General features: G+C 68.2%; 57 protein-coding genes and 3 tRNA genes (1 of these 60 running past the window's edge). 26 read left to right on the top strand and 34 right to left on the bottom strand.

Going from position 1 to position 54,484, the window contains the following annotated elements:
• The 8 genes from SACCYDRAFT_RS24050 to SACCYDRAFT_RS24015 all read right to left on the bottom strand — a co-directional run.
• On the bottom strand, positions 1-285 hold the 5' portion of the coding sequence (locus SACCYDRAFT_RS24050; RefSeq protein ID WP_005460224.1) for a roadblock/LC7 domain-containing protein. 132 nt of this gene lie to the left of the window's left edge; 285 of the gene's 417 nt are visible here — the first part of the coding sequence; its start codon is at positions 283-285; the stop codon falls past the left edge of the window.
• Positions 286-305: 20 nt separating this feature from the next.
• Entirely contained in the window at positions 306-2,780 is a 2,475-nt protein-coding gene (locus SACCYDRAFT_RS24045) for a sensor histidine kinase (RefSeq protein WP_005460221.1), read from the bottom strand.
• A 189-nt stretch (positions 2,781-2,969) separates the two neighbouring features.
• Entirely contained in the window at positions 2,970-3,593 is a 624-nt protein-coding gene (gene idi, locus SACCYDRAFT_RS24040; protein WP_005460219.1) for an isopentenyl-diphosphate Delta-isomerase, read from the bottom strand.
• Between the two features lie 211 nt (positions 3,594-3,804).
• Positions 3,805-4,536 carry a hypothetical protein gene (locus SACCYDRAFT_RS24035; protein WP_005460217.1) on the bottom strand — a complete coding sequence of 244 codons (732 nt, stop codon included), beginning with the start codon at positions 4,534-4,536 and terminating at the stop codon, positions 3,805-3,807.
• Positions 4,533-6,347 (bottom strand): carbamoyltransferase family protein, encoded by a 1,815-nt coding sequence (locus SACCYDRAFT_RS24030; RefSeq protein WP_005460215.1) that lies wholly within the window; start codon positions 6,345-6,347, stop codon positions 4,533-4,535. Before SACCYDRAFT_RS24030 ends, SACCYDRAFT_RS24035 begins: the two co-directional genes overlap by 4 nt.
• Positions 6,348-6,368: 21 nt before the next feature.
• On the bottom strand, positions 6,369-7,739 hold the full coding sequence (locus SACCYDRAFT_RS24025; protein ID WP_005460213.1) for a hypothetical protein: 1,371 nt from the start codon (positions 7,737-7,739) through the stop codon (positions 6,369-6,371).
• A gap of 8 nt (positions 7,740-7,747) precedes the next feature.
• Positions 7,748-8,983: an ATP-grasp domain-containing protein gene (locus tag SACCYDRAFT_RS24020; RefSeq protein WP_005460211.1), complete on the bottom strand. Its 1,236-nt coding sequence runs from the start codon at positions 8,981-8,983 to the stop codon at positions 7,748-7,750.
• A complete protein-coding gene (locus SACCYDRAFT_RS24015; protein WP_005460209.1) occupies positions 8,980-9,954 on the bottom strand; it encodes a glycosyltransferase family 2 protein in 975 nt (324 codons plus the stop codon). The genes SACCYDRAFT_RS24020 and SACCYDRAFT_RS24015 overlap by 4 nt, the downstream gene beginning before the upstream one ends.
• Positions 9,955-10,231: 277 nt before the next feature.
• Here SACCYDRAFT_RS24015 and SACCYDRAFT_RS24010 point away from each other — a divergent pair, with 277 nt between their 5' ends.
• The 5 genes from SACCYDRAFT_RS24010 to SACCYDRAFT_RS23990 are packed head-to-tail and all read left to right on the top strand — an operon-like array spanning position 10,232 to position 15,231.
• Positions 10,232-11,020, top strand: a complete 789-nt coding sequence (locus SACCYDRAFT_RS24010) for a hypothetical protein (protein ID WP_157606557.1) — start codon at positions 10,232-10,234, stop codon at positions 11,018-11,020.
• Complete coding sequence (locus SACCYDRAFT_RS24005; protein WP_005460205.1) at positions 11,017-12,075, top strand: hypothetical protein; 1,059 nt, start codon at positions 11,017-11,019, stop codon at positions 12,073-12,075. The genes SACCYDRAFT_RS24010 and SACCYDRAFT_RS24005 overlap by 4 nt, the downstream gene beginning before the upstream one ends.
• On the top strand, positions 12,072-13,214 hold the full coding sequence (locus tag SACCYDRAFT_RS24000; protein ID WP_005460203.1) for a hypothetical protein: 1,143 nt from the start codon (positions 12,072-12,074) through the stop codon (positions 13,212-13,214). Before SACCYDRAFT_RS24005 ends, SACCYDRAFT_RS24000 begins: the two co-directional genes overlap by 4 nt.
• Positions 13,211-14,212, top strand: coding sequence for a GNAT family N-acetyltransferase (locus tag SACCYDRAFT_RS23995; RefSeq protein WP_005460196.1), 1,002 nt, complete (start codon positions 13,211-13,213; stop codon positions 14,210-14,212). Before SACCYDRAFT_RS24000 ends, SACCYDRAFT_RS23995 begins: the two co-directional genes overlap by 4 nt.
• A complete protein-coding gene (locus tag SACCYDRAFT_RS23990) occupies positions 14,209-15,231 on the top strand; it encodes a hypothetical protein (RefSeq protein ID WP_005460195.1) in 1,023 nt (340 codons plus the stop codon). Before SACCYDRAFT_RS23995 ends, SACCYDRAFT_RS23990 begins: the two co-directional genes overlap by 4 nt.
• A gap of 9 nt (positions 15,232-15,240) precedes the next feature.
• Here the strand turns inward: SACCYDRAFT_RS23990 and mmuM are convergent, their stop codons facing one another.
• From mmuM to SACCYDRAFT_RS23975, 3 genes are all read right to left on the bottom strand, one after another.
• Complete coding sequence (gene mmuM, locus SACCYDRAFT_RS23985; RefSeq protein ID WP_043537518.1) at positions 15,241-16,143, bottom strand: homocysteine S-methyltransferase; 903 nt, start codon at positions 16,141-16,143, stop codon at positions 15,241-15,243.
• Positions 16,144-16,268: 125 nt separating this feature from the next.
• The gene (locus SACCYDRAFT_RS23980; RefSeq protein WP_005460192.1) at positions 16,269-17,141 is read right to left on the bottom strand and encodes an ABC transporter permease; all 873 of its coding nucleotides are present in this window, start codon (positions 17,139-17,141) and stop codon (positions 16,269-16,271) included.
• Positions 17,138-18,076 carry an ABC transporter ATP-binding protein gene (locus SACCYDRAFT_RS23975; RefSeq protein WP_232283738.1) on the bottom strand — a complete coding sequence of 313 codons (939 nt, stop codon included), beginning with the start codon at positions 18,074-18,076 and terminating at the stop codon, positions 17,138-17,140. Before SACCYDRAFT_RS23975 ends, SACCYDRAFT_RS23980 begins: the two co-directional genes overlap by 4 nt.
• A 63-nt stretch (positions 18,077-18,139) precedes the next feature.
• Between SACCYDRAFT_RS23975 and SACCYDRAFT_RS23970 the strand changes: the two genes are divergently transcribed.
• Complete coding sequence (locus SACCYDRAFT_RS23970) at positions 18,140-18,799, top strand: TetR/AcrR family transcriptional regulator C-terminal domain-containing protein (RefSeq protein WP_005460189.1); 660 nt, start codon at positions 18,140-18,142, stop codon at positions 18,797-18,799.
• A 20-nt stretch (positions 18,800-18,819) separates the two neighbouring features.
• On the opposite strand, the gene SACCYDRAFT_RS23965 is transcribed toward SACCYDRAFT_RS23970, so the two are convergent.
• Positions 18,820-19,305, bottom strand: a complete 486-nt coding sequence (locus tag SACCYDRAFT_RS23965; protein WP_005460188.1) for a MarR family winged helix-turn-helix transcriptional regulator — start codon at positions 19,303-19,305, stop codon at positions 18,820-18,822.
• A 122-nt stretch (positions 19,306-19,427) separates the two neighbouring features.
• On the opposite strand from SACCYDRAFT_RS23965, the gene SACCYDRAFT_RS23960 reads away from it, so the two are divergent.
• Together SACCYDRAFT_RS23960 and SACCYDRAFT_RS23955 are read left to right on the top strand one after the other, a co-directional pair.
• Positions 19,428-21,476, top strand: coding sequence for an MMPL family transporter (locus SACCYDRAFT_RS23960; protein WP_005460187.1), 2,049 nt, complete (start codon positions 19,428-19,430; stop codon positions 21,474-21,476).
• 69 nt (positions 21,477-21,545) lie between these two features.
• On the top strand, positions 21,546-21,800 hold the full coding sequence (locus SACCYDRAFT_RS23955) for a hypothetical protein (protein ID WP_005460186.1): 255 nt from the start codon (positions 21,546-21,548) through the stop codon (positions 21,798-21,800).
• 88 nt (positions 21,801-21,888) lie between these two features.
• Here the strand turns inward: SACCYDRAFT_RS23955 and SACCYDRAFT_RS23950 are convergent, their stop codons facing one another.
• From SACCYDRAFT_RS23950 to SACCYDRAFT_RS23940, 3 genes are read right to left on the bottom strand one after another with little or no spacing between them, the layout of a single operon-like run.
• Positions 21,889-22,095: a hypothetical protein gene (locus tag SACCYDRAFT_RS23950; RefSeq protein WP_005460185.1), complete on the bottom strand. Its 207-nt coding sequence runs from the start codon at positions 22,093-22,095 to the stop codon at positions 21,889-21,891.
• Entirely contained in the window at positions 22,088-22,438 is a 351-nt protein-coding gene (locus SACCYDRAFT_RS23945; RefSeq protein WP_005460174.1) for a hypothetical protein, read from the bottom strand. Before SACCYDRAFT_RS23945 ends, SACCYDRAFT_RS23950 begins: the two co-directional genes overlap by 8 nt.
• Complete coding sequence (locus tag SACCYDRAFT_RS23940; protein WP_005460173.1) at positions 22,435-22,680, bottom strand: zinc finger protein; 246 nt, start codon at positions 22,678-22,680, stop codon at positions 22,435-22,437. The genes SACCYDRAFT_RS23945 and SACCYDRAFT_RS23940 overlap by 4 nt, the downstream gene beginning before the upstream one ends.
• Positions 22,681-22,819: 139 nt before the next feature.
• On the opposite strand from SACCYDRAFT_RS23940, the gene SACCYDRAFT_RS23935 reads away from it, so the two are divergent.
• Complete coding sequence (locus SACCYDRAFT_RS23935; protein WP_005460171.1) at positions 22,820-23,662, top strand: helix-turn-helix domain-containing protein; 843 nt, start codon at positions 22,820-22,822, stop codon at positions 23,660-23,662.
• Positions 23,659-23,850: a DUF397 domain-containing protein gene (locus tag SACCYDRAFT_RS23930; protein WP_005460169.1), complete on the top strand. Its 192-nt coding sequence runs from the start codon at positions 23,659-23,661 to the stop codon at positions 23,848-23,850. Before SACCYDRAFT_RS23935 ends, SACCYDRAFT_RS23930 begins: the two co-directional genes overlap by 4 nt.
• A gap of 286 nt (positions 23,851-24,136) precedes the next feature.
• On the opposite strand, the gene SACCYDRAFT_RS27100 is transcribed toward SACCYDRAFT_RS23930, so the two are convergent.
• From SACCYDRAFT_RS27100 to SACCYDRAFT_RS26695, 3 genes are all read right to left on the bottom strand, one after another.
• On the bottom strand, positions 24,137-24,361 hold the full coding sequence (locus tag SACCYDRAFT_RS27100) for a hypothetical protein (RefSeq protein WP_005460164.1): 225 nt from the start codon (positions 24,359-24,361) through the stop codon (positions 24,137-24,139).
• Positions 24,362-24,496: 135 nt separating this feature from the next.
• Positions 24,497-24,847 carry a hypothetical protein gene (locus SACCYDRAFT_RS26165; protein ID WP_083844790.1) on the bottom strand — a complete coding sequence of 117 codons (351 nt, stop codon included), beginning with the start codon at positions 24,845-24,847 and terminating at the stop codon, positions 24,497-24,499.
• Complete coding sequence (locus SACCYDRAFT_RS26695) at positions 24,844-25,554, bottom strand: hypothetical protein (RefSeq protein WP_005460162.1); 711 nt, start codon at positions 25,552-25,554, stop codon at positions 24,844-24,846. Before SACCYDRAFT_RS26695 ends, SACCYDRAFT_RS26165 begins: the two co-directional genes overlap by 4 nt.
• 186 nt (positions 25,555-25,740) lie before the next feature.
• Here SACCYDRAFT_RS26695 and SACCYDRAFT_RS23920 point away from each other — a divergent pair, with 186 nt between their 5' ends.
• The 3 genes from SACCYDRAFT_RS23920 to SACCYDRAFT_RS23910 are packed head-to-tail and all read left to right on the top strand — an operon-like array spanning position 25,741 to position 31,938.
• A complete protein-coding gene (locus SACCYDRAFT_RS23920) occupies positions 25,741-27,336 on the top strand; it encodes a type I restriction-modification system subunit M (protein WP_198284964.1) in 1,596 nt (531 codons plus the stop codon).
• Entirely contained in the window at positions 27,333-28,505 is a 1,173-nt protein-coding gene (locus SACCYDRAFT_RS26155) for a restriction endonuclease subunit S (protein WP_005460155.1), read from the top strand. The genes SACCYDRAFT_RS23920 and SACCYDRAFT_RS26155 overlap by 4 nt, the downstream gene beginning before the upstream one ends.
• 40 nt (positions 28,506-28,545) lie before the next feature.
• Entirely contained in the window at positions 28,546-31,938 is a 3,393-nt protein-coding gene (locus SACCYDRAFT_RS23910; protein WP_005460154.1) for a DEAD/DEAH box helicase family protein, read from the top strand.
• A gap of 74 nt (positions 31,939-32,012) precedes the next feature.
• Here SACCYDRAFT_RS23910 and SACCYDRAFT_RS23905 read toward each other — a convergent pair whose 3' ends face one another.
• The 5 genes from SACCYDRAFT_RS23905 to SACCYDRAFT_RS27090 all read right to left on the bottom strand — a co-directional run bounded on the left by SACCYDRAFT_RS23905 (position 32,013) and on the right by SACCYDRAFT_RS27090 (position 34,100).
• A complete protein-coding gene (locus SACCYDRAFT_RS23905; RefSeq protein WP_198284963.1) occupies positions 32,013-32,456 on the bottom strand; it encodes a Rossmann-fold NAD(P)-binding domain-containing protein in 444 nt (147 codons plus the stop codon).
• Complete coding sequence (locus tag SACCYDRAFT_RS23900) at positions 32,457-32,819, bottom strand: hypothetical protein (RefSeq protein WP_005460153.1); 363 nt, start codon at positions 32,817-32,819, stop codon at positions 32,457-32,459. It abuts the gene before it with no gap.
• Positions 32,804-33,520 (bottom strand): hypothetical protein, encoded by a 717-nt coding sequence (locus SACCYDRAFT_RS26150; protein WP_005460152.1) that lies wholly within the window; start codon positions 33,518-33,520, stop codon positions 32,804-32,806. The genes SACCYDRAFT_RS23900 and SACCYDRAFT_RS26150 overlap by 16 nt, the downstream gene beginning before the upstream one ends.
• Before the next feature lie 160 nt (positions 33,521-33,680).
• Positions 33,681-33,929 (bottom strand): GNAT family N-acetyltransferase, encoded by a 249-nt coding sequence (locus SACCYDRAFT_RS27095; protein ID WP_332306978.1) that lies wholly within the window; start codon positions 33,927-33,929, stop codon positions 33,681-33,683.
• A gap of 9 nt (positions 33,930-33,938) precedes the next feature.
• The gene (locus tag SACCYDRAFT_RS27090; protein ID WP_232283736.1) at positions 33,939-34,100 is read right to left on the bottom strand and encodes a hypothetical protein; all 162 of its coding nucleotides are present in this window, start codon (positions 34,098-34,100) and stop codon (positions 33,939-33,941) included.
• Between the two features lie 93 nt (positions 34,101-34,193).
• Here SACCYDRAFT_RS27090 and SACCYDRAFT_RS23885 point away from each other — a divergent pair, with 93 nt between their 5' ends.
• The 3 genes from SACCYDRAFT_RS23885 to SACCYDRAFT_RS23875 are packed head-to-tail and all read left to right on the top strand — an operon-like array spanning position 34,194 to position 35,855.
• Entirely contained in the window at positions 34,194-34,586 is a 393-nt protein-coding gene (locus SACCYDRAFT_RS23885) for a BlaI/MecI/CopY family transcriptional regulator (RefSeq protein ID WP_005460151.1), read from the top strand.
• Positions 34,583-35,479, top strand: a complete 897-nt coding sequence (locus SACCYDRAFT_RS23880; RefSeq protein WP_005460150.1) for a M56 family metallopeptidase — start codon at positions 34,583-34,585, stop codon at positions 35,477-35,479. The genes SACCYDRAFT_RS23885 and SACCYDRAFT_RS23880 overlap by 4 nt, the downstream gene beginning before the upstream one ends.
• 28 nt (positions 35,480-35,507) lie before the next feature.
• Entirely contained in the window at positions 35,508-35,855 is a 348-nt protein-coding gene (locus tag SACCYDRAFT_RS23875; RefSeq protein ID WP_005460149.1) for a hypothetical protein, read from the top strand.
• Positions 35,856-35,972: 117 nt separating this feature from the next.
• Here the strand turns inward: SACCYDRAFT_RS23875 and SACCYDRAFT_RS23870 are convergent, their stop codons facing one another.
• The 4 genes from SACCYDRAFT_RS23870 to SACCYDRAFT_RS23855 form a co-directional block, all read right to left on the bottom strand.
• Entirely contained in the window at positions 35,973-37,796 is a 1,824-nt protein-coding gene (locus SACCYDRAFT_RS23870) for an NPCBM/NEW2 domain-containing protein (protein ID WP_005460148.1), read from the bottom strand.
• A 160-nt stretch (positions 37,797-37,956) separates the two neighbouring features.
• Positions 37,957-38,382: a hypothetical protein gene (locus SACCYDRAFT_RS23865; RefSeq protein ID WP_005460147.1), complete on the bottom strand. Its 426-nt coding sequence runs from the start codon at positions 38,380-38,382 to the stop codon at positions 37,957-37,959.
• The gene (locus tag SACCYDRAFT_RS23860) at positions 38,375-38,740 is read right to left on the bottom strand and encodes a hypothetical protein (RefSeq protein WP_005460146.1); all 366 of its coding nucleotides are present in this window, start codon (positions 38,738-38,740) and stop codon (positions 38,375-38,377) included. The genes SACCYDRAFT_RS23865 and SACCYDRAFT_RS23860 overlap by 8 nt, the downstream gene beginning before the upstream one ends.
• A 56-nt stretch (positions 38,741-38,796) precedes the next feature.
• Positions 38,797-39,207 carry an acyl-CoA thioesterase gene (locus SACCYDRAFT_RS23855; protein ID WP_005460144.1) on the bottom strand — a complete coding sequence of 137 codons (411 nt, stop codon included), beginning with the start codon at positions 39,205-39,207 and terminating at the stop codon, positions 38,797-38,799.
• Between the two features lie 177 nt (positions 39,208-39,384).
• Here SACCYDRAFT_RS23855 and SACCYDRAFT_RS23850 point away from each other — a divergent pair, with 177 nt between their 5' ends.
• The 3 genes from SACCYDRAFT_RS23850 to SACCYDRAFT_RS23840 are packed head-to-tail and all read left to right on the top strand — an operon-like array spanning position 39,385 to position 44,291.
• Positions 39,385-40,785 carry a hypothetical protein gene (locus SACCYDRAFT_RS23850; RefSeq protein ID WP_005460142.1) on the top strand — a complete coding sequence of 467 codons (1,401 nt, stop codon included), beginning with the start codon at positions 39,385-39,387 and terminating at the stop codon, positions 40,783-40,785.
• Positions 40,785-41,753, top strand: a complete 969-nt coding sequence (locus SACCYDRAFT_RS23845) for a glutamate ABC transporter substrate-binding protein (protein WP_005460140.1) — start codon at positions 40,785-40,787, stop codon at positions 41,751-41,753. The genes SACCYDRAFT_RS23850 and SACCYDRAFT_RS23845 overlap by 1 nt, the downstream gene beginning before the upstream one ends.
• An 18-nt stretch (positions 41,754-41,771) precedes the next feature.
• Entirely contained in the window at positions 41,772-44,291 is a 2,520-nt protein-coding gene (locus SACCYDRAFT_RS23840; RefSeq protein ID WP_043536872.1) for a serine/threonine-protein kinase, read from the top strand.
• 9 nt (positions 44,292-44,300) lie between these two features.
• Here the strand turns inward: SACCYDRAFT_RS23840 and SACCYDRAFT_RS23835 are convergent, their stop codons facing one another.
• From SACCYDRAFT_RS23835 to SACCYDRAFT_RS23825, 3 genes are all read right to left on the bottom strand, one after another.
• Positions 44,301-45,521, bottom strand: a complete 1,221-nt coding sequence (locus SACCYDRAFT_RS23835; protein ID WP_005460136.1) for a metallophosphoesterase — start codon at positions 45,519-45,521, stop codon at positions 44,301-44,303.
• A complete protein-coding gene (locus SACCYDRAFT_RS23830) occupies positions 45,521-46,087 on the bottom strand; it encodes a PaaI family thioesterase (RefSeq protein ID WP_043537515.1) in 567 nt (188 codons plus the stop codon). The genes SACCYDRAFT_RS23835 and SACCYDRAFT_RS23830 overlap by 1 nt, the downstream gene beginning before the upstream one ends.
• Positions 46,088-46,172: 85 nt before the next feature.
• Positions 46,173-47,363, bottom strand: coding sequence for a L,D-transpeptidase (locus tag SACCYDRAFT_RS23825; RefSeq protein WP_005460133.1), 1,191 nt, complete (start codon positions 47,361-47,363; stop codon positions 46,173-46,175).
• A gap of 482 nt (positions 47,364-47,845) precedes the next feature.
• Between SACCYDRAFT_RS23825 and SACCYDRAFT_RS23820 the strand changes: the two genes are divergently transcribed.
• Positions 47,846-48,049: a cold-shock protein gene (locus SACCYDRAFT_RS23820; protein ID WP_005441988.1), complete on the top strand. Its 204-nt coding sequence runs from the start codon at positions 47,846-47,848 to the stop codon at positions 48,047-48,049.
• A gap of 86 nt (positions 48,050-48,135) precedes the next feature.
• Here SACCYDRAFT_RS23820 and SACCYDRAFT_RS23815 read toward each other — a convergent pair whose 3' ends face one another.
• Positions 48,136-48,636, bottom strand: coding sequence for a hypothetical protein (locus tag SACCYDRAFT_RS23815; RefSeq protein WP_005460129.1), 501 nt, complete (start codon positions 48,634-48,636; stop codon positions 48,136-48,138).
• A gap of 389 nt (positions 48,637-49,025) precedes the next feature.
• Here SACCYDRAFT_RS23815 and SACCYDRAFT_RS23810 point away from each other — a divergent pair, with 389 nt between their 5' ends.
• The 4 genes from SACCYDRAFT_RS23810 to SACCYDRAFT_RS23795 all read left to right on the top strand — a co-directional run bounded on the left by SACCYDRAFT_RS23810 (position 49,026) and on the right by SACCYDRAFT_RS23795 (position 49,960).
• The gene (locus SACCYDRAFT_RS23810; protein WP_005460127.1) at positions 49,026-49,271 is read left to right on the top strand and encodes a hypothetical protein; all 246 of its coding nucleotides are present in this window, start codon (positions 49,026-49,028) and stop codon (positions 49,269-49,271) included.
• Between the two features lie 419 nt (positions 49,272-49,690).
• Positions 49,691-49,763, top strand: a tRNA-Glu gene (locus tag SACCYDRAFT_RS23805).
• 18 nt (positions 49,764-49,781) lie between these two features.
• Positions 49,782-49,858: transfer RNA gene (locus SACCYDRAFT_RS23800), tRNA-Asp, on the top strand.
• 28 nt (positions 49,859-49,886) lie between these two features.
• A tRNA-Phe gene (locus SACCYDRAFT_RS23795) sits at positions 49,887-49,960 on the top strand.
• A 290-nt stretch (positions 49,961-50,250) separates the two neighbouring features.
• On the opposite strand, the gene SACCYDRAFT_RS23790 is transcribed toward SACCYDRAFT_RS23795, so the two are convergent.
• Positions 50,251-50,781 carry a helix-turn-helix domain-containing protein gene (locus tag SACCYDRAFT_RS23790; protein ID WP_005460126.1) on the bottom strand — a complete coding sequence of 177 codons (531 nt, stop codon included), beginning with the start codon at positions 50,779-50,781 and terminating at the stop codon, positions 50,251-50,253.
• A 65-nt stretch (positions 50,782-50,846) separates the two neighbouring features.
• Here SACCYDRAFT_RS23790 and SACCYDRAFT_RS23785 point away from each other — a divergent pair, with 65 nt between their 5' ends.
• Positions 50,847-51,764, top strand: a complete 918-nt coding sequence (locus SACCYDRAFT_RS23785; protein ID WP_043537514.1) for an alpha/beta hydrolase family protein — start codon at positions 50,847-50,849, stop codon at positions 51,762-51,764.
• Between the two features lie 45 nt (positions 51,765-51,809).
• The gene (locus SACCYDRAFT_RS23780) at positions 51,810-52,667 is read left to right on the top strand and encodes a CPBP family intramembrane glutamic endopeptidase (RefSeq protein ID WP_005460124.1); all 858 of its coding nucleotides are present in this window, start codon (positions 51,810-51,812) and stop codon (positions 52,665-52,667) included.
• A gap of 18 nt (positions 52,668-52,685) precedes the next feature.
• Here the strand turns inward: SACCYDRAFT_RS23780 and SACCYDRAFT_RS23775 are convergent, their stop codons facing one another.
• Complete coding sequence (locus tag SACCYDRAFT_RS23775; RefSeq protein ID WP_005460123.1) at positions 52,686-53,207, bottom strand: YceI family protein; 522 nt, start codon at positions 53,205-53,207, stop codon at positions 52,686-52,688.
• 256 nt (positions 53,208-53,463) lie between these two features.
• Positions 53,464-54,474 (bottom strand): LacI family DNA-binding transcriptional regulator, encoded by a 1,011-nt coding sequence (locus SACCYDRAFT_RS23770; RefSeq protein ID WP_005460122.1) that lies wholly within the window; start codon positions 54,472-54,474, stop codon positions 53,464-53,466.
• Between the last annotated feature and the right edge of the window lie 10 nt (positions 54,475-54,484).

Genomic DNA, 54,484 nt, shown 5'->3' with positions numbered 1-54,484 from the left:
TCCCGTGCCCGCGGCGGAGACGAACAGGTAACCCTCGGTCATCTCGATCAGGGTCTGCAGCACAGGGCCGCGCTGGAAGTGGCGGCTGACCCCCTTGGCGAGGCTCTGGAGGCTGGAGGCCATCGCGGAGAGCTGGTCGGAGTCGTCCTTGGACAGCGAGTTGGACTTACCCATCAGCAGGCCGTCGGCCGACAGCACCACGGCGTGCTGGGCTCCGACCACGCGGTCCACCATGTCGTCCAGCAGCCAGTTGAGATCCAACATGGAATTGCCGTTCTCGTTCATCGATGAATCCGCTTCCCCTATCAGTTAGCGTCGGTCGGTCGGGACGCGTCGTCGGCATCGCGTCCCCTGCGAGTGCCCTTGTGGAACGCCGTCAGCGTGCTGCGGGTCCGGCCCGAGTAGCGCTCCAGGTCTCGCTGCTCGGATTCGGGGTCGTCACGCAGTTGGTCCACGAGGTTCTCCTGCGGCCGTCGTTGCGGCAGCGGTGCGCGTCGCCGCTTCCGCTGTGGAAGGCCTTCGGCAGGCTGCGCGGAGTCGGTGTGCTCCGCGACGGTTGAGGTGGTTCCGTTCGAGGCCGGGGTCTCCGTGCCACGCGTTGTCGGCGTCGGTGCCGGTGCCGACCCGTTCACGGGGGTGGTCGGCTGGGCCGGAGCGGACTGCTGGTGCGCCGCACGCTCCGGAGCGGGGGCCGGGCGGGGGCGGACCTGCTGCGCCGAGGCCGGGGAGGCCGACCGCACCGGCGTTGTGGTGGCCGGGCTGTGCACCTCGATCTCGGGTGCCTTCGCCAGGGTGGCGTGGAAACCCGAGTCGACGTCGGCGGCCTGCTCGTCACCGGCGAGCACGTCGGTGGGCAGCAGCACGGTGGCCCGGGTGCCGCCGTAGCGGGAGGAGTCGAAGGTGACGTGCGCGCCGAGCCGGTGTGCGAGCCGGGCGACCACGAACAGACCGAGGCTCGCGTCGGCCTTCATGGCCATGGCGTCGAACTCGGGCGGCTCCGACATCATCGAGTTGGCCCACTCGCGGACGTCGTCCTTCATGCCGAGACCCTGGTCGGCGATGTCGACGACCACGCCGCGCGCCACCTTCGTCCCGGTCATGTACACGGGCGAGCCCGGGGGCGAGAACGTGGTCGCGTTGTCCACCAGCTCGGCCACGAGGTGGATGGCGTCGGCCACGGCGGACCCCACGAGCGCCACGTTGGGGATGGGTTCCACCTCGACGCGCGAGAAGTGCTCGGTCTCGGAGATCGCGGCCCGCAGGACGTCCATCAACATGACCGGCTTGCGCCAGCGCCGACCCGGCTGCTTGCCACCGAGAATGATCAGGTTCTCGGTGGTGCGGCGTGCCCGGGTGGCGAGGTTGTCGAGCTGGAACAGGCTCTTGAGCTGGTCGGGATTCTCCTCCCGACTCTCCATCCGGTCGAGGATCTGCAGCTGCCGGTGCACCAGACCCTGGTTGCGGTGGGCGATGCCGAGGAACACGTTGTTCACACCACTGCGGGCCTTCGCCTCGCTGACCGCGGCGTTGACGGCCGTGAGCTGCGCGAGGTTGAACGCCTCGGCCACCTGCCCGATCTCGTCCCGACCGTGGTCCAGCCGGGGCAGCTCGGCGCTCACGTCCACGGCCTCGCCGTCCTTCAGCCGCTGCACGATGCTCGGCAGCCGGGTGCTGGCCAGTTCGAGCGAGTCGTTGCGCAGCCGTTCGAGGCGGGTCATCAGGGTGCGGTCGACCAGCGTGCGGGAGACGCGGACGGCGACCACGATCGACGCGATGGCGGCGATGAGCGTGAGCGCGCTGCCCAGCAGCACGTTGGTGAGGTTCTGGCCCGCGTCGTCCAGGGCCTTCGACGACGTCTGGTCGGCCTGAGTGATGGTGAGCGACGCGAGGTCGTTGGAGATGCGGCTGGTGAGGTCGCGCAGCTCGGTACCGTTGAGCGAGAGCGTGTTCACGTCGAGCGAGCCGGGCCCGTGGGCGATCAGCTCGTTCTCGATGCCCTGCAACCGCTGCCAGCCCTCGTCCGCGACCAGCCTGTCGTAGGTCTGACGGACGTCGGGGAGCACGTTCGGGGCCGTCTCGTTCAGCGCCGACCGGTAGGAGCCGACCAGCTCGGAGAACGCGCGGTGGTCGGCCGCGGTGAAGTTGCCGTTGGCGAAGGCGCTCGACGCCAGCGACGCCGCACGCGACATCTGGTCGGAGGCGCGGAAGAGGTCGGTCGCCACGAGAGCGTTCTGCGTCGCCTCCACGTCGGGCACGAGGCGGGCCTGCGCGTCGAACACCCCGGCGGCGGTGTCGACGAGCTCGTTGTAGTACTCGTTCACCTCGTCGGGCAGAACGCTTCGCAGGTTGATCTGGGAACGCATCTCGGGAAGTCGGTCGAGGCTGCGTTCGAGGTCGCGCATGCGGCCTGAGATCTCCTCGGGCAGGTCGGAGGAGATGTCCGCCATCGTCTGACGCAAAGCGCCGAGGGAGGTGTCGACCTGCTGTTGCTGCTGCTGGAGCTCCAGCAGGCCGGTGTCCCGCTTCTCGAGGTACACCAGCGAGAGTTGCCGTTCCTGTTGCACCGCACTGAGGGAGGTGACCGCGGGGATCGACACCTGCTGCACGCTCGACGCCACGGCGCGCACGTAGAAGGCGTCGATGACGAAGTACGCGGACATGCCGATCCACAGCAGCAGAAGCGCGATACTCGGGACCAGCACCGTGCCGGTCAGTCGCTTCCGGATCGACTTGTGGTGTCCCTGGCTGTTCTCCTGCGTTGGTTTGTCTTCGTTGTTCACGACGCTCCACGACGACCTGTTGAACCGCTGCCGGGCACCCGCGCATGCGGACTTCCACCGAGACCCGGGCACAGTGCCATACCTGTGCCCCTGCCACCAGTCACCCGTTTGTGCCTTGTCGAGGGGTGATCATGGCGTATGGGGTTCGTCGTCGTGCGCCGACCCCTGCTTTGGTACGGACGTCCCAGCTCAGTGGCCCGCTTCCAGCGGTTCCCGCGCGGCGTCGGGCAGGCGGCTGTCGTCGGCGACCGGCCAGGCGAGCGGGTCGGGTCCGAGAGCGCGCAGTTGGTCCACCTGGAGTGCGCACCACGGTGACACGGTGGTGCGGTCGGCCTCCACTTCGGCCACGAACTCCCGCCACGGAACCCAGGCCGTGTCGTCGACCTCCTCGGGGTTCGGGGCGGCGTCCCGTCGATTGGTCACCGTGGCGCGGTACACGGGACACACCTCGTTCTCGCGGGTGCCGTTCGGCATGGTGGCCTCGTAACGGAACTCGGGCAGCACCAGTTCGATGCGGTCGGCGACGAGGCCGAGCTCGTCGGTGAGGCGCCGGGCCACCGCGTCCGGGATGACCTCGCCGGGGCCGGGGTGGCCACAGCAGGAGTTGGTGCGCACGCCGGGCCAGGTGGACTTGTGCCTGGCCCGCCAGGTGACCAGGAAGTTGCCCTGCTGGTCGAACAGGTAGCAGGAGAACGCCAGGTGCAGCGGCGTGGACTCGTGGTGGACCTCTGCCTTCGGCGCGTAGCCGATGCGTTCGTGCCGCGATCCGCACAGCACGACGTACTCGACGTCGGGATCGAGTGTTGAGGTCATCGCGGCGTTACCACCCTTCGTCGTCGCCAGCGGAACGGTCGTTTCACCCCGCCCCGCACGCCGACTCTGAGTTGATCATGTTTGTTGCGGCCGGGCAAGCGGGCGCAGGCTGTTCGCGTGTTCCCTCACCGCTGCGGGACTATGCCTGCGGCCACGTTCCGGGCAGTCGAGGATAGTTTCACTGCCCGGAACAGGCGCTTCGGTAGGTGGTTCAGCCGGAGTGTGCGGGTGCGGCCGTGCCGAGCGCGCGGTCGACCCACCGACCCAACGGCAACAGCAACACCGCCGCGGCGAGTGCCAGGTGGACGAGCATGAAGACCACAGCGGTGAGCACACTCGGCGGGCCACCCACGAACACCACGATGTGGGACGCCCACGCCAGCTCGTCCGGCCTGCTGCCCGCCGACCACACCTCGTTGAGGGCCCAGAAGGTCAGGTCGTTCAGTCCGGCGATCACGATCAGGATGCCCGCGACACCCGTCTTGAGCACGTTCGCCGTGCGGGCCCCACCGAGGCGGTACGTCATGAGTGCGAACAGCACGATGAACGTCACGATGAACAGTTCGAACTGGTACACCGGCTCGAACGCACCGGGATCGGTGTCCGCCGTCCGAGCGAACTCCTGGATGCGCAGCACCATCTCCGTGTCGATGTAGCTCATGTAGCCCACCACGGCCAGCGCGATCAGCGCGGGGGCGGCCTTGACCCTCGGGAACAGCGCCACGGCGGGTACGGCGAACAGGAACGGGCTGACCTTGAACAGCCAGTCGCCGATGTTGTCCAGCGTCTGGTCGGGAGGGAGCACCACCATGATGAGCAGCGCGAGCACGGCCGCGGGGACGGCGAAGACCAACCACAGCCAGCGGCGGTGCCGGTAGAGCGTGCGGATCAGCTCACCGCCGGTGCCCGTGGCCTCGGTCGGGTTGGGCGCCGTGGACGTCACTTCTCTTCCTCCAAGTGGGGCTTCTGCGTCCAGAACGGACCGAGTGCGAGCGCGTCGACGTCGGTCTTCAGGAAACACCTGATGGCGTCCTCGGGGGTCGCCACGATGGGTTCGTCGTTGTCGTTGAACGACGTGTTCACCACCATGGGCACCCCGGTGATCTCCTCGAAGTGCTTGATCAGCCGGTAGTACAGCGGGTTGTCGTCCTCGCTCACGGTCTGCACGCGCGCGGTGCCGTCCACGTGGGTGATGGCGGGAACGCGGTCGCGCTGGTGTTCGAGGACGTCGAAGACCAGCAGCATCACCGGCGACGGGTAGTCGCTGGCGAAGTACTCGCCCGCCCGCTCGACCAGGCACGACGGGGCGAACGGCCGGAACGCCTCCCGGTGTTTGACCTTCTCGTTCATGCGGGTCTTCGACTCCGGGTCGCGCGGATCGGCGAGCAGTGAGCGGTTGCCGAGCGCCCTCGGCCCGCACTCCATCCGGCCCTGCACCCACCCGACGATGAGACCGTCCGCGATCTTCGCGGCGGTGTGCGCGGCGATGTCGTCGATCCGCCGGTACTCCACGCCCGCGTCCTTGAGCGCGGCCTCCATCTCGGCCTCCGTGAACTCGGGGCCCGTGTAGGTGAATCCGGTGCGAGGCCGGGGGAGGTGGTGTTTACCGACGGTCACCTCCAGCGCGGCGCCGAGCGCGCAACCGTCGTCGGCGGCGGCGGGTTGGGCGAAGAACTCCTCGAACGGCGTCTCCAGCAGGATGCGCCCGTTCATCACGCTGTTCAGTGCCACACCGCCCGCCATCGCCAGCCGCTTCGAGCCGGTCCGCCGCTGCAGCCAGCGCGCCAGGTGCAGGCCTGCCTCCTCCAGCGTCACCTGAAGCGCGTAGGCGATGTCCGAGTAGTGCTGCGGCACCGGGTTCTCGGCCGTCACGCGGGTCCGGGGCCGGGCGGGGCCGAACGTGTCGGTGAACTTCTTCGACAACTGGTGTTTGCCGGTGGTGTGGTGGCGGAACCAGCTCAGGTTCAGCTCGAAACCGCCGTCGGGGTCGAGGTGCACGAGGTCGCGGAACGCCTCCACGTAGGTGTCGCGGCCGAACGGTGCGAGGCCCATGACCTTGCCCTCGTCGCGGGTCGGGTAGAAGCCGAGGTAGCCGGTCACCGCCGCGTACATCGCGCCGAGGGAGTGGGGGAACTTGATGCGGCGCAGGTCGTGGATGCGGTTGCCCCGGCCGTGCGCGAGCAGGGTGCTGGTGCCGTCGCTGCCGATGCCGTCGAGTGTGAGGACGGCCGCCTCCTCCCACGGGCAGATGTAGTACGCGCTGCCCGCGTGCGCCCGGTGGTGGTCGATGAGGTGCACCTTGAACTTCGTCGGCCCCGTGTACCCGACGGCCTCCTTCACGTCACGTTCGAGCGTGAACGAGCGCTTCATGTGGGCCAGCACGGCTCCGCCGACGTGGTAGTCGTCGACGCCCTTGCCCCCGCCGGTGCGGAACGTGTCGAGCAGGCCCGCCGCCTTCCCACCGTCGTCGCCGTTCTCGTTACGGAAGACCTCCAGCGTCTTCGGGAAGTACCGGGCGAACACCTTCGCCGCGTGGATCGGTTCGGCCCACCGGGTCCAGTAGTAGGCGACGTGGTCGACGTCGCCGAGCGTGACGCCCGCCTGCTTCAGGCAGAACTCGATCGCCTTCGCGGGCAGGCGCCCGTCGTGCTTGACGCGGGTGAACCGTTCCTCCTCGGCGAAGGCGATGATCTCGCCATCACGAACGAGGGCCGCGGCGGAGTCGTGCACCCTGCTGATGCCGAGGACGTACATGGGCAGCTCCAACTTGTCTCGCTACTTACTTCCGGGGGTCGACCCCGAGGCCGGGGCACGAGTGGCGGGGTGTTCGGGTCGGGAGTGGTGCGGGGTGGTCGGGCGGGAGCGACTCGGGGTGGTCGGGCGGGAACGACTCGGGGTGGTCGGGCGGGAACGACGCAGCAGGCGGCGCAGAACCGCCGCTTCGGCGGCGAGGCCGAGGACGATCGCGCAGAAGCCGCCGACGGCACCGAGGCCGGGGGCCAGCGCGAAGGCGAACACCACGGTGGCGACGAGTCGCAGCGCGGCGGCTCCCGCGGTGAGCGACAGCACCCGGCTGTCGGTGTTCTCCACGAGGTATCCGGCGTAGATCAGGGTGATCGCCAGGACGATCTCGACGCCGACGACACCCGCGAGCACCACGTACCCCGACGCGGTCAGCGGCAGCTCGGCGGCGGCCAGCACGGTCGTCCGGGTGGCGGGCACGAGCAGGGCGGCGCCGAGGGCTGCGACGAACGCGAGCCCCGCCAGTTCGGCGGCCCGCAGCAGCCGGAGTGCCTTGGCGCGTCCGACGGCACCAGCGGTACCGCGCAGGTTCATCGAGGTCGCCGGCTGCGTGAGCTTGAGGTGGTAGAGCGCGAACGAGCACACCATGCTCGAACCGAGCAGGGCGAGGTGGAACGGCCCGCTGTCCACCACGCGTCCGCTGAGCGCGAGCACCACGAAGATCAGCGACACGGTGACGGCGTCGAGCAGCTCGGTGACTCCGAGCAGGACGGTGCTCCGCCCGAAGGCCCGCGTCAGCCGAGGCCGGGCGTGCCGTGGCGGGCGAACCCAGTGACGGGGCAGCGCGGCGAGCGAGCAGACGATGACCACCGCGATGCCGCCGACGAGCACGAGCAGGTGCCCCTGCGGTGAGAGGTCGAACAGCCACGTCGCCGTGGTCACCGCCGCGACACCGGCGGCGGCGACGGTGAACGCCGCCGCGTCGAGTGCGGGCCTGCCGCGCAGGCGGTGCAGTCCGGAAACCGTCATCAGCAGTCCGGTGCACGCCGCCCACGTCGCCGACGCCAGGTACAGCGTCACCTGCGAGGACGGCGCGACGACGACAGCGGCCACGAGCGCCACGGCCAGCGCCACCACGGGTGCCGCCGCGATGCGGAGCGCGAGCCCGGCGAGGGACGCCGTGGTCAGCCGGGTTCTCGGCAGGATCTTCAGCGCCGCCTTCTCCGCCGCCGTGGGTACGAACACGAGCCAGCTACACGTGCCCCACGCGTTGGCGAAATCGCCGTACTGGGTGGCGCCCCACACCGCGAGGAGCGCCACGGCCATGAGCTGGACACCGATCCGGAACGCGCCGCGGCCCGCGAGCAGACGCGCCATCACCATCGGGCGCAGCGGCGTCGCCATGGACGTGCTCAAGGCAGCGGCACCGCCATGTCCTGTTCCTCGGAGCCCTGTGCGTCCAACCTGAACTTGAGCGTGCCCCGCACCGCGCTCTCCGCCGACCGCAGCTGCTCGACGGAGGAGGCGGTGAGCACGACGTAGCCGAGCTTGTACCCCGCCTGCTCGTACGGCCGCACGAGCGTGCCCTCGTGAACGAACAGTTGCAGGTCGGCGACCTCCGGCATGGCGCGAACCTCCTCGGCGCCCTCGATCGCGGCGAGTCTGCCGGTGCGGTCGGAGGCGAGGATGTGTACGAGGGTCGGCATCGGCGGCTTGGGGGTCAGCACCGGTTTCTCGCCGACGGCCTGTGCCATCGTGGCGGCCATCAGGTCCACGCCGTAACAGTTCTCGACCACCTCGGCGATGCCGTTGCCGCCCATGCGGGCACCCATCTCGATCAGGTACAGCGTGTCGTCGCGGGTCAGCACGGCGTCGAAGGTCAGCGGGCCGTTGCGGTAGCCGATCTCCGCGCACACCGCGGCGAGCATGCCGGGCAGAGCCTGGGCGGCGTCGTGTGGCAGGTCGGCGGGCATGGTGTGGGTCGTGGTGACGAACAACGGTGGCGGGGTGATCGTGCGCTCGGTGACGGCGTGGAAGGCGATGTCGCCGTCCACCACGAGTGCCTCGATCGTCAGGTGCCTGCCGTCGAGATGTTCCTCGACGACCACCCGGCCGCGCTGCGAGAAGGTCAGCGACTCGGCGACGACCGACCGCAACTTGCCCGGGTCGGGGCAGGAGATGACCCCTCGGCTGCCGGAGGAGTCCACGGGCTTCACGAGCGTGGGAAACCGCATGTGGCGGGCGGCCCGCACCAGTTCGGGCCCCGAGGTGCCCGACACGCTGCGATAGGTCGGCACACCCGCGCGCTCGCACACGGCACGGAACACCGGCTTGTCCACCGACGCCTCCACGGCGGCGTGCGGCAGGGGGGAGGGGAGGTTCCACGCCTTCGAAAGCCACGCCTGTGTGGGCAGTCCGACGTCGCTGGCGGGGCAGATGACACCCGCGATGTCGGTGCGGGAGCGCAGCGCCGCGTCGATGCGCTCGGGTGCCCGCACGCTCAGTTGCAGGTACTCGTCGGCCACGGCCACGCCGGGTGCGCCTGCCCGGACGTCGACGCAGATGGTGCGGTAGCCCAGCTCTCTCGCACGGCGGTAGACCCCGACGGAGCCGTCGGCGCCGCCGAGCACGACCAGTGTTCTTCTCATGTGGTCCCCAGGTTCGACGGTGTGCTCAGGAGGCGGTCGGCCTCGTCGACGGGAAGGCTGGCTTCCCGGATGTAGTACAGCCGTGGTCGCGGCTGGCCCGCTCCCACCACCACCAGCGATCGCACGCTGAGCGCCAGCGTCACGAGTCCCACGGAGAGCAGACCGAAGAGCACGGCGTTCAGCGCGGTCCCGGTGACCAGCCCGGTGGCTGTGGTGACCGCCAGCACCATGGCCAGCGCTCCCGAGAGCACGCACGCCGTCGCCGCGGCGGTGCTGAGCCTGCGGCTGAACCCGACGAACAGCTCGATCGCATGAGACGAGAGGAAGCTCATGCCCACTTTGGACTCACCCCGGGATCTGGCCCGGTGTGCGACGGGAACGGTGGTGTACCGGCTGGTCAGCCGAGGCACGGTGGCGAGGAAGTACGGCGTGCCCAGCCGGAGGTCGACGATCCGCTTCGCCAGTTCGGTCCGCACCAGCCGGAACGCCGTCGCGCCCTGCGGCAGCTCGATGCGCAGCAGCTTGCGGCCGATGAAGTGGAACGCCGCCGTGCCCCAGCGCCGCAGCACCGGGTCCTGCCGGTTGGTGCGCACGCCGAACACGGCGTCGTAGCCCGACTTCGCCGCCGCGATCAACTTGTGCGCTTCGGCGGCGGGGAACTGCTGGTCGGCGTCGACGTGGAGGATCCACGGCTTTCGCGCATAGCGGTAGCCGGCCGAGAACGCGGCCTCGAAGCCGAAGTTCCTGGTGAACGAGAGGAACTGGACGCGTGGGTCGGTCGCGGCGAGCGTCCGGATGACGTCGAGACTTCCGTCCGTGCTGCCGTCGTCGACGTAGAGCAGTTCGAGATCGAACTCGCCCAGCTCGGCCACGATCTCGGCGTACGAGTGCTCGATGTTGTCGACCTCGTTGTAACACGGGACGACGACGGTGATTCCGGTCTCTTCCGGGTAGGCAGTGCCCTCGGTCATCGACGAGAATCGCTGGTGGACGCAGCTGTACCCCGGTGCGCAGGACGTGCAGGCGAGCACATGAACTTCCCCTGTTCTGGTCTGGGGCCGCGGATCGACGCGAGCCCCGGCTGACGAGGATGGCTGTTTATAAGCCGTGGCCCCTGGGCATTGACCAGAGCTGCTGGGAAAGTTGCGCCGTTCGGCCGACGTCCATTTCGAAACCCGTGATCTGTTCGGCCGATTCGCCGTCTCTTCCCTGTTGTTTCCCGGTTCCCTGGTGGCACACTCCGTCGCCATGTTGTCTCGCAGTACCGCCGTGCTGTGGCACGCCGCGTACCGGCGGACGGTGCTCGCGGCGTTCAACACCGTCCCCTTCTACCGTCAGCGATGGGCGTTGGAAGGGCGTACGGAACCGACGCTCGTCGAGGGGCGGACCGGCACGCACGACGGCGCGTCCCACCCCGAGGAACTCCTTCGCGTGCTCGTCGACCTGGTGCCGCTCGCGGGTGGCGAGGCGGAGTACGACCCGGCCAGGGGCCTGGGCCAGGTGCTGCCCGTAGCCCGGCGGCCCCGATCCGGCACGCTCGTCGTGATCGTCGACCGGGAGATCACCCGGCCGCCCGCGGACCTTCCGAACGGTGTCCGGGGCGCTGCGCTGCACCCCGACCTGTTCGCCGGTGCCGAGGAGTCCGCTGTGGTCGCCGAACTTCTCGGCGCGTTGCGCCGCCGGCGACCTGTGCTCGCGGTGGGCGGGGACAAGGAGCTGTCCGGGCTGATCTCGGTCCTGCCTGCCGAGTCGAGTCACCTGGTGTATCGGCTACCCCACCGCAGTGTGTCCGATCTGGACGGTGCGCTTTACGGTGTGCTGCACGATCCGTTGCTGGGTTACCTGGGTGCGCTGCGGGAGTGCGGCCGGTGGCATCTCGACCACCGCCGGGTCTACGCGAGGCGAACCCGGGGAGGACTGGCGTTCACCCTGCTGAAGCAACGTTCGCCGATGTTCGTGGACGTGCTCGTGGACGGTGGTGTCCGGGGTGACGTCCGGTGGTGTCCCCGGCATGGCACGCCGGTCGTGTCGACGTGACCGAGTCGATCGAGATCGCCGACCCTCGCACCGAGCCGGAACCGTTCGGTTGGAGCGACTTCCGTGTGCGCAGGCGACTGCATGCCGTGTGGGACTACGCCCTTCTCACGCTGGAGGCCTGGGCGGCCCGCAACCCACCGCTGCTCGTCGTGGTGCGCGACGGTGCGCGAATCGTGGCCGGTGCGGCTGTGCTGGTGTGCACTCCCCGGCTGCGTCGTGCCTACGCGAGTGTTCCCCGCAGGGGCAGGCGGCCGGTCGCGCCGGTGTGGGCCGAGGTGTACCAGCCGTGGTTGAGCGGCTTTCCCGGAGTCGTGTTCGCCGACGGCCTCGACGACGACGCCCGAGCAGCCGTGCTCCGGAGGCTGGAGCGCGCGCTGGCTCGGTACCTCGGCGTCGCGACGCTCGGCGTGTTCTACCGGTCGGTCGACGCCGACCTCGCCAGGGCGCTGGGCGGGCGGGGCCGCATCGTGCGGCAGGTCGACACCGTTTCGGTGCTTCACAACACGTTCACCAGCCGTGAGGACTGGCTCGCCGCGCTGTCGAAGTCCCGGCGGATGAGCGTGAAGCGGGCGCTCAAGGAGGTCGAGGGCTGGGTCGGCCGGGGCCAGGTGGTGGTGCGGCTCGGTCCGGCGCGCACCGACCTCGACGGCGGTGAGGTCGCCGATCTGATCAACCGGCATCGGCTCGAACGCGGCATCCCGGCTCTGGACGTGCGCAGTCCGCTGCTGAGCTCCTACTTCCACAGCTTCGTGCGGCGATCCGACGTCATCACGTTGACCTATCGGGACAGTGAGGAAAGATTGCTGGCAGTCAACACCCTGCTCGATCATCCACAGTGCCTGGTGAAGCAGCACTGGGCGGCACGCTCGTTGGCCGACGGTGGTCTGCGGAACCTCCTCTTCGACGCCTACGCGCGTGCGGTGGACCAGTTGGTCGGCAAGGGCGTGGCCGAGCTGTCGGCAGGCCGCAGGCCCCACGACCTCAAGGAGACCCTGGGCTTCGCCGGAAAGCCGGTGTACGGGGTCGTCGTGCCGAGGCCGGTGATGGGCCGGTGAGGACACTTGCCACACTGCGTGGGCGAGGACGTGACGAGACGGCCGGGGTACCGGCGGACAACGGCATCGACGTGGAGATCGTCGACCCCCGGCAGGCGCCGGAACCCTCGGGTTGGCCCAAGTTCCGCAAGCTCGCCGCGGTGGCGCCGATGTGGGACTACCGGCTGTTGCGCATCGAGTCCTGGCTGTCGCGCAACCCGCCCGTGCTCGCGGTGATGCGCGAGGGCGGCCGAGTGCTGGGCGCGTGCGTGGTGATGCTGTGCAGCCCGGTGCGGGGCCAGGTGTTCGGGCCCCGGCCCGCCACCCACAGGCCGGGGCTCTCGCCGTGCTGGGCCGAGGTGTACCTGCCGTGGTTCTCCGGTCACTCCGCCGTGGTCTTCCGCCGTCAGCTGGACGGGGCGCAGCGGCGGGAACTGCTGCGACTGTTCGAGCGCAGGCTGGCCGAGTACGTGGGGCTCGGGCTCCTCGGTGTGGTCTACCGTGCGATGCCCGCGGACATCGCCGAGGCCGTCGCGGGCCCCGGCAGGCCGGTCCGGGAGATCGACCCCACCACCGTGCTCGACAACCGCTTCGACTCGGTCGACGACTGGTTGGCGTCGTTGCGGCCGCAGGTGCGCACCACCGTGCGCGAGGCCCTCGACCTCCCGGACTCCCTCGACGTCACCACGGCAGCGGGCCGCGAGGACCTCGACGCGGCGGAGCTGGCCTCGTTGCTGAACGAACACCGTGCGCGCCAGGACGCCCGCGCGTGGCGGTCCGGGCAACGCGCCAGGATCGCGGGACTGCATCTCGACACCCGCAGTCCCGTCCCCACCGCCTATCTCGCCGAACTCCTCCGCTCCCCGAACGTCGTCACGCGGACATACCGCGATCCCTCCGGCAGGCTCGTCGCGTTCCACACGATGTTCGACACCGCAGGCGGTGTGGCCATGCCGTACTGGGCCGCTCTGCCGAGGGGGAGGGGCGGAGTGCCCCGCCTGTACGTCGACGGCTACGTGCACGCCGTCCGGCATCTGATCGACTCGGGGCGGCCCGAGCTGACGGCCGGGCGCACCCTGCTCGACCTCAAGGCCGGGCTCGGCTTCACCACCAGGACACTGTTGTCGGTCGCGGTGCCGAGGCCGGTGATGGGGCGGTGAGCGTGTCCGTCGCGGTGCACGACCCGGCGCACGATCCCGAACCCGACGGCTGGGCGGTGTTCCGCGAGGCCGCTCGGCTGCACGCGCCGTGGGACTACGGGCTGCTGGGTGTGGAGTCCCGGCACGCCCTTCACCCGACGGCACTGGCGGTGGCGACGGTGCGCGGGCGGATCGCCGCGGCGATGACCGCGACGGTGGTACGTGGCCCCGCGGGTGTCACGCTGCTGGAAGTGCACAACCCCTGGGTGTCCGGGTTTCCGGGCTGGGCGTTCGCCGACGGGTTCGGCCCGCGGAGCAGGGTGCGGCTGTTGCGGAGGATGGAGCGGCGGCTGTGCCGGTTCGCGGGGCTGTCCTGTGTCGGGCTGCTCTACCGGTACGTGCCGGCGGACGGGCTGCCTCTGGTGTCCGGGTTCGGGCGCCTGGTGCGGGAGGCCATGGGGACGTCCGTGCTCGACAACCGGTTCCCGACAGTGGAGGACTGGATCTCCTCGCTGGCACGCAGCCGTAGGCACAGCATTCGCGGCCAGGTGCGCAGGGTGGACCGGGACCCGGACCTCGTCGTCCGCTTCGGTGCGGCACGCGACGACCTCGACGGCGAGGAACTCGCCGCTCTCGTGAACCGGCACCGTGCCCGGCTGGGGCGCCCGAAGTTCGACAGCCGGGCTCCGGTCTCGGGGGAGTACCTGCACGCACTCGTGCGCCGCGACGACGTACTGACGCTCACCTACCACGATCGGACAGGCCGCCTGCTGGCGTTCGCCGACCTGCTCGACCACCCTGCCGTGCCGCTCTACCAGCACTGGGCGGCGCTGAGCCGGGAGGAGGGCGGCAGGCAGCACCTTTACTTCGACTCCTATGCGCGGCTGATGGGGCACGTCGTCGCGACACGACGCGAGGGCCTGTCGGCGGGAAGGGGCAGGTTGGAGCTGAAGCAGTCGCTGGGGTTGGCGACGCGTCCCCTGTGGGTGGCCGCGGTTCCGAGGCCGGTGGCGCGATGAGCATCGAGGTGCTGGATCCGCGGTTCGATGCCGAGCCGGTGTACTGGCGGCGGCTGCTCGCCGACGCCGGGTTGCGTGCCGACTGGGCGTGGGACGTGCTGTGCGAGCAGGCGTGGTGTGCGCGCACCCCGTGGTATCTCACGGTGTCGCTGGACGGGTCGCGACCGCGTGGTCTGGTGGGCGCGGCCTGGGTCGGCGCCCGCACCCGCAGGTACCGGTTCACCGCGTCGCCGCGCGGCGGCGGGTTCGGGGGTCTGGACATCCGGGCACCCGGCAGCAACGCCTTCCCCGCGTGGTGGTTCGCCGACCTCGGTGACGACGCCGGGTGCCAGGAGCTGCTGCGCGCGTACCTGCCCACGATGCGCAGGTTGCTGGGCGTGGGGTTGAAGGCGGCGCTGATCCGGCAGGTGCCCGAGGCCGCGCTCGACGTGGTGCGGGGCAGGCTGCGGGTGGTGCGCGAGACCGAACCGATCGCCCGCATCGTCACGGAGAGGTTCGACAGCCGCGCCGACTGGTTCGCGGCTCTGCCGAAACAGCGCAGGATGAACTTGCGGAAGATGTTCGACGCCGTCGACGAGGACCCTCGCGTCGTCGTGGAGATCCTGCGGGGCGAGGCTGTGGACGTCGTCGAACTCGCGCGGCTGCTGCGGGTCAACGAGGTCAAGCACCGCGACGTGCCCATCGTGCCGCTGCCGCAGTTCGTCGGCTACCTGCGGCGGCTGCTGGCACAGCCCGACGTCTTCGTGCTGTCCTACCGCGACACCGGCACGGGTGCGCTGCTCGGGGCGGGCATGGTCTTCGACCACCCCGAATGGCCGCTGGGGCGTTCGTGGTCGTCCCTGCCGGTGGAGGACGGCGGGCGGAGAGGACTGTACTTCCACTTCTACGGCGAACTCGTGCGGTGGGCGATCGCCGAGGGCAGGCGCGGTGTGGTGCTCGGCAAGAAGATGTCCAGGCTCAAGGCGTCGATGGGCGCCGAACTGCTGCCCCAGTACGCGGTGGCGATGCCGGTGCCGTGAACCGGCCGGTCACAGCGTCCGGGCGAGTTCCGCGATGTCGGAGATGTCGGCGATGTCGGAGGGGCGCACCCGGCAGCAACCGCCGACCACCCGCGCGCCCTCGGCCACCCACTGCCGCGCGAGTTCCGGCGAGTACCGCGAGGGTCCGGTCCAGGTGCGCTGCCGCGCGTCCCAGCTCTCGCCGCTGTTCGGGTACACCACCACGGGTTTGTCCGTGACGGCTCGCGCGCAGGCGATGGCCGGGGTGACGTCGGCGGGCGCGCAGCAGTTGACGCCCACCGCCACGACCTCGTCAGCCGCCGCGGCCACGGCGAACGCCTCGGCGAGCGGCTGCCCCGCGCGGGTGCGGTCCCCGTCGACGGTGTAGGCCAGCCAGGCGGGCACATCGAGTCCGGCCAGCGCGCCGACCAGCGCCTCGGCCTCGACGACGTCGGGAATCGTCTCGACGGCCAGCAGGTCGGGTTCCGCCTCGGCCAGGGTTTCGAGGCGGGGGAGGTGCCAGTCTCGGAGCTGGGCGACCGTGAGTCCGTAGTCGCCTCGGTACTCCGAGCCGTCGGCGAGTGCCGCGCCGTACGGGCCGACCGAGGCGGCCACGAACCGGCGCCGCCCGTCACCGGACACCTCGTCCCCGGCCTGCCGCGCGAGCGCGACGCTGCGGTGCAGCAGCGTCGCCACCTCACCTCGGTCGAGGCCGCGTTCGGCGAAACCGGGGAAGGACGCCTGGTAGCTCGCGGTGGTGGCGACGACGGCTCCCGCCTCGTAGAACGCGCGGTGCGCCGCGACGATCTCTCCGGGCGCGTCGAGCAGCAGCCGTGCCGACCACAACGCGTCGGTGAGGTCGTGTCCCCGGGCCTCCAGCTCGGTCGCCAGCCCGCCGTCGCTCACCACGGGTCCACCGTCGAACAGTTCCACGGCAACCACTGTAGGAGCGCCGGCCCGAACGCCGCCGTGTCCGCACTTGGCGTACGCGTGTCCGCAGTTCGGGTACGCGACTCGGCCGAGCCCGAGGTGCAGTCGCAGCACGGTCGGGAGCCTCTTCATTCCGTGCGGTTGAACAGCGCGACGGCGGACGCCAGCAGCACGACCGTGCTCGCGACGGCCACCAGCACCTGCACCGGCACGGGCACGGCCCAGCCCGCCCAGGTGATTCCGGGATCGAACACGGCGCGGGCGCTCTCCGGCACGGCGGTCGGATCGAGCGAGGCGAACACCGCCGACCGCATGGGCCCCACGACGTACGTGAACGGGTTGAGGACCGTGGCCACGTGCAGCCAGCCGGGCAGGTCGCCCACCGGGAACAGCGCACCCGAGAGGAACATCATGGGCGTGATCACGAGGTTGCTCGTGGGCATCGCCGACTGGGCGCGCTTCATCCGCACGGTGAGCAGCATGACCAGCGCGGTGAGCAGCAGCGCTCCGACCAGCAACAACGCGAGCAGCGCCGCGAACAGCAGCGGGTCGTAGGGCACGCCGACGAGTCCGGCCGTCAGCAGCAGCACGGCCGACTGCGCCATCGCGGTGGTGGCCGCCCCCAGCGCCTTGCCGAGGACGATGGCCGACTTCGAGATCGGAGCCACCAGCATCTCGCGGAGGAATCCCGTCTCCCTGTCCCACACCACGGAGATGCCGCCGAACGTGGCCGTGAACATCACGCCCATCGCCAGCACGCCGGGGAAGAGGAACGTCTCGAAGCCGATCGGCCCCTCCCGCTCCATGACCCCGGCGAGGCCGGTGCCCATGACGAACAGGTACATCAGCGGTTGCATGAGTGTCATGGCGGTGCGGCGCTTGTCGTGGGCCAGCCATGTCACCTCCCTGCGCCACACCGCGGCCACGGCACGCAGTTCGTGCGCGAACCCGCCCGTCGGCGACGTCGGCGCGGTCGCCGGAGTCGTCAGCGCCTGGCTCATCGGGCGGCTCCTTCGGGGGTGGTGATGGTGCGCCCGGTGTAGGCCATGAACACGTCGTCCAGGCTCGGCCGGGTCACGGTGACGGTCTCGACGGCGACGTCGAGGTGTTCGAACAGCCGGGGGACGAACGCGCCGCCGTCGGCGATCGCGAACGTCACGGAGCCGTCGTGGATGGCGGCGTCCACACCGAAGGAGTCGCGAAGGCGCGTGACCGCGGCGGCGTCGTCCTCGGTGCGCAGGCGGACGCGGTCGGCTCCGACGGTGTTCTTGAGCGCGTCCGGCGTGTCCAGCGCGACGATCCGGCCCTCGTTCATGATGGCGATGCGGTCGCAGTGCTCGGCCTCGTCGAGGTAGTGGGTGGTGACGAAGACCGTGACGTTCCAGGCGTCGCGCAACGTCGCGATGTACTCCCACACCGACGCCCTGGTGTGGGGGTCGAGCCCGACGGTGGGCTCGTCGAGGAAGAGCACCTCCGGGGTGTGCAGCAGTCCCCGGCCGATCTCCAGTTTCCGTTTCATGCCGCCGGAGAGGCTCAGCACGGGATCGTGACGGCGCTTCGTCAGGCCGACGAAGTCGAGCACCTCGTCGATGCGGTGCCGCAGGGTTCTCCTCTGCAGGCCGTGGAGTTCGCCGTGGAAGCGCAGGTTCTGCTCGGCCGAGAGAAATATGTCCAGTGTGGACTCCTGGAACACGGTCCCGATACGCCGTCGCACGTGGTGGCGTTCGGTGCGCACGTCGTGTCCGGCCACCACCGCCGTGCCCGCCGTGGGGTCGGTCAGCGTGCACAGCACCTTGACCGCGCTCGACTTGCCCGCGCCGTTGGGTCCGAGGAAGCCGAACAGCTCGCCGCGGTGCACGTCGAGGTCGATCCCGGCCACGGCGGTGGTGGAGCCGTAGGACTTCTCCAGTCCGGCGACGTGGATCGCCGATGTCATCATCACGCCCCTCTCTAGCAGTGTTAGGGAAACAGTGCCTCTAACAGTGTTAGAGTGTCAAGCATGGCTGGTGGGAAGGCGCTGTCGAAGGACCTGATCGTCGAGAAGGCCGTGGAACTGCTGGGCAGGCAGGGGCTCGCGGCCGTGACCCTGCGCCGCGTCGCCACGGAGCTCGGCGTGTCCGCGCCGACCCTCTACTGGCACATCTCCGACAAGCGGGAGCTGCTCGACGGCATGGCCGAGTACCTGCTCCGGCGCGGCCGTACCGACGCCTTCGACCGCCCCTCGGGCGGGCAGCCCTGGTGGGAGTGGCTGACGGAGCGCACCAGGGCGATGTTCGAGGCGATGATCTCGGTCCGCGACGCACCGCAGGTCATCGCGGGCAACCGGCCGACGCCCGACAGCCTGGCCGAGATCGACGTGGCGATCGGTGTGCTCGTGGACGCCGGATTCACACCCGCCGACGCGCAGCAGGTGTTCTTCGTGCTCGGCGGCTACATCGGCGGTATGGCGCTCGAATGGCAGCAGGAGGCCGACCGCGAGCAGGCCGACGTCGACGACCGTGAGTTGCACGCGGCCGTCACCGACGCCGAGCGCTACCCGAATCTCGCGGCCGCTGTGCGCTCCGGCGTCCACCGGGAGCCCATGGAGACCTTCCTGTTCGGGCTGGACCTGCTGGTGCGCGGCCTGCGCGCCTGGCATGCCGAGCGCGCAGCGGACTGAGCCGACCTCGGAGCCTTCCGTCAGTCCCGCTCGGTCGACCGCGAGTGGGTGCGGACCGTGGCGTCCACGGTCGCTTCGAGGAACCGCGCGATGGTGCGTCGCTGCTCGTCGTCGAACTCCGCCCACGTCCGCGCGTACTCCTCGCCGAGCGGGGTGAACAACTCCCGGCCCAGCTCCACCGCCGAGTCCCGCACGTGCAGCACGACGCGCCTGCGGTCGCGGGAGTCCCTGCGTCGCTCGACATGACCGAGTTCCTGGAGCCGGTCGAGCACCGACGTGGTCGCCGACGCGCTGAGCCGCAACTCCGCGGCCAGCTCGCCCTGGCTCAGCGGGCGGCCCTCCGCGGCGGCGTCCATGATGACGACCAGTGCCGCCATGTCCGTCCGGTGCAGCGCGTGCGCCTCACCGAAGTGCTGGAGGAACCGGTCGGCCTCGACGGTGAGCCTGCGGATGTGCCGGACGAGCGCCCAGTCGCTGGCCGTGGGCTCGGCAGTGTCGTCGGTCACCGGTTCGAATCCTTTCCGGGGCGGGCACTCAGCGTCGGACGGTGTCGAATCGCCGACGCCCGGATGTTCACCCTAGTATTTCGACAGGGGAATAGTTCGACCATCGAAAGATTGGAACACCGTTGCGTACGGCTCGCTGGCTGGTTCCCGCCCTGCTCATCGTCGTCTGGCTCGCTCTCGGCGCGTTCGGTGGACCGTTCGCGGGCAAGCTGAGCAGCGTCGCGGAGAACGACGCCACGTCCTTCCTGCCGGAGTCCGCGGAGTCGACGAGGGTGTCGGAACTCGAACGCGAGTTCTCCGACATCGAGGCGCTTCCCGCGATCGTCGTGGCCGAACGGGGTTCCGGCATCACTGGCGCCGATCGCGAGTTCCTCGCGGCGAAGGCGGCCGAGGTCGCGGGCTGGGACACGACGGCACCGGGGTCGCCGCCGATCCCGTCGCGGGACGGCCAGGCGCTGGAACTCGTCGTTGCTGTCACCGCGGACCCCGGCGACGTGGTCGAACAGCTCCGGCAGACCGTCGGCGAGGGCCGGCCGGACGGCCTCGCCGTCTACGTCACCGGTCCCGCGGCCCAGATCGCCGACCTCTCCGAGGCGTTCAGCGGCATAGACGGGCTGCTCCTGCTGGTGGCGGGCGCGGTGGTGGCCGTCATCCTCGTGTTCGTCTACCGGAGCCCGCTGCTGCCGCTGATCGTGCTGGTGTCGTCGGTGTTCGCGCTCTCCCTGGCCAGCCTGGTGGTCTACGTACTCGCCGACGCGGGCGTCATCAGCCTCAACGGGCAGAGCCAGGGCATCCTGTTCATCCTGGTGTTCGGCGCCGCCACCGACTACGCGTTGTTGCTCGTCTCGCGCTACCGCGAGGAACTCCGCGGCACGGCGGATCGCTTCTCGGCCATGCGTTCGGCCTGGCGGGCCACCATCGAGCCGGTCGCCGCGTCGGCGGGCACGGTGATCCTCGGGGTGCTGTGCCTGCTGTTCAGCGACCTGGCGTCCAACCAGGGGCTCGGCCCGGTGGCGGCCATCGGCATCGCCGCGTCCCTGCTGGCCTCGATGACGTTCCTGCCCGCGGTGCTCGCGCTCGTCGGCAGGGCCGCGTACTGGCCGTTCCGGCCGCTGGAGGGCTCGACCCCACCCGAGTCGGGAGGGCTGTGGGGCCGGGTCGCCGCGCGCGTCGGCAAGGCTCCCCGCGCGGTGTGGGTGGTGACCTCGCTGGTGTTGCTCGTGGGAGTGGCGTTCGTGCCGCAGTTGAAGGCGAGCGGGACGGCGGAGTCGGACGTCTTCCTCGACCCCGTGGAGTCGGTGGCCGGTCAGGAGGTGCTGTCGCGACACTTCCCCGGCGGCTCGGGCGCACCTGCCGTGGTGATCGCCGACGGGTCGAGGGCCGACGCGGTGCTCGCCGCCAGCGAGGTGCCGGGCGTGTCGGACGCGCGGATCACCGGCACCGCCGACGGCCTGGTGCGTATCGAGGCGGTGCCCACCGACCCGGCGGACTCGGACGCGGCCATCGCGACGGTGGAGCGGCTGCGGGAGTCGGTGCACGGAGTCGAGGGCGCGAACGCCCAGGTCGGAGGGCAGACGGCCCAGCAGTTGGACACGCGGACGACGTCGGAGCGCGACCGCTCGGTGATCATCCCGATCGTGCTGGCGGTGGTGTTCGCCGTGCTGGCCCTGCTGCTGCGGGCGCTGGTGGCGCCGTTGCTGCTCATCGCCACGGTGGTGCTGTCCTTCGGCGCCACGATGGGGGTTTCGGCGCTGGTGTTCAACCACGTGTTCGACTTCCCGGGCGCCGATCCGGCCGTGCCGCTGTTCGCGTTCGTGTTCCTGGTGGCGCTCGGCATCGACTACAACATCTTCCTCATGACCCGGGTGCGCGAGGAGTCGGTGTCGGTGGGCACGCGCGAGGGCACGCTGCGGGGACTCACCGTCACCGGCGGGGTCATCACGTCGGCGGGTGTCGTGCTGGCGGCGACGTTCGCCGCGCTGGCGGTGTTGCCGATCCTGTTCCTGGCGCAGATCGCGTTCATCGTGGCGTTCGGCGTGCTGCTCGACACGCTCGTGGTGCGCTCGCTGCTGGTGCCGGCGCTGACCCTCGACATCGGCGGGAAGGTCTGGTGGCCGTCGAAGCTGGCGGCACGGCAGGCACTCCGGGAGGAGTCACGCCTGGGTGGGTAGGCGTTTTCGGCCGTCGCATACGGGAATGCCTACGTCTGCATGGACCCGGACGACAAGAGGTGAGAAGCGATGGCCCAGTGCGAGGTGTGCGGCAACGACTACGACATGACGTTCGAGATCCGCACCGTCGGAGGCGGGGTGCACACGTTCGACTCGTTCGAGTGCGCCATCCACCGGCTCGCGCCGATCTGCGAGCACTGCGGCTGCCGGGTCGTCGGACACGGTGTCGAGGTGGAGGGCCGCTTCTTCTGCTGCGCCCACTGTGCCCGCCAGATGAGCGAGCAGGGAGCGAAGGCCCGAGACGCGGTGGGCGCGTCGAGCTGACCGACCCCGACATCGTGTCCGCAGGCTGTGCACGCGTGTCCGCACCTTGCGTACGCGTGTCCGCACTTGGCGTACGCGCGGAGGGATCTCACACCAGGCGACGCAGCCCGTCCACGACGCGGCGCAGTACGTCGAGAGTCGGCGGGTCGGTGCGCCGAAGCGCTACCCGGGCTTCGATCACGTCCAAGTCGAGGAGCGGCCAGAGTGGCTGGGTGTCGTCGTCGATCCGCCAGAACGTCACCGTGGGCCGGTCGTCGGCGAGCGGGTCGAGCAGCGCGATGGGAGCGTCATACATCGCCGGTGTCCGAACCCCGGTCCGGGAAGTCGCGCATGTGCTCGGCGAGCCCCTTCACGTCCACGCTCAACCGCCGGATCTGACGCGCGTCGTGTGGCGCGGCGTCGGCGAGGTGGGCGAGCGCGCCGATGATCTCGTAGGCGCGGCACCACAGCGGTCGGGCCGGACCGTCGGCCACCTGTGTGGACCAGTGCGCGGGGCGGCAGGTTTCGAGCACCCCGACGGCGAGGTCGTGCAGATCCTCCCGGCTCCCGCCCGCCGCGCCGCAGAGATCGGCGATCGTGTCGTTCAGCAGTTGCCACTGTTGCCGGGTGAGGACGGCGTAGGTCTCGGGGCCGCTCACTTCGCTCCCTCCAGCTCGGAGGCGGGCGGGATCTCGGAGGCGGGAAAGCCCAGCCGCACACGGACCTCACGGTCGCAGGTCAGGCAGGTCCGGTCGAGCCAGAGTCCGGTGATGTCGTCGACGGTGGGCGTGACGACCTGCCCGCACAACGCGGACAACGCGCGCCCGGGCGCGGCGATGTCCCGCTCGGTGTCGTAGACGTGCCGTAATCCGCCCGCCTGCTGCCAGAGATAGCGCTGCACTGAGCCCTCCCCAGATCAAGAAGTGACAGAACACATGCTTTGTTCACGAACACGATGATTTGTGCATGCACGTTTGGGCAATGCCCTGATCGGATGACATTGCCGTTTCAAACCTGATCTGTTGACTAGTCTTTTGTGCATGGCCAGCACAGCCAATACGCCCGGAGCTCGTGCGCTCGGCGCTGAATTGTTGAGGCTCCGCAAAGCCGCCGGACTCACCATGATCGAATTGGGAAAGGCGATCGGGCGTTCCCATACCCACGTCTCTCGCTGGGAGAACGGCAAACTTGTCCCGACCGTGGAAGAGGTCGCGAGAATGTTGGGTGTTCTCGGGGTCGCCGGCGAGGAGTTCGACAGTGTTCTCCAGCTTGCTCGCGAGGCAGCCGACCCGAACTGGGTCGCGCCCGGTGTCGTGCGGCACCTCGCGATGCTGACGGGATACGAACGGACTGCCTCGCGGATCACGAATGTGCAGCCACTGCTCATCCCTGGGCTCTTGCAGACGGCGGAGTACGCGCGTTCGATCATGTTGTCGGCAGGCGCGAACGTCGGTGAGGCGGAACAGCGCACCACGCATCGAATGGGTCGTCAGCACGTTCTCACCCGGCCGCGTCCGGTGCTGCTCGACGCCGTTATCGGCGAACACGCCCTGCGCTACCCGCCGTGTAGTCCGGACGTGATGGCCGACCAGCTGCGTGCACTGCTCAAGTGGGCGCAGCTGGACAACGTCACGATCCGCGCCGTGCCGTTCGACAGCGGTTACCTCCCGATCTTGGAAGGCGCCTTCGTGTTGATCGAGTTCGAGAAGGCGGCGCCTGTGGTGCAGTTGGAGCACTACCGCAGCGCCATGACCCTCACCGATCGGCGAGACGTGCGGGACTACCAGGCCGCGGCCGATACGATGCGGCGGCAGGCGATGAGCCCCGCCGACACCGAAGAATTCATCACGAGCCTTGCCAGCGAGATGGAGAGCGGTACATGAGCACAGACGGCCAGTGGCGCAAGTCGAGTTTCAGCGGCAACCAGGGCGACTGCGTCGAGTTCCGCCGTATCGAGGGGGGCGTGGAGGTGCGTAACTCCAAGCGCCCCGACGAGGGTTCGGTCGCCTACACCGACAGCGAGTGGCGCGCGTTCGTCGCGGGCGTGAAGGCGGGCGAGTTCGACCTCTGACGGACCTTTCGACGTCTGGACGGTCACGTTCCCGGAGCAGTCGCGGGGACGTGACCGTTTTGTTCCCGCTCTCTGTGAGCCCTGAGCCCACCGGCGCACTTGCCGCACTCGGCACAGGTGTCTTACCGGGCATGGACGCTGAAACGCAGGTTCTACGCGTCGATCTCTTCGGCTGTGTCACCAAAGGGGGAGTACTCCACAGCGATGGCCGACCCCACCTCTCGCTTCAGGCGTACCGCGAGGGCTCTACCGTCCTCTACCCACTTCTCCTGCTCGGCTAGGTCCGCTATCCCCGAGTTTCGGCCTTCTTCGTGGTCGAAGGTATCCTGCATGCGAGGTCCCAGCGCTCGATGTCGCTCAGTATTTCTTTGCTGAGCGTGAGAACCTCCAAAATCTCTTCGGTGTCGTAGTCATGGAACATGGGGTCGCCGGAGAACTGCACCCAGAATGGTCCCATGCTCCAGTCGAAGCGAATTCTTGCCCGAACTACCTGGTCGTTGTTGTCAATCATGACGGCCTAGGCTTCTTTTGTGCCGAGTAAGGGCCGAATCCTATCACGTTGCGGTTGCGATAATTGGAACACGGCCGTTTCCAGGTGTTTTGGGGTCGAGAGTTCCATCAGGGAGGTTTCCAGTTTTCCTGTGGCCTAGTCGAATGTCTCTGTCGGATTCCCTGGTGGGCGATATTCCACGCGAACTCCTGGGACTTCGCTCTTCAACCTGCGAGTCAACTCTCTGCCGTCTTCTATCCAGCGTTGCTTTTTCTCGGGATCGGCAAACCCGGAGGACGCTGGATTGTCGGCGTCGAAAGTGCGTTGCATCCTGTTGTTCCACTCAGCAAACGATCTGACGAGGTTTTCGCTGACCGAAACGACATCATTGATCTCATCGGTGCTGTATTCGTCAGGTAAGGGATCGTCTTCCGTTGTGACCCAGAAAGGGCCCGTTCCCCAGTCGAACATTACGGTTATTTCGGTGGCTTTGCGCGAGTGGCTCATGGCTTCTGTTTTGGCTCCCTTTTTATTCTGACAGGGTTGGCTCCGACAATGTATCCATTGTTTCCTACGGTGACAGCAATCCTCCTGGATTTCCCTCTGTACGAAATTTCGTAAACGTTTCTATTGGAGCCGCTCACGCCCTGGTAAATTCCTCTGGTTAGCGCGTCGAAGACTACATTGACGATATCGCTCTTCGCGATACCGTAGCGTTCGAAATGTGAGGCGTGCGCAGCTTCGATATGCGCCAGGCCGCTATCTTCGTTTCCCTCCTCCAACCACACGATCCTGTCGTCCGGGAGTCTGGCGATCCGCACCACCCGCTCCGGACTGATCTTGTGGCCTTGGCGCTGGACCTCGGCGATCAACGCCGGATCAGGCGCTGAGGTGAGCTTTGGGGGTGGCGCGGAGGGGAAGGGCCGGATCGTCGATGAAGCCCCGGCTCCTGACGATCTGACTCCGATCCCAGTCAAATACTGCCCAAGAACCTCGCTGAGCGCACTGCACGTTTGTTGAACCTGGGCAAGCCCTTCCCGCGCTCGCAGCAGCCCCTCGACGGCCTCAACCAGTTCAGGCGCGGCGCTGCCAGTGGAGACAACTGCCAGCACGTTCGCGGCCTCCTCCAGACAGCCGTCCGCTTCCCGCAATGCGGGCGGCGGTAGTGCCGCCCGCGCACGATCGACCGCAGCAGCCAGGTCGCTGACCGACATGGAGTCCCCCAGATGCTCGAATGCGCGGCGATCTTCGCATCGAGCTGCCCGGTTGGTCCGGTCCTCACAACACCGTCACTCTTACGGGTGCATGGACGGCCGTTCACCGTGCGTAGACGGGAAAGCGGAGCCCACGCCCTGCTCCGGCCCGTTCCTGCGGTGGCCTAGCGTAACGGGCGGTCGTCGGTGCACGACTACATCGCAAGAGCTATCGGCGAGGACGGAACCCACGTGATCACAGGTGACCTCAAGAGCAAGATCGATCGGATTTGGGACGCGTTCTGGTCAGGGGGTATCGCCAATCCGCTTGAGGTGATGGAGCAGCTCACCTACCTGCTGTTCCTCAAGCGGCTCGATGAATTACACACGCGGGAGCTGAACCGCGCCGAACGCACGGGCGAGCCGATGCGGCGTCGCATGTTCCCGATCGGCAACGACCCCAAGGGCCGACCGTACGAGGACCTCCGCTGGACGAACCTCCGCAACATGGAGCCGCGCGAGATGTACGCGGTGATGGCCGACCACGCCTTCCCGTTCCTGCAGACGCTCGGCGGCAAGCAGTCAGGTGATGAGTCCACCTATGCCGATCACATGCGGGATGCCCGGTTCACCATTCCGACGCCAGGACTGTTGTCCAAGGTCGTGGGTCTGCTCGACGGCATCGACATGGACAACCGGGACACCAAGGGCGATATCTACGAGTACATGCTCAGCAAGATCGCCAGTGCTGGGCAGAACGGTCAGTTCCGCACCCCGCGCCACATCATCCGCCTCATGGTGGAGCTCACCGAGCCCACCCGCGACGACATGATCTGCGACCCGGCTTCGGGTACCTGCGGATTCCTCGTGGGCGCGGCTGAGTACCTGCGCGAGAACGATCCCGGCCTCTGGCACGACAAGAGGGCGCGCGAACACTTCAACTGGGACATGTTCCACGGCTTCGACTTCGACAGCACCATGCTCCGCATCGGCAGCATGAACATGCTGTTGCACGGCGTGGAGAACCCAGATGTGCGTCACCGCGATTCGCTCGCGCAGGATTCCGCCGACGAGGCCGAGCAGTACTCACTCATTCTTGCCAATCCGCCGTTCGCGGGGAATTTGGACTATGAAACCACGGCAAAAGACCTTCAGCGGATCGTCAAAACCAAGAAGACGGAGTTGCTGTTCCTGGCGCTGTTCCTGCGGCTACTCAGAGTCGGCGGGCGAGCTGCCGTGATCGTGCCCGACGGTGTGTTGTTCGGCTCCACCAAGGCCCACAAGACGCTGCGGAAGTCCCTGGTCGAGGACCACAAGCTCGACGCGGTGGTGAAGCTTCCCAGCGGTGTGTTCAAGCCCTATTCGGGAGTGTCGACGGCGATCCTGCTCTTCACCAAGACCGGCGTCGGCGGCACCGACCATGTGTGGTTCTACGACATCACCGCAGATGGCTTGAGCCTGGACGACAAGCGTGCGCCGCTGCTCGACGAGGCCAAGCTCGGCCCGGTTCCTGCGGAGTCGCTGACCGACGAGGAACACGCGAAGAACAACCTGCCCGACGTGGTGGCCCGCTGGCGGGAACGAGACGGCAGCGAACGCGAGCGACCCCGTACCGCACAGAGCTTCTGCGTCCCCAAGGACGAGATCGCCGAACAGGACTACGACCTCAGCATCAACCGCTACAAGGAAATCGAGTACGAGCAGGTCGAACACCGACCGCCGAGGGAAATCCTCGATGAGCTGGAGCGGCTGGAGAAGGAGATCCACGACGGAATCACCGAACTGCGGGGAATGCTGGGATGAGTGATTGGAAGATCGTCGCAGTCGGCGATATTGCGACGATTGAGCGTCAGGTCGTATCCGCTGAGTCCATAAAAAATGGAACAAAGTACGTCGGCCTTGAGAATATCCAACCGGGAGGCGCGCTCGTTGGTGTAAAATCGGTTGAAGAGGGCGAGCTAGCAAGCGCTAAGCTTGCATTTTCCGGTGAGCATATTCTGTACGGGAAGCTGCGGCCGTACTTGGCAAAAATTGCACGTCCGGACTTCTCTGGCGTATGCAGTACAGATATTCTCCCGATTAAACCAGGTCCTAAGGTGCTGCGTGATTACCTTTTGTTCTATTTGCGTCAGCCATCGGTCATAAAAATTGCTAGTTCGCTTGCTACGGGTGCTAGCCTCCCTCGTTTGAGTCAGGCAATGCTCGGGAGGATGCAAGTACCACTTCCTTCGTTGTCTGAGCAGCGGCGTATTACTGCCGTGCTCGATCAGGCTGATGCGCTGCGCGCCAAGCGTCGCGAAACGCTCGCCGAGCTCGACGAGCTGATCGATTCCGTGTTCCTCGATATGGTTGGAGATCCTGGCTGCAATCCGCGATCTTGGCCCGTGGTGCGGCTCGGGGACCTCTTGGTCGAGGGGCCCCAAAACGGGTTGTATAAACCGTCTAGCAGCTATGGTCGCGGGGTGCGTATTTTGCGCATAGATTCCTTCCGGTCGGGTGCGATTGGCGGACTCGAATTGCTGAAGAGGGTGGATGCGTCGGAGGATGAGGTAGCCCTGTATGGATTGAGGAATGAAGATATAGTCTTGAATCGTGTAAACAGTATTGAGCATCTTGGGAAGAGTGTATTGATACCTGCAATATCTGAGCCTTTGTTATTTGAATCTAATATGATGAGGTTTCGTGTTGATTCGGCTCGCCTCTTGCCGAGATATGCTGCACAGGTGCTCAGTAGTAGATATGCGCAACGGTATATTGTCCAAAGTGCGAAGCAGGCCATTAATCAGGCGAGCATCAATCAGCGTGATGTTAGGGAGTTTCAGTTCCCTCTCCCCCCCCTCGACCTCCAACACGAGTTCGCCCGCCGGGTCGAGGCCATCGAGCGGATGAAGGAGTCCCAACGCGCGCACCTCGCCGAGCTCGATGCGCTCTTCGCGTCGTTGCAGGATCGTGCGTTCCGTGGTGAGTTATGAGATGATCTAGGGCTGCGCTGTCACTGGGGGAGCGTGTTTCATGCAGAGCAACTTCGGTTTCTTGCGGGTCGACTGGCCTGAGCTGTTCGAGGATGCCAACCGTGCCGAGTGGTTGGCGTTTCTCGATCCGCGCACGTCGTGCTTCTACGCGCGTCGGACGCTCGAACACGTGGTGTTGTGGCTGTACGAGGCCGAACGCAGTCTCGGGCGTCCTTACCGCAACGACCTCAAGGCCCGGCTGCACGAATCCGCCTTCCTCGACCTCGTCGGCACCGAGATGCAGGCCAAGATGAACCTCATCCGCGTGCAGGGCAACAACGCCGTGCATGGAAAGCGGCCGGTGCGCCAGGGCGATTCCACGGCTGTCGTGCGGGAGCTGTTCCAGGTCGCCGTGTGGCTCGGCCGCAACTACGCCCGTCACGCCGACAGCCGACCCGCCGCCGGCATCATGTTCGACCTCGGCTTGCTGCCCAAGCCCGGCGCTGTGCGAGAACAGGCCAAGAAGACCCGCGACGAACTCAAGCGCCTCGAAGCGGAACTTCAGGCCAAGGACGAAGCGCTCGCCGAAGAGCGCAGGAAGTCCGGCGACCTCGACGCTCAGATCGCCCAGCTTCGTGCCGAAGTCGCCGAGGCCAAACGCGCCAATCAGGCGCGACCCGACGAACACGACTACGACGAAGCCGCCACCCGCGACCACTACATCGACCTGCTGCTGCGCGAAGCGGGCTGGCCGCTCGACCAGCCGCAAGACCGCGAGTACGAGGTCACCGGCATGCCCACGCGCACCGGCGGCGGCTACATCGACTACGTGCTGTGGGACGACGACGGCAAACCCCTCGCCGTCGTCGAGGCCAAGCGCGCCCGGCGCGACCCCGAAGAAGGCAAGCACCAGGCCAAGCTGTACGCCGACTGCCTCGAAGAACGCTTCGGGCAGCGCCCGCTCATCTACTACACCAACGGTTTCCGGCACCACTTCTGGGACGACAAGCGCTACCCGACCCGCGAAGTCCAGGGCTTCCACACCAAGGACGAGCTGCGGCTGACCATCCAACGCCGCACCAGCCGCCGCCCCCTCGCCGAGGCGACGATCAACCGCGATATCGTCGACCGCGACTACCAACACTGCGCAATCCGGCGCATCAACGAACGATTCGAGAAGGAAAACCAGCGCAAAGCCCTCGTCGTCATGGCTACCGGGGCAGGTAAGACCCGGACCACCGTGGCGCTTGTGGATGTGCTGCTGCGATGCAACTGGGTCAAACGTGTGCTGTTCCTCGCCGACCGCACCGCACTCGTGAAGCAGGCCACCAACGTTTTCAAGGCACACCTACCCGAATCCGCCCCGGTGAACCTGCTCGAAGAGAAGGAAGACACCGGCGCGCGTGTCTACGTCTCCACCTACCAGACCATGCTGGGGATGCTCAACGCCGACGAAGGCGACGAACGGCGGTTCAGCATCGGCTACTTCGACCTCGTCATCATCGACGAAGCCCACCGCTCGGTGTACCGCAAATACAAGTCGATCTTCAGTTACTTCGACTCGCTGCTCGTCGGTCTCACCGCCACCCCGCGCGACGAGATCGACCGTGACACCTATGGCCTGTTCAACCTCGAACGTGGCGTGCCCACCGACGCTTATCCGCTGGAGCGGGCGATCAAGGAAAAATGGCTGGTGCCCTACCGCGTGATCGAGGTGCCACTCAAGATCCAGACCCGGGGCCTGCGCTACTCGGAGCTGTCCGAGGAAGAGAAGGCCCACTGGGACGAGCTGGAATGGGACCCCGACGGCGACGCCAAGCCCACCGAGATCCGAGGCGAGGAAGTCGGCACATGGGTGTTCAACCGCGACACCGTCGACAAGATGCTGGAAATGGTGATGACCTGCGGCCTCACCGTCGCAGGCGGTGACCGGCTCGGCAAGACCATCATCTTCGCGAAGAACCAGAAACACGCCAACTTCATCGCCGAGCGATTCGATGCGATCTACCCTGAACACAGCGGTAAGTTCGCGCAAGTCATCACCAACAATGTCAAGCACGCGCAGAGCATCATCGACGACTTCTCCACCCCCGATCGCGAACCCCACATCGCGATCTCGGTGGACATGCTCGACACCGGCATCGACGTGCCCGAAGTCGTGAACCTCGTCTTCTTCAAGACCGTGCACTCGCGCACGAAGTTCTGGCAGATGATCGGCCGGGGCACACGGCTGGCACCCGACCTGTTCGCACCGGGTCAAGCCAAGACCGAGTTCTACATCTTCGACTTCTGTCGCAACTTCGAGTTCTTCGACATGAACCCGCAGCTCAGCGAACCCCGCGTGCCGGTGCCGCTGTCACAGAAGTTGTTCCAGGCCAGGTTGGAGCTGCTCGCCGCCATCGACAGCGACGGCGACCCCGACGACGAGCCACTCCGGCGAGACGTCGCCGACCTCCTGCACCGCATCGTGCGCGGCATGAACGTCGGCAACATCGAGGTCCGGCCACACCGCCGCTGGGTGGAGCGCTACGCCGACCGCGCCGCCTGGGACTCACTCGGCGCGCAGGCACACGCCGACATCGCCGAACACCTCTCCGGCCTGCCCAGCGCGGAACGCGACGACGACGAACAGGCCAAACGGTTCGACTACCTGACACTGCGGCTGCAACTGTGCGTGCTGCGCGCTGAACCCGGCTTCGAACGGCTGCGCGACACGGTGTGGGAGATCGCCGAATCACTACTGACCCGGACGAACATCCCGGCGGTGAAACAACAGGCCGAACTGCTCGAATCACTCACCGACGAACGCTGGTGGATCAACGTCACGCCCGCGATGCTCGAAGAGGTCCGGCGGCGCGTGCGCGGACTGGTGAAACTCATCGACAGAACCAACCGCAACCCCGTCTACTCGGACTTCATCGACGAGTACGGCGAGGTCGTCGAACGGCCGTACGAGCGGAGCGACGCCGGTGCGCAGGTCGACATGGAGCGATTCCACGCCAAGGTGCGCGACTTCCTGCACCGGCACGACGACAACCTCGCCCTGCAGAAGCTGCGCAGGAACCGTCCCCTGACCGAAACCGACCTCTCGGAGCTGGAACACCTCCTGGTCGAAAGCGGTGAGTTCGACGAAGCCGCCCTTCGCCGGTCCATCGAGGAAGCACGCGGCCTCGGTGCGTTCATCCGGTCACTGGTCGGGTTGGAGCGCGAGTCGGTCGTCGAGGCGCTCTCGGAGTTCCTGGACGCCACCACGTTCAGCTCCAAGCAGATCGACTTCGTCAAGCTGATCGTCGACCACCTCACCCACAACGGGATGATGGAGCCGAGCGCGCTCTACGATCCACCGTTCGTCGACCACGCCCCATCCGGCCCGGAGGTGCTGTTCCCCAGCGAGCGCCTGAACCAGCTCCACGTCCGCCTCGCGGAGATCAACGCTCGCGCCTCGGCGTCGTAAAGGGGTCTGGGCGACCTCCTCCGTGGCCGGAACTCCTGGGCACGCGTCACCCTCCGTGCGCCCCGGAACGGTCGTCACCGGAATGCCGGCAGGTTGCGGGAGACCCACTCGGCGAAGGGCCTCGCCGGTCGGTGGAGGACCTTCTCCACGTCGGGGCTGACCGCCTGCTCGCCGGGCAGCGGGGCACCGAGGACGTCGAGCGTGCTGCTGACGACTTCGTCAGGCATGAACCGCGCCATGCGGGCGTGCGCCTCCTCGCGGGTCAGCTCCACGAAGGTGACGTCCTCGCCCAGGGCACCGGCGATCGCTGCGGTCTGCAGGCGTGGGCTGATGGCTTCGGGCCCGGTCAGTTCGTAGGTGTGGCCCGCGCCCGCTGCCCACGACGAACTTCGGTGTGCTCGAAGTTCGCTGGCGGTGCTTGTTATCCCCTGAGGTCGAGGGTGGTGGTGCCGAGCATGGTGCGGCCACGCTCTCAGTGGCGTGAGGATGGGCAGGCTGTTCCCAATCGTGTTCGGCAATTACGGTAAAATTCTCAGCTCGATTGTTTCGGCATCGCCGATCAGCGGTACGTACTTCACGCTGATGCCTGCGCCTACCTCGTTCTTCAATTGTTGTGCGAGTTCTCTGCCTTCCTCGATCCACCTCTTTTCTTCCTGGGGATCGGCGAAGCCGAGGTTCTCGTGAGTTCGGCCATCGTAGGTTGCTTGCATTTGCTCGTCCCACTTGGTGATAGCGGTGACGAGTGCGTCACTGAGCTGGACCAGCTCAAGTGCCTCGTCAGCAGAGTAAGGATCGCTGATCGCGTACTGGTCAGTCTTTATCCACAGCGGCCCTGTCCGCCAGTCGAACATGAGTTTGATGCTGACTACTGTTTCTTCCATGTCTTCACCTTGCTCCTCGGAGAGAGCGGATTAGCTCCTACGATGAATCCGTTCTCGCTCACAGTAATGGCCACGCGTTGGACTCGGGGGCCGTATCGAACTTCGTAGACCGGCCGATCGGTCGCTGTGTAGCCGATTTCTCGTCCTTCTGTCAATGCGTTGAATACCAGGTCGACGACCTTGCTTTCCGGGATCCCACAGCCAGCGAAATCTTCTCCATGCTTCTTGATGATGTGCTGGAGGCCACGTCGGTCGTCACCCTCCTCCAGCCAAACGACCCGTTCGTCCGGAAGTCGCGCGATCCTCACCACTCGCTCCGGGCTGATCTTGTGACCTTGGCGCTGGAGCTCGGCGATCAGGGCCTGTTTCGAAGCCTCGACTGGCTTGGCATGTGGCGTGGTGGGAGAGGGCCGGGCCACTGTCGATGATGCGGTGTCCGACCGCCCGACCCCGATGTCGGCCAGGTACCGCCCGAGAACCTCGCCGAGTGCGCTGCACGTTTGCTGAACCCGGGCAAGTTCCTCGCGCGCTCGCAGCAGACCCTCGACTGCCTCAGCAAGTTCGGGCGCCGCGCTGCCGGTAGCGATGGTCCCGAGCACGTTCGCGGCCTCGTCGAGGCAGCCGCTCGCTTCCTGCAATGCAGGTGTCGGCCGCAGGGCCAGCACACGATCGACCGCAGAGGCCAGGTCACTGACCGACATTGACCCCCCAGATGCTCGAATGCGCGGCGATCTTCGCATCGAGCCGCTGGGTTGGTCGGCTCTTTGGAAGACCCTCACTCTTCCGGGGGGAGGGGTATGGACGGCCTTTCGTCGTGCGTGGAAGTTCCGTCCGTCCCGGCCTGTGCGCTCGCGGGGAGGCTCAACGGAAGCTGACGAAACTACGCAGCGGCGTTCTCAGGTCGTGGATCTCGGTGAACCCGAGTGATTCGTAGAACACGCGCTGGCCTGGCTCGGCGTCGATGAGCAGGACGCGCTGCCGGACACCGGGGTAAAGGTCGAGCAGCGTCGTGACGAGCTTGCGTCCGACGCCGTGTCGTTGACAGTCCGGGTGGACGAGGACGTCCTGGACGTAGACGGTGCTCGCCCCGTCCGACACCGACCGCGCCAGCCCGACGAGTCACGCTTCCTGTCGGGCGGTGACGACGCGGTGCGATCCGGCGAGTGCGCGTACGAGGGAGTCGGGATTCCGCGTGTAGGCCGACCAGCCGGCCGAGCCGTACAGCGCCGCGACCTCCCGGCCGTCGAGCGAGCCGGAGTCCTCGGCCGCCACGGTGATCATGGGCTGAAGCCTATGCCCGCCGACCGGCGCTGGTGACCTGCCCCGCCGCCTGCCCGTCGTGGTTCAATCTTTGACGGATCGATAGGCGAAGGGGTGGACGTGGCTAGGCTCGGAGAACTGGAGCGCGCGGTGATGGAGGTGCTCTGGGCACGCGACGAACCCGTCAGTGTGCGTGCCGTTCACGCCGCGCTCGGTGATCGCGGGCTCGCCTACACCACCGTGATGACGGTCCTGACCCGGTTGACGGGCAAGGGAGTCGTGCGGCGCAGCCGGGAGGGCCGCGCGTGGCTGTACCGGCCCGCGGCCGGGCGGGAGGCCTACGTCGCCGAGCTGATGCTCGAAGCGCTGGAGTTGAGCGGCGACCGTGGTTCCGCGCTGGTGCACTTCGCGAACTCGGTGACCAGCGACGAGGCCGACGCGCTGCGCAAGGCGTTGCTCAGCGGGGACGCGGCCCCGGAGGCCGAGCGGCAGGGCGAGCAGACGTGATCCTCGTCGGGCATCAGGTCGCGGCGGCGGCCGTCGCCGTCGCGGTGATGGTGTGGTTGTTGCGGAGCCGCTGGACCCATGCCCACCCGCGACCGGCCCTGGTGTTGTGGCAGATCAGCGGATTGACGTTCGTGATCTCCACGGTGGGGATCCTGCTCGGGTTCGGGCTCGCCCCGTTCCGCCAGGGGTTCTTCCCCGCGTTGCTCGACCTGCCGGGCCGGTGGTCGGAGCTCGACGCCTGGCACCTGGCCGCCGTCGCCGCCGGGCTGCTGCTGGGGGCGTGGCTCGTGGTGAACCAGCTCCTGTCCTTCCGCAGCACGGCGCGCGCGAGGGCGCGGCACCGGCTGCTGTTGCAGCTCGTGGCGCAGCCGAACTCGGACGCGCTCGTGGTGGACCACCCGATCGCGGTGGCCTACTGCGTGCCGGGCAGGCACCCCCGCATCGTGGTCAGCGCGGGAGCGCGACGCCTGCTCAGCGAGGTGGAACTGGACGCCGTCCTCGCCCACGAACGCGCCCACGCGCGTGAGCGCCACGACCTCGTGATCGCGCCCTTCCAGGCGTTGCGACGACTGCTTCCGTCCAGCCGGGTGCTGACCCGCGTGTGTTCCACCATCGAGCTGCTCGTGGAGATGTGCGCCGACGACAGGGCCGCCCGGCAGCACGGCCGTGAACCGTTGGCGAGCGCGTTGGAGCGGTTCCACGCCAACGGCGCGGCGGGCACCCCGGCGGGGGCGTTGGCCGTCGCGGGGGCCGCCGCGCACGTCGAGGCGCGTATCCGCAGGTTGCGGCAGCCGGAGCGAACGGCGTTCCCGTGGGTGTGGCCGCTGGCGTGTGCGTTGCTGTTGGTCGCGCTCGCGACTTCGGTGAGCATCTTCGCTGTGCCGCTCCGTTAGTTACTACAACATGTAGTATCTTGCCGCCATGAACATCGTTTACGACATTCTGGTCGTTCTGCACCTGCTCGGCATGGCCCTCATCGTCGCCGGTGTGGTGATGCGCCTGACCGCGGCACAGTCGCCCAGCGGCATGGTGCTCATGTCCGGCGCGGGCGCGCAGGTGCTCACGGGTGTGGCCCTCACCGGGATCGCCTCGGCCGGACTGGTGGACAACGAGGTCGACAACACCAAGATCGCGGTCAAGCTCGGCATCGCGGTGATCGTGCTGGTGCTCGCGCACATCCTCTGGCGCAGGCCGCAGGGCGCGCAGGGGCTGTTCTACACCCTCGCCGGGTTGACACTGGTCAACATCGGTGTCGCGGTGTTCTGGTGAGCGCGAGCCACCGTCGCGGCTGACCCGACTTCAACCACCGCGGACGTGGTGATCGAAGTCGGGTCGAACCATGCGGTCCCTCGTCCTGGAACTCGCTAGGACTCGGCCGACACGGGATCAGCCCGTGCAGGTCAGCGTCGCGTGACCCCAGTCGGCGTAGTCCCACGAGGAGGTGCCGTCGGCGTCCTCGGCGATGAACCGCACCGTGTCGGCACCGTCGATGTCGGCCACGACCGGCACAGCTCGGTCGCCCTGCCGGACCACGTCGCTGCGGTAAGCCTCCCGGCCGTCGGCCTCGACGACGAAGACGACGTCCCCGAGGTCGTCGCCGGGGAGGGGGCGTCGTTGCGACCCCTGGGGGATGTCGTCGTCCAGCCCGACCTCCGCGGTCAGCAACGAGCACCGTCCGCCCGTGTAGACGGTGGCCGAGGCAGGTGCCAGCATGCCGATTCCGTGTTCGTAGGTCTTTCCGCCGATCGTGATCGCTCCGCGGTCGGCGGGCGCCGGTCCGCCGTTGGTGCGGTCGCGTTCGACCGGACCGTGGGTGTTGGTCTCGGTCAGGAACGGCAGGTCGGAGACGCGGGTCTCGCCGTTCGGAGCCGTGGCGACCTCCACGTCGAGGGTCGTTCGGGCCAGTTCCCGCCCGGCCCTGTCCCGTGCCAGGACGCCGACCCGGGCGTTGCCGGAGGTCTTCGATGCCCTCAGAGTCCAGCTCAGCTTCTCCCGCTCTCCCGCGGTGACCGGGCCGACGGAGCGTGTCGTCCCTTCTTCGGTCTTCCAGCCGTCCGGCAGGGTGAGTTCGACGGTCGCCCCACCGAGCGTCCCGTTGCCGATGTGGGCCACCGAGGCGGTGACGTCCACCGTCTCGCCCGGCTGCACGGCCTCGACGGCTGTCTCCAGGGTGAGCGTCGTCCGCCCACGACCGCGGTCGGCCCTCTCGACTGTCAATTCGTTGATCACACTGCCGCTGCGCGCGTCGCGCGCGCGGACGACGGCACCCTCGGGGCCGGTGGTGACCTGGATGTACTGGTGGTTCAGCACCGCGCCGGTGTCCACCGCGGTGAAGCCGTCTGGGTGGCCGCCGGGAACCCGCACCCGGGTGGCCCACCAGTCCCGGCTGATGTCGGCGTGGGTGTGGGAGGAGAAGAGGACCGCCTGGGGATGGTCACCGAGGATCTCACGGATCTCCTCTTCCATCAGGTGGTAACGGCCCGCGTCACCGTCCGACTGGGTCACGGTGTCGGACAACGGGTAGTGCGCGAAGACGAAGAACGGCTTGCCGGTGCGTCCGTGATGTTCCACCCGGTCACGGAACCACGCCAGCTGCTCCGGGCCGATGTGTACGTGGTCGTCGAGGTTCGGGTCCTCCCACCACATCAACTGGTCGGGTCCGATCCCGATCAGGGGAACGCCGTCGACGACCACCTCGCCGTAGACCCTGTCGCGCCCGGCGAAGTCGGAGAAGGTGCCGTAGAGGTCCTCGGGTGTGAAACCGTTGGGCCAGGTGGGCTGGCACAGCGTCTGCTGGTCACACCAGGCAGGCGCGTACGCCTCGTGATTGCCGAACGTGGCCAGCAGCGGCTGGTCGCGGTCGTGATCGTCCATGACCGCGCGGACAGCGTCGTACTCCTCGGCGTATCCGCGGTCGACGATGTCGCCGTTGATCACCGTGGCGGCGGAACCGGGTGCGGCCCGCTCGGCGTCGGTGAGCACCGCGTCCCAGTCGTCGAGGTGACCCTGGATGTCACTGAAGACGTCGAAAGTGGTCGTGCCCGGATCACCGGGCTGGTGGTTCACCGGGGAGCCGCCGGGCTGTGCCGGACCCGAGGCTGCGGCGATGCCGGACGGGGCCAGCAGGGTCGCGCCGATGATCAGGGCGGACAGAGCATGAGGCAGAGAGGTTCGGGCTCGGCCCGCTCTGGAGGTGTGTTGTCGGGGCATACGACCAGCGTGTAGCAGCTGTGGGGCCAATCACCGACATCGAAGCGATCCACTTCGTTCGCTCAGGTGAACGAAGAGAAGCCGTCCCGTCAGCCGAGCCGGCGTCGAGAGCGCGTCGCACGCGAGGAGCTCCGCGAACGAACCGGACGCGCCACCACACCTACCGTCGCGGCGCGGTGCGGCGCAACCACAACAGCCCGAAGACGGGCAGCACCAGGGGAATGAAGAGATAGCCCATCCCGTAGTTGGACCACACGGTCGCGTCGGGGAAGGCGTCGGGCAGCAGCAGACTGGCTGTGCCGATCACGAGCACACCCGTCATCTCGAAGGCGCACGCCGTCACGGCGACGCGCCACCACCCGACACCCCGTTTCGCCAGCGCCAGGGTGGCGAGCACGTACACCACGGCGGCGAGGGCGGACAGTGCGTAGGGCACGGGTGCCTCGTCGAAGCGGGTGGCGATCTGCGCCGCCGCCCTGGACGTGGCGCCGACGGCGAAGATCGCGTAGACGGCGATCAGCACCCGTCCCGGCCCGCTCGCGGTGGCGGGCGGGGCCGCGGTGGGCTCGGGTTCACGCTCAGGCACTTGCGCCCTCCCACACCTGGTACATCCGCAGGATCAGCACGGGCACGGTGACGCAGGCGACGCCCAGCACCGCCGTGCTCGACCGGGTGCGTTCGGCCAGCGCCCACACCGTGCCCAGCGGCAGTACCAGCAGCACTCCGACCAGGTAGGCGAGGAAGGTGACCATGCTGCCGGGGCGTTGCCCCGAGACCAGCAGCACCACGGAGATCACCACCTGGACGAGCAGCAGCGCCTCCACGGCGGCGAGGCCGAACAGCAGGGAGCGCGTGGGCGGCCGGTTGACGGCCACGAGCACGAAGCTCCAGACGGCGACCGCGAGCGCGCAGACCGCGATCGCGACGGCGAACCCACTGATCACTGGCCCTCCCGATGTCTACGACCAGTCGTAGGATACGGGGCGGGCCCTCGGGATCTTCAGCTGACCATCAGCCTCTTCAGCGCTTCCCGCAGCTCACCGGTGATCTCCACGGGACGCCGTGTCTCCCGGTCGACGAAGACGTGCACGAAGTGTCCCTGTGCCACCAGGTCCGAGGCGTCCTCACGGTGCAGGCCGACCTCGTAGCGCACGCTCGACCGGCCGAGGTGGCCCACCCGAAGTCCCACGGACAGTTTCTCCGGGTACGACACCGAGGCGTGGTAGTTGCAGTGCGACTCGACGCACAGCCCGATGACGCCGCCGCCGTGGATGTCGAGACCACCCTGCCCGATCAGCCAGTTGTTGATCACCGTGTCCATGAAGGAGTAGTGAACGACGTTGTTGACGTGCCCGTAGACGTCGTTGTCCTTCCATCGGGTCGGCACGATCTCCCAATGCGCGTAGCTCACCGCTGCAGACTCTCATGATCGCCCGGTCGGCGGCGAGACCACGCGGACGACTTCACGACCGGTGATCGTGCTGATCACAGCAGCAGCACGATCCTCGGTCTCTTGCCGGACTCCGCACTCGCGGCCGGGCCGTCTCGGATACGGTTTGCGCGTGCCGAGACTGGGTGGAGGAACGCGATGACGAGCACCGTGCCGCGTGGCGGCCCCGAGGCCGCCGTGGCGCGCGCCGGCTCGGAACCGCCTGCGAACCGCGGTCCGAGGTCGGGACTCGCCGGGCTGCTCGATCTCCCTGCCGAGCTGGTGCGCGGTATGGCACGGTCGGCGGCCACGACGCCGGGCAAGCTCTCGCTCGTCGGTGTCGGCATCGTGGTTCTCTCGCTGCTCACCGGACTGGTCGGCACCCTGTCGATGCAGAGCCGTGACGACAGCGTGGACACGCTCGTCGAGCACAGGGAACCACTCGCCGCGGCCGCCCAGGAGGTGTACCGGTCGCTGTCCGACGCCGACGCCACGGCCGCCACGGCGTTTCTGACGCCGGGGACCGAGCCCGCGGCTCTGCGCGAACGCTATGCGACCGACATCGCCAAGGCGGGTGCGGCGCTGGCGAAGGCGGCGTCCGACTCCGCGGGCATCCCGGAGGCCGCCGAACAGGTCGACATCCTCAGCAGGCAGTTGCCGGTCTACACCGGCCTCATCGCCACCGCCAAGGCCAACGACCGCCAGGGCTACCCCGTCGGCGCGGCCTACCTGCGGGAGGCGTCCGAGCTGCTGCGCTCCACCATCCTGCCCGCCGCGGAGGAGCTCTACGACATCAACGCGCGCAGGCTCGCCGACGAACAGGACGACGCGACGGGCTTCCCGTGGTTCGTCGCCCTGGCGCTGGCGGCTCTCGTCGGCGCTCTCGGCTACGCCCAGGTCTATGTGAAACGCAAGACGAACCGGGTGTTCAACGTCGGTCTCCTGGTGTCCTCGGGCGCGGTGGCACTGCTGGTGTTGTGGACGGCCGTGGCGCTGATCATCCAGGGCGTGTACGCGGGCAGTGGTCGTGAGGACGGCACGGAGCAGGCCGACCGGCTGGTCCGTGCGCGCATCGCCGCTCTCCAGGCCCGTGCCGACGAGACCCTCGCCCTGGTCGCTCGGGGCGGGGGCGAGGAGTACGAGCAGGGCTTCACCGAGCAGTTCCGGCGGTTCGCGGGGGTCGACGGGCGCGGTGGTCTCCTCGGCGAGGCCATCGCCGAGACCGAGTCGGACACGTCCCTGCGGGCCGCCGCCGACCACGCGGCGGCCTGGCTGGACGCCCACGGTCGGGTGCGTCAACTCGACGACGGCGGCGAGCACCGCCAGGCGGTGCTGCTCGCGATCGACGGCACGGACGAGCGCAGCCCCGCCACGGCTTTCGGCCGGGTCGACAGCGAACTCGCCGCGTCGATCGACTCGGCGAGGCGGGACTTCGTGGAGAACACCTCCGCCGCTGCCGGTGCGCTCACCCTGCTCGCCCCCGCCTACGCACTGCTGTCGGTCATCGCCGCGCTCGGCGCCACACTCGGTATTCGCGAACGTCTGCGGGAGTATCGCTGATGACAACCCGGACCCGGACCCGAGGCGGCCTGCTGGCGTCGCTGCTCGCCGTGGCGCTGGCGGGCTGCTCGACGGTCACGCAACCCGTCGATCCCGCACCGGTCGGCTCGGTGCGGCAGCCGATGCCGGCCAACACGAAGATCGATCCGGAACTCGGCGCGGCCGGTGCCGTCGACGACGACTGTGACCCCACCGCGAGTCTGCCGCCCGACTCCTCCATCCCGGCCTCCTCGACGATGGCCGAGATCAGGCAGCGTGGTCACCTGATCGCGGGGGTCGACCAGAACACGTTCCTCTTCGGCTTCTCCGATCCCGAGACCGGTGAGCTGCACGGGTTCGACATCGACATCGCCAGGGAGATCGCGCGAGCTCTCTTCGGTGATCCCGACGCCGTCCGGTTCAAGGCCATCTCCTCCGCCGAGCGGGTCGATGCGCTCGCAAACGGTGACGTGGACATCGTCGTGCGTACGTTCTCCATCACGTGCGAACGCCTCGAACAGATCAACTTCTCGACGGTGTACTACGTGGCGGGGCAGCGCGTGCTCGTGAGTGCCGACTCCACGGCGCGCGACATCTCCGACCTCGGGGGCAAGCGCGTGTGCGCGACCCGCGACTCGACGTCGCTGCGGAACATCGCGAACAGCACGCCGAAGCCCATCCCGGTGGCCGTCGACGACTGGTCCGACTGCCTGGTGCTGCTCCAGCAGGGTCAGGTCGCGGCGGTGTCGACCGACGACACGATCCTCGCGGGCATGCGCGCACAGGACCGGACCGGCACGAAGATCGTCGGCGACCGGTTCACCGAGGAGTACTACGGGATCGGTGTCCCCAAGGACAACGAGGACATGGTGCGGTACGTGAACTCGGTGCTGGAGAGGGTCCGTGGCGGCGCGTGGCAGGAGAGCTACAACCGCTGGCTGCGCGAGGACCTGGGGGCCGCCTCCCCGCCCAGCCCCAAGTACCGGTGAGACCTTTCGGAGGTAGCAGTGTCGGATGAGCCACGCCGTCCTCGGCATGCCGCGCCGGACGAGGCCGGTGTTCCGACCGGCCGGCCGGATGCGTCCCCGGGGTCACACCGGGACGGGCAGAGGCCACCTCAGCACGCCCGTCCACCACACGTGCCCGAAGCGCGTGAGGTGCAGGCCCAGCAGCAGGTACCCCCGCAGCCTCCGGGGCCGCAGCCGACGAGTGTGCTCGCGGGCAAGGCACCCGCGACGACGTTCATCGCGCCGCCGAAGCCACCGGCCGAACCCAGCACGCCGCAGGAACTTCCCGATCCGGGCACGGAGAGTGTGCTGCCGCGCAGCACGAGCGGCTCGATCTCGACGGGCACCGGCACCGGGACCGGGACGGGTACCGGGACCGGCACTGGAACCGGGACGGGCACCGGAACCGGCACCGGAAGTTACCCGGGTAGGTCGCGCCGGACGTCGTCGCGCAAGTCGCGGCGAGGTCGGCTCGGCGCCGGGCTCGTGGACGTGCCCGCCGTGCCCTACCGCGACCCGGCCGAGGCCGTGCTGGAGAACCCGGTCGTCTCGGAGGAGAAACGGTACTGCGGCAACTGCGGTACGAAGGTCGGCCGTGGGCGCGACGGCGTGCCCGGACGTCCCGAAGGCACGTGCGACAAGTGCGGCACGCGTTTTTCGTTCCTGCCGAAGCTGCGACCGCACGAGATGGTCGGCGGCCAGTACGAGGTGCTCGGCGCGCTGGCGTACGGCGGCCTCGGGTGGATCTACCTCGCCAAGGACCACAACGTCAGCGGGCGCTGGGTGGTCCTGAAAGGACTCATCAACACCGGCGACGCCAACGCCGTCGCCGCGGCGGTGAACGAGACCAAGTTCCTCGCCGAGGTCGAGCACCCGAACATCGTCAAGATCTACAACTTCGTCGAGCACCCGGACCCGGACACCGGCAACTCCGTCGGCTACATCGTGATGGAGTACGTCGGCGGGCAGTCGCTGCGGCAGCTCGCGCTGGAACACCACAAACGCAGCGGCCGGGCGGAGCCGCTGCCGATCGCGCAGGTCATCGCCTACGGGCTGGAGATCCTCCCGGCGCTGGGCTACCTCCACAACCAGGGGCTGCTGTACTGCGACCTCAAGCCGGACAACGTCATCCAGACGCACGAGCAGTTGAAGCTGATCGACCTCGGTGCCGTGCGGCGCATGGACGACTACGAGAGCCCGCTGTTCTTCACCAGCGGGTACAGCGCTCCGGAGCTGGCCACGCACGGTGCCTCGGTGGCGTCGGACCTGTTCACCGTCGGGCGCACGCTGGCGGTGCTGAGCTTCGAGTTCACCGGCTACACCAGCAAGTACAAGACCACGCTGCCCGGCAGGGACGAGGTCCCGCTGTTCCGGCTCTTCGACAGCTACTACCGGTTCCTGCGCAGGGCCACGCACGTCGATCCCGACCGTCGGTTCATCTCCGCGGAGGACATGACCGACCAGCTCACGGGCGTGTTGCGCGAGATCCTCGCGATGGGCACCGGCAAGCCGAGGCCGGGCGCGTCCAGGGTGTTCGGTCCGGAGACCAACACGTTCGGTGTCGACCTGGTGGTTCCCGAACGCGGCGGGCGTTCCCCGCTGCCCGATCCCGACGAGGTGGTCGCGGGGCTGCCCATCCCGCAGGTGGACACCGACGACCCCGGCGCGGGGGTGCTGGCCACGCTGCTGTCGGCGGGGCCGCAGACCGCGATCACGGCGCTGGCGAACGCGCCGAGGGAGTCGATCGAGGTCCGGCTGCGGATCGTCAGGGCCCGCATCGAGCTGGGCGAGCTCGTGGAGGCACACCGGCAGTTGCAGGCCGCGCAGTACCTCGCCATCAAGTCGGGCTTCCCGCACGACTGGCGGGTCGACTGGTACAAGGGGCTGATCGAACTCGCCGGAGGACGGTCGAGGGTGGCCCACGTGGCGTTCGAGGCCGTGTACGACGAGCTTCCCGGTGAGATCGCGCCGAAGCTCGCCCTGGCCGTGACCGCCGAGGCGGTGGGGGACTACTTCAAGGCGTCGCGGCTGTACGAGCTGGTGTGGCGCACGGACCGGTCCTACGTCAGTGCCGCCTTCGGGCTAGCGCGCGTGTACCTGGCGCAGGGCGGCCGCCAGAGCGCCATCGAGGTGCTGGAATCGGTGCCCGCGTCGTCGACGCACCACGTGGCCGCCCAGGTGGCGGCCATCAAGATCAAGACGCGGTTCGTGGAAGGCGCCCACCAGATCACCGAGGCCGACCTCGTGCACGCTGCCGCGCAGCTCGGCCGCCTGGATCTCGACGTCGAACGCAGGACGCGTCTGGAGGCGGAGGTGCTGGAGGCGGCGTTCGACTGGTTGCGTGCGGGGCAGCAGGCCGGCGCGGGCACCATGATCTTCGGCAGCCCACTCGCCGAACGCGATCTCCGGTTCGCGCTGGAGCGCCGCTACCGCACTCTGGCGCGGTTGGCGGACGACTCGCAGACGCGGATCGCCCTGGTCGACCGGGCCAACGCGGTCCGCCCGCGCACGCTCACGTGAGCCGGCGACTCACGCGCGGCGCAGCTCGACGATCGTGATGTCCGGGGGTGCCCCCACTCGCACGGGCGGGCCCCAGAACCCCGCCCCGCGCGTGACGTACATCTTCGTGTTCTCACGCTGGTAGAACCCGGCCACGGCGCCCTGCTGGAGGCTGACGGCCAGTTCGAAGGGGGAGAGTTGGCCGCCGTGGGTGTGCCCGGCCAGCATCAGGTCCACGTCGTGGCGCACCGCGTCGTCGAAGTCGACGGGTTGGTGGGCGAGCAGCACGACGGCCCGCTCGGTGTCCCGTCCCGCGAGTGCCTCGCCGACGTCCCCGGGGTCCTGCCACTGGTAGCCGGTGGCGTCGTTGATGCCCGCGAGGTCGAACACACCGCCCCGGTGCCGGATCTCCACGCGTTCGTTGCGCAGCGGCCGGATGCCGAGCTCCGGCACGAAGTCGATCCACTGCTGGTAGCCGACGTAGTACTCGTGGTTGCCGGTGACGAGGAAGGTGCCGTGCGTGCTGCGGAGATCCGCCAGCGGCGCGGCCGCGTCGGCGAGGTCGGCCACGTCGCCGTCCACGAGGTCGCCCGCGATGCCGACGACGTCGACGTTCTCGGCGTTCACCAGGTCGACGATCCGCTGGGTGAACGACCGGCCGATGATGGGTCCGAGGTGCACGTCACTGATCAACGCGATGCGGCAGCCCTCGACGCGCGGGTCGAGTCTGCGCAGTGTGATCGGCACGCGCGTGATCGTCGGCGGACCCATCGCCACGCCTGCGCCGTAGCCCACCAGGCCGAGCGAGACCACACCGGCGAGTGCCGCCGAACCCCGCGACAGTGCGGTCCTGCGGGAGACGCGCGGCGCCCGCGCCGGGGCCGCTCCGGGTGCGCCGACCGACTCGGTGTCCGTGTCCGTGTCCGTGTTCGGGGCCGCGGGGTCGCCGGTGTCCTCGCGCAGCCACCTGCGAAGGGCCAGCCGCGGCAACTCCAGCACGAGCAGGGCCAGCAGCAGGTAGAAGAACATGGCCAGCCACAGGTAGCCGGGCCAGGCGAACCATCGGGCGATGTCCGGTGACACGCTCGTACCGAGTGACAACGCCGCGACCATCAGTGTCACGCACACCGCGAGCGCGATCGTGCCCACCCGGCGGGCCCGGCTCCCGGGCCGGGTCGTGTCCTTGACCAGCCGTTTCCAGAGGTAGAGGTGGACGACGATGATCAGGACGCTGAGGACGGCGAAGAACATCAGGGGTTGATGTCCCAGTCGGAGTGGCGCTCGCCGAGTTCCTGCAACTGTTCGACGTCACCGTGTTCGATGAAGTGCTCCACACCGACGGTGACGAACAACGCCCGCGCCTCGACCGCCAGTGGGCCGTCGGAAGCGTCGAGCCTGCCCTCGGCGCTGACGTAGACCTTGCGGCCCGCGACGCCGTCGAGCTTCGTGGTGATGTACAGCGTCGATCCCACGGGCACCGGCTGGCGGAAGTCGGTTTCGAGCTTGGCGGTCACCACGGGAACGCGCAGCAGATGGCCCGCCGCGGTACCCAGCGCCTCGTCGAACGCACACGTCAGCAGACCACCGTGGGCGAGTCCCGGCGCACCCTGATGACCCTTGGTGACGGTGAACGTCGAGACCACCACGTGGCCGTCGCCGACGGTCGAGCGGATACGCAGCCCGGACTCCACTTCGTCGCCGCAGCCGAAGCAGTGGCTGTAGTGCACGGGCAGTTCGGCGCCCGGTGAGGGCGCGTCCGGGTGCGGAGCCGGAACCTCCACCTCGACGGGAGGCCAGTTCTGTGCGATTGCGCTCACGGTCATCACGCTAACCGGGGCCTGCGAGAAAAACGTGGCGGTGGTCGCGTAAAGCGGCCACCGCCACATCGGGTCTCGACCGTGCTCAGCTGTCGAGAGCCGAGAACGACTGCCACTCCTCCCAGGAGTAGATCCAGTCGTAGTAGAGACCGTCCCTCTCCTGCAGTTCCTGCGTACTGCCCGTGATCTCCACGGGGTCACCCGGCAGCGCGCTGTCGAAGTACGCCTTGGCGTCGGTCGCCGAGAGGTTGATGCAGCCGTGGGAGACGTTGGCGTTCCCCTGGTCCTTGACCGACCACGGCGCCGAGTGCGTGAACTCACCGTTGTTGGAGAGCCGCACCGCCCAGTCGACCTCGAAGTCCTCGTAGCCGTAGCCCGGGTTGTTCATGAAGTACTTGTCGTGCTTGCTCATCACGACGTGCACACCGCTGCGCGTGACGAGGTTGGGATCGGACTCGCGCCCGTAGCTGGCCGGGTAGTCGGCCACCTTCTCACCATCGCGGTAGATCTCGAAGCGGTGGGTCTGCGTGTTGCCCTTCGCGATCTGGGCACGGCCGATGGAGAAGTCCAGCGAGAGGTCGTTGGCGCCGTAGACGCCGTCGCCGAAGTTCACCCCGTAGAGGTCGGCGCGCACCTTCACCTCTGTGTTCGGCTGCCAGTACTCCTTCGGGCGCCAGTGGACCGCGTTGTCGGACAGCCACGCCCACGAGCCCTCGTTCTCCGGCGAGGTCTCGACGTGCAGCGCCTTCTCGACCGCGGCCTTGTCCTTCACAGGCGCGTCGAACTCCAGGCGGATCGGCATGGCGATGCCGTAGGTCCTGCCGTCGCCGATGAGGGACGACACGCCGTTGGTGGCCGACGGGCTCACCGTGGTGAACGAACCCTTGATCGGCACGGCCTTGCCGTCCGCGCCCTTGGCGCTGCCCGACCACGTGTACTTCTTGCCGTAGCCGAGTGGCTCGGCCACCGACCAGCTGGTCTTGTCCTCCGAGAGCTCCCCCTCGACTTCCTCGCCCTCGGGGTTGGTGAGAGCGACCTCGGTGATGGTGCCGTTCTGCACGGTCACCGACACCGGGTCGCGCGGGGCGACGTCGTCGCTTCCGGCACCCGGTTCGAGGGAGACCGACGCCGACGAGTCCGTCGACGTGCCGTCACCGTTCGGCGCGCCCTGAGCCGTGCTGCTGCCGCCCCCGGAACCGGTGCATGCCGCCAGTCCCAGGATCGCGACGAGCGCGAAGGCCAAGAGCGTGAGTGGTCTTCTTCTGGATGCCGGCATCGAGTCCGTCAATGTGGTCCCCTTCTCCCCGCGTACCTGGCTGACGTCGTGGAATGACTGTTCGTTGCCCCTCAGGGCGAGTGATCACTCTCACACCTTCGTGTCGATTCACCCCTATAGATGACGTCTGCGGCTTCTCTCCGTGTTCCCGCTTCGGGGGGATGAGAGCGAGTTGTGATCGAGCGTGGCGGGAGCGAGATGTGACCGAGTGTGTGGTCGCGGACGGCGGTGTTCGCGCAACATCCCCGCCCATGATCCGCCCGGTTGGGCCAACCAAGCCATAAAGGGGTTCGCAAACCCGGAAATGCCGGTAGGCTCTTCGGTGGCCGTCGTTTTGCGTGTTCGTGGCTTCACACTCGCGGAACTTCTGACGCGAGCCGTTAGCCGAACACGCTCACGCGCTCGTCTCGTTGGAACCGCCCGGGACGGCCAGGACGTCGCTTCGGCGGCGACCATGCGGAACAGCAACGAGGAGTACAGCGGTGGCGCAAGGCACTGTGAAGTGGTTCAACGCCGAGAAGGGTTTCGGCTTCATCGCCCAGGACGGCGGTGAGGGCGATGTGTTCGTTCACTACTCGGAGATCGAAGGACGCGGCTTCCGCACGCTGGAGGAGAACCAGCGTGTGGAGTTCGAGGTCGGCCAGGGCCAGAAGGGCCCCCAGGCTCAGAGGGTGCGGGCCCTCTGAGGACCTGAGTCGCCCCCACTGACGACGAACGAGCCCCTGCCGTATCGGCGGGGGCTCGTTTTCGTGTCGGGGTTCGAGCGTCGCGGTCAGCCGTGGTGGCCGCGCACCGGTTCGCTGGGCCACTGGTGCTGGTCGAGGAACAACTCCTCGGTCGCGGGCTCCGCGAACCCCGTGGGTTCTGCGGGCTCGCCTGCGGGGAACTCCTGCGCGGCCGGTTGCGGGGCGGGGGGCTGTTGCCGCGTCCGGGGAGCGCTCTGGGAGCCCGCCTCGCTCGCGAGGCGTTCCAGTACCCATTCCTGGGCCAGGGCCTGGGGGGAGGTGCCGAGCTGCGAGGCGAGCTCCTTGAGCTGCTGGCCCGCGGCGAGGCTGAACCTCAGTTGGTAGACCTGCGCTTCCCCGAACCGCCGCCCGGAGCCGGTGCTCTCGAGATCGCTCTCGGGAGCCAACGCCGCGAGGTAGCTGGACAGCTCGGGATCGTCGGCGGCCGGCTCGTCAGCCGCAGGCTTCGGCCTGTCGGTGCGGCGCGCTGGGGTCGCGGCCCGGTTCGAGCTTCGGCTGCGTCCGAATGAGGGAAGAGGCACGCCCACACGATAACGGTTGTGTCTCGGCGATCGGTAATCTGTGGTCTTGCGCACATCCTGCGGCGGTCACCGGGGGTGGAGGAAACCGGGGCCGGACATGGAGAGGCCCCCGCGCCAGGGGGAGGAACGCGGGGGCCGGAGGGGATCTCCACAGGCGCTGACCGGGGGTGTGTCAGCACGTCGATTGTTACACGAGCTCCAGCACGATCGCGAGTGTTGGAACGAAAAAAGCTTGCGGAGCCGTTACCCGGTAGTGGGGTTCTGTTCATGACCCACGCGATCGAGGTTGTCCTTGTCGCCACTCTCCGTGTTCATTAGTTCACTCTCCGGGGGGCTGCGGGCGTTTCCTCGTGGTCGTTAGCCTCGCGGCCTGACGTCGAGCCCCTGGAGGAGCCATGAACGGGTCGGTCGAGGTGCGGCAGTTCCTCCTTCGGTACGAGGGAGAGGGACACGGCGGCGGGTACGGCGGAGTACCCGCGCAGCGGGCGGCCCAGGAGAGCCCGCGAATTTCGGATGACCAGGTCCGCAGAGCTCGTATCGCCGTCGCACACGGCGCCACCGGAGCGGAGGACTGCGCGCGGCTGCTGGAGATGTTGGGGCTCGCCCCGGACGACAGTGGGCGCAGCCCGGTGCAGCACTGAGCTGGGAGGTCGAGGTGCCCCGGGCGGTCGCGTTGCGGGTGCCCAGGTGCACACCCCCTGGTCGGGCACCTGGGCAGTCCTCGGTCAAGGTACTGGCGACGCCGGACGCGGTGCAATCATTTCCGGTCCATGCCACAGCGAAGACGCGGAACGTCCTCGCGGCTCGGGTTCGGCCAGGAAGGTTTGCGTAACGATGTTGTGGTTGGGGAGATCGGCCGGGGTGGCGGTGCGAGGTGTCGAAGCCCGCTGCCGCGGCAGGCTCGGTGCGAGGGTCGATGGTCGCCTCGTTTATGCAGGTCAGAGGTGTGATGGCGACTTAAGTGACCCCCCTTTGAAAGGGGTGGATCCCGTACCGTAAACTAGTCATCGCTCCCAGGGGGACCTGAGAGCACGGTCGATCGGTTCGCCGAACCGACTGGGCTCCCATCGTCTAGCGGCCTAGGACTCCGCCCTTTCAAGGCGGCAACGCGGGTTCGAATCCCGTTGGGAGTACGAACAACTCAATAGCAAGGCCCTGTGGCGCAGTTGGTTAGCGCGTCGCCCTGTCACGGCGAAGGTCGCGGGTTCGAGTCCCGTCAGGGTCGCCACGGCGTTCCGGTGTTGCACCGGCGTTTTGGCCAGGTAGCTCAGTTGGTACGAGCGTCCGCCTGAAAAGCGGAAGGTCGCCGGTTCGACCCCGGCCCTGGCCACGCTCCTGAGCTGCAGAAACGGCCCACCTCGATTCAGAGGTGGGCCGTTTTGCTTTGTCTAGGTGCTCAGTTGGGGTCTCAGTCGTTCAGTCGTCGTAGTGCGGTTCGGGCTGTGCGGCACCCGTCCGTGGCGGGAAGCGTGGCCGGCCGACCGGAACCGGTGGGTTCTCCGGCACCCGGCCCGGACCTTCGCTGTCGAGCTCGGCCGGAGCCGCCGAGTCGTCCGAGGGGATACGGGCCGGGGCCGAAAGTCGGTCACACCAGTGGGAGGGGCTTCGGTGTACCCGGTGTCACGCGGGTTTGTCCGGTAGCAGCACCAGGCTGATGATGTGGCGGGTGCGGCCGTCGCCAGGGCTGGTATGGGCGCGGCGCTCGACGGCGGCCTCGATCTCCTCGACGAGTTCGGTGAACTCCTCGTCGGTGATCCAGACCGCGCCCTGTCGGTAGAGCAGGTTCTCGCGGGCGGGTTCGGTGTCGTCACGGGAGAGGTAGCGGTCGAAGTCGGCCAGCAGGGCCCCGCCGAAGACGGTGAACGCCCGCCGGTGGTCGTCCTTGGTCATGGTGTTGCGGGCGTCGTCGTCGACGAGGGCCTTGTCCTGGCGGACCCGGTAGCTGCGTTCGACAGTGCCGCGCACGGGTCTTTCCTGTACCACCTCCAGGATCTCCGCTTCGGTGAGCGCCGCGACGTGCCGGTACATCGTCGCCGCGGAGACATCGGGCAGCCGGTCGCGGAGCTGGGCGGTGGTCAGCTCACCGGAGCCCAGCAGGGTCTGCAGGATGCGCAGACGGACGGGGTGGAGAAGAAGATCTGCGGTTGCCATGACTCCATGATCTCATATCTGATAATGTTCTCAATGTTGAGAACATAGTGAGATGGAGCGAAGCGTTGCCCGACCTCGACATGACGGTCCTCGCGGACGACGGGACTCCCCTGGCCGGCACGCTGACGCTGCCCGCCGGACGTGGCCCGCACCCCGCTGTCCTGCTGTTGCACGGTTCAGGTCCGCTGGACCGTGACGGCAACACGCCGAGACTCCCGACGAACCTCGGTCCGTCACTGGCCTCGGCACTCGCGGCCGAGGGGATCGGCACCCTGCGCTACGACCGGCGCGGGGTCGGCGCCACTCCTGGCGACTGGCAGGCCACGGGCTTCACCGGCAACTGCCAGGACGCCGCGGCCGCGGTGCGGGCTCTGGCCGCGCATCCCGCCGTCCGCGCCGATGCCGTCGGAGCCGTCGGACACAGCGAAGGCGCCCTGCACGCCATGTCCCTCGCCGCCCACCAGGAGGTGCGGGCCGTGGTGCTGCTGGCCGGCTACGCCCGCCTGGGTGAGGAAGCCCTGCGCTGGCAGGCCCGCTCGATCGTCCGGAGCCTGCCAGCACCCGTGCGTCTGCTGCGGCGCCCGCTCGCGGCCGTGGGCAACCGCGTCATCGACCGCGTCAAGAAGACCGACACGGACGTGACGCGCATCGCGGGGTTTCCGGTCAACGCCCGGTGGCTGCGCGAAATGCTCGTCCACGACACCCGCGACGACCTCGCCTCCGCGAAGGCCCGCGTCCTGGCCGTCACCGGCGACAAGGACATCCAGGTCGACCCCGCCGACCTGGCCGAGATCGCCCGGCTGGTGCCGGGCGGAGCCGAGACCCACCGCGTCCCCGGCCTCACGCACGTCCTGCGCCACGACCCCGCGCACCACACCCTGCGCTCCTACCGCCGCCTGCTGCGCGAGCCGGTCGACTCCGGCCTGCTCACCCTCGTCGGCACCTGGCTGGCCCGCGAACTGCACGCCGTCACCGGCGACTGATTCCCGCTACGAACCCCTGGCACCCCAACACAAGGAGTATTCGGCATGTCCTCGACACCTTCGACCGGCAGGTACCGCAGCGACCTCGTCCTGTTCACGGCGATCGCCTTCGGCGTCAGCTGGGCGTCCTGGGGTGCGGCGATCGGGATGGGCGGCCCGGCGATGAACCCGCCCACCGTACTGCCCTACCTGTTCGGCGCCTTCGGTCCCCTGGTCGCGGCACTGGTGATCCGAATCCGTCGAGGGCGGCGCGGTGAGCCAGCCCCGGAGCGCGCGATCCGGTTCCGGAGCAGGACCCTGCTCTGGGCGCCGGTGCTGCTCGTGCTGGCCTCGGCGACCGTGCTGGCGGGCGCGTTCCTGGGGCACGCGGCGGGCGGCCCCGCGCCGAGCCTCGACTACGCGCTGAACGTGCTGAACAGCCAGGGCCCCGCGATGTTCCTCGCCATGATGGTGATCTCCGGCCCGCTGTCCGAGGAGCCGGGCTGGCGCGGCACCGCCTACCCGAGGATGCGCGCGTCGACGGGCCGCTTCCAGGTCGGCCTGGTGCTGGGCGTCAGCTGGGCCGTGTGGCACCTGCCGCTGTTCTTCATCACCGGGACCGTCCAGAACCAGCTCGGTCTCACGACCCCGAGCGGTGTGCTCTTCGCGGCCAGCTCCGTCCCGATGGCCATGCTGTGCTGCTGCGCCTACGAGCGCGCCGGCGTCGTCGCCTCGATCGCGGTGCACTTCGCGGTCAACTCGACGATGGTCCTGCTGGGCGTCCAGGCCCCCGTCACCCAGGCCATGATCATCGGTATCCAGGCGATCGCCGTCGCGGTCCTGCTGGCCACTTCGAACCGCTCGGCGGCCCCGCGACTCCAGGCTGACGCCAGCGGTGCGCAGAAGACCGCCGAGTACGTCTGACCGCGGGGGCCTTCCGGCTCACTGCCTCACGAACCGCACGGTGAGAGTGAAGTCGAGGTAACGGTCGAGCATCCCCCGCGTCGCCGTGACGCCGAAGTCGGTGCGGTCGACACGCGCCGTCGCGCGGGCGGTGAAGGAGTGCTCGTCCACGGACGACTCCGTGACGTGCAGAACGACCGGGCTTGCGACCCCACAGACGGTGAGCGTGCCCGTGAGGGTTTCTCCGTCCCACTGCTTCGAGCTGAAGGTGATCGTGGGGTACCGGGCGGTGTTCAGATACATCGCCGAGCGGACGACCTTGTCGCGCAGCGGTGTGGGGGTGCGGAAACTCGCCGCGTCGATCTCCACCTCCACGCCGGACTCCGTGATCGGTTCGGCGACGTTCGCAGTGCCCCCCGAGATGGCGAACGTTCCCGGCACCGAGAGCAGCCCGAACAGGTGTCTCGTGGTGAATGCGACCGTGGAGTTCGCGATGTCGATCTCGTAGTGCCCCGGTCGGGGAGTTGCCACGCTGCTGCTGTCCGCCTGACCCGATGCCATGGTCCAATCCAACCGTAGCCGTGTTGCGTTTCGCCCTTCGGGTCCGGCCGCGCTCAGGAGCCACACGAACGGGCCCACCTCGGTCCGTGTGGCTGGATCGGCTCCTCCGCCGATGGTGGGTCGCCCGCCCAGGGATCGTGTCCGCAGGCTGTGCACGCGTGTCCGCAGGTTGGGTACGGGTCTTTGCAGCCGGTGTTCGCGTGTTCGCGCCGTAGGCTGCGGACACGCGTGCGGGAAGTGCGGACACGGTGTTTCGTCAGCGGGTCGTGGACTCCCTGGTCACCAGTTCCGGTTTGAACATCACCTGCTGGTGGGCGTGCGTGTCCGGGTGGTCGCACTCCTCGACGAGGAGCTGCGCCGCCGCGCGACCGATCTGCTGTGTCGGTTGCCTGACGGAGGTCAGCGGCACGGTGGCGTCGGCGGCGAACTCGATGTCGTCGTAGCCCACGATGGCGAGGTCGTCCGGCACCTTGCGGCCCGAGCTCAGCGCGGCGCGCAGCACCCCGAGCGCCATGAGGTCGTTGGCGCAGAACACGGCGGTGGTGTCGTCGTCGCCGCTCGCCAGCCGCGCTTTCGCCGCGGCGTAGCCCGTCCTCGCGTTGAGCGCCTTCTCCTCGACCACGTCCACGGCCTGGTCCGGGTCCAGTCCCGCCTCCTGCACCGCCTGCCGCAGTCCCGCGAGCCGGTCGGCGCACTGCCGCAGCGACAAGGGGCCGGAGTAGTAGGTGATGCGTTCGTGCCCGAGCGAGGTCAGGTGTGCTCCCGCGAAGGCACCGCCCGCCACGTCGTCCACCGCCACCGAACAGCAGTTGACCCTCGGGTCGTGGCGGTCGACGAGAACGGTCGGGGTGCCGCGGCGACGCAGCGCGTCGAGCCGCTTGGAACTGACCTCCACCGGGGTGATGAGCACACCCCGGACCCGCTGCTCCTCCAGTACCTGCAGGTAGCGGTTCTCCCTGGCAGCCTGCTCGTCCGAATTGCACAGTACGACGGCGTAGCCGAGCTCGTCGGCCACCTCCTCGACACCGCGTGCGACGTACTGGAAGAACGGGTTCGTCATGTCGAGCACGATCAGCCCGATCGACTGGCTCGTGCCCGCCCGTAGTTGGGCGGCCGAGGAGTTACGGACGAAGCCCAGCTCGGAGATGGCGGCCTGGACCGCCGCGCGCGTGGTGTCCGAGACCCGCTCGGGGTGGTTGAGCACATTGGAGACGGTGCCCACGGAAACACCCGCGCGCTCGGCGACGTCCTTGATGCTCGGCGACATGCCCCTCCTC

This window comes from Saccharomonospora cyanea NA-134 (assembly GCF_000244975.1).
GTDB classification, from domain to species: Bacteria; Actinomycetota; Actinomycetes; order Mycobacteriales; family Pseudonocardiaceae; genus Saccharomonospora; species Saccharomonospora cyanea.
The sequence above is the reverse complement of the archived record's forward strand: the minus strand, read 5'-3'. Positions and strand labels throughout refer to the sequence as shown.

Excerpts from the sequence above, each read along its gene's own strand:
- idi (WP_005460219.1), bottom strand. The coding sequence starts at position 3,593 with ATGACCTCAACACTCGATCCCGACGTCGAGTACGTCGTGCTGTGCGGA.
- SACCYDRAFT_RS24030 (WP_005460215.1), bottom strand. The coding sequence starts at position 6,347 with ATGTACGTCCTCGGCATCAGCAGGGTGCACGACTCCGCCGCGGCCCTC.
- SACCYDRAFT_RS24025 (WP_005460213.1), bottom strand. The coding sequence starts at position 7,739 with ATGGCGACGCCGCTGCGCCCGATGGTGATGGCGCGTCTGCTCGCGGGC.
- SACCYDRAFT_RS24020 (WP_005460211.1), bottom strand. The coding sequence starts at position 8,983 with ATGAGAAGAACACTGGTCGTGCTCGGCGGCGCCGACGGCTCCGTCGGG.
- SACCYDRAFT_RS24015 (WP_005460209.1), bottom strand. The coding sequence starts at position 9,954 with ATGACCGAGGGCACTGCCTACCCGGAAGAGACCGGAATCACCGTCGTC.
- SACCYDRAFT_RS24010 (WP_157606557.1), top strand. The coding sequence starts at position 10,232 with ATGTTGTCTCGCAGTACCGCCGTGCTGTGGCACGCCGCGTACCGGCGG.
- SACCYDRAFT_RS23990 (WP_005460195.1), top strand. The coding sequence starts at position 14,209 with ATGAGCATCGAGGTGCTGGATCCGCGGTTCGATGCCGAGCCGGTGTAC.
- SACCYDRAFT_RS23980 (WP_005460192.1), bottom strand. The coding sequence starts at position 17,141 with ATGAGCCAGGCGCTGACGACTCCGGCGACCGCGCCGACGTCGCCGACG.
- SACCYDRAFT_RS23975 (WP_232283738.1), bottom strand. The coding sequence starts at position 18,076 with ATGACATCGGCGATCCACGTCGCCGGACTGGAGAAGTCCTACGGCTCC.
- SACCYDRAFT_RS23970 (WP_005460189.1), top strand. The coding sequence starts at position 18,140 with ATGGCTGGTGGGAAGGCGCTGTCGAAGGACCTGATCGTCGAGAAGGCC.
- SACCYDRAFT_RS23955 (WP_005460186.1), top strand. The coding sequence starts at position 21,546 with ATGGCCCAGTGCGAGGTGTGCGGCAACGACTACGACATGACGTTCGAG.
- SACCYDRAFT_RS23950 (WP_005460185.1), bottom strand. The coding sequence starts at position 22,095 with ATGTATGACGCTCCCATCGCGCTGCTCGACCCGCTCGCCGACGACCGG.
- SACCYDRAFT_RS23935 (WP_005460171.1), top strand. The coding sequence starts at position 22,820 with ATGGCCAGCACAGCCAATACGCCCGGAGCTCGTGCGCTCGGCGCTGAA.
- SACCYDRAFT_RS23930 (WP_005460169.1), top strand. The coding sequence starts at position 23,659 with ATGAGCACAGACGGCCAGTGGCGCAAGTCGAGTTTCAGCGGCAACCAG.
- SACCYDRAFT_RS27100 (WP_005460164.1), bottom strand. The coding sequence starts at position 24,361 with ATGATTGACAACAACGACCAGGTAGTTCGGGCAAGAATTCGCTTCGAC.
- SACCYDRAFT_RS26165 (WP_083844790.1), bottom strand. The coding sequence starts at position 24,847 with ATGAGCCACTCGCGCAAAGCCACCGAAATAACCGTAATGTTCGACTGG.
- SACCYDRAFT_RS26695 (WP_005460162.1), bottom strand. The coding sequence starts at position 25,554 with ATGTCGGTCAGCGACCTGGCTGCTGCGGTCGATCGTGCGCGGGCGGCA.
- SACCYDRAFT_RS26155 (WP_005460155.1), top strand. The coding sequence starts at position 27,333 with ATGAGTGATTGGAAGATCGTCGCAGTCGGCGATATTGCGACGATTGAG.
- SACCYDRAFT_RS23910 (WP_005460154.1), top strand. The coding sequence starts at position 28,546 with ATGCAGAGCAACTTCGGTTTCTTGCGGGTCGACTGGCCTGAGCTGTTC.
- SACCYDRAFT_RS23900 (WP_005460153.1), bottom strand. The coding sequence starts at position 32,819 with ATGGAAGAAACAGTAGTCAGCATCAAACTCATGTTCGACTGGCGGACA.
- SACCYDRAFT_RS26150 (WP_005460152.1), bottom strand. The coding sequence starts at position 33,520 with ATGTCGGTCAGTGACCTGGCCTCTGCGGTCGATCGTGTGCTGGCCCTG.
- SACCYDRAFT_RS27090 (WP_232283736.1), bottom strand. The coding sequence starts at position 34,100 with ATGATCACCGTGGCGGCCGAGGACTCCGGCTCGCTCGACGGCCGGGAG.
- SACCYDRAFT_RS23875 (WP_005460149.1), top strand. The coding sequence starts at position 35,508 with ATGAACATCGTTTACGACATTCTGGTCGTTCTGCACCTGCTCGGCATG.
- SACCYDRAFT_RS23870 (WP_005460148.1), bottom strand. The coding sequence starts at position 37,796 with ATGCCCCGACAACACACCTCCAGAGCGGGCCGAGCCCGAACCTCTCTG.
- SACCYDRAFT_RS23850 (WP_005460142.1), top strand. The coding sequence starts at position 39,385 with ATGACGAGCACCGTGCCGCGTGGCGGCCCCGAGGCCGCCGTGGCGCGC.
- SACCYDRAFT_RS23845 (WP_005460140.1), top strand. The coding sequence starts at position 40,785 with ATGACAACCCGGACCCGGACCCGAGGCGGCCTGCTGGCGTCGCTGCTC.
- SACCYDRAFT_RS23835 (WP_005460136.1), bottom strand. The coding sequence starts at position 45,521 with ATGTTCTTCGCCGTCCTCAGCGTCCTGATCATCGTCGTCCACCTCTAC.
- SACCYDRAFT_RS23825 (WP_005460133.1), bottom strand. The coding sequence starts at position 47,363 with ATGCCGGCATCCAGAAGAAGACCACTCACGCTCTTGGCCTTCGCGCTC.
- SACCYDRAFT_RS23810 (WP_005460127.1), top strand. The coding sequence starts at position 49,026 with ATGAACGGGTCGGTCGAGGTGCGGCAGTTCCTCCTTCGGTACGAGGGA.
- SACCYDRAFT_RS23790 (WP_005460126.1), bottom strand. The coding sequence starts at position 50,781 with ATGGCAACCGCAGATCTTCTTCTCCACCCCGTCCGTCTGCGCATCCTG.
- SACCYDRAFT_RS23780 (WP_005460124.1), top strand. The coding sequence starts at position 51,810 with ATGTCCTCGACACCTTCGACCGGCAGGTACCGCAGCGACCTCGTCCTG.
- SACCYDRAFT_RS23775 (WP_005460123.1), bottom strand. The coding sequence starts at position 53,207 with ATGGCATCGGGTCAGGCGGACAGCAGCAGCGTGGCAACTCCCCGACCG.
- SACCYDRAFT_RS23770 (WP_005460122.1), bottom strand. The coding sequence starts at position 54,474 with ATGTCGCCGAGCATCAAGGACGTCGCCGAGCGCGCGGGTGTTTCCGTG.